Genomic DNA, 41,199 nt, shown 5'->3' on the forward strand with positions numbered 1-41,199 from the left:
CTTGCTCTGCTCGCGTGCCAGATCGATATCGAACGTGAGCTGCGAATCCGGCTTGCGGGCGATCAGGAACCAGCGGGTCGCGTCGCAGCCGGCCTCCTCGATCAGGTCACGCAACGTGAAGTAGCTGCCGGCGCGCTTGGAAAGCTTCACTTCCTCGCCGCCGCGCATCACCGTGACCATCTGGTGCAGCACGTATTCCGGCCAGCCTTGCGGGATGCCTTCGCCCAGCGCCTGCAGGCCCGCATGCACGCGGGCGAGGCTACCGTGGTGATCGGCGCCCAGTTCAGTAATCGCGCGCTCATAACCGCGCTGCCATTTGGACATGTGGTAGGCGACATCGGGCACGAAATAGGTATACGTGCCGTCCGACTTTCGCATGACGCGGTCTTTGTCGTCGCCAAAGTCGGTGCTGCGCAACCACAACGCGCCGCCTTCCTCGTAGGTGTGACCGGAGGCGATCAGCTTGCGCACCGTTTCTTCGACCTTGTCGTCGGCGTACAGCGAGCTTTCCAGGAAGTAGGTGTCGAAGGACACACGGAACGCGGCCAGATCCAGGTTTTGCTCGCGGCGCAGATAGGCCACGGCAAAGCGGCGGATGGCGTCGAGGTCAGCGGGATTTTTTTCGCCGGTGACGGAATGGCCCTCGAACTCGACCGTGTCGCCATTCAGATAAGCCTGAGCCACATCGGCGATGTACTCGCCGCGGTAACCGTCTTCCGGCCAGTCGGTGCTGTCGGGTGTCTTGCCCAGCGCGCGCGCCTGCACCGACTTGGCCAGATTATCGATCTGCACGCCGGCGTCGTTGTAGTAGAACTCGCGCTTGGTGTTCCAGCCGTTGGCGGCCAGCACCCGTGCGATGCAGTCTCCAATCGCGGCGGCGCGGCCATGGCCGACGTGCAAGGGGCCGGTGGGGTTGGCCGAGACGTATTCCACGCCAACCGTCTTGCCGACTCCCGAGGTATTGCGGCCGTATTTCTCACCTTCCGTCAAAGCGGTGGCGACCTCGCGCCGGTAGGCCCCGGGCGACAGGTGGAAGTTGATGAAGCCCGGACCGGCGATCTGCACCTGGGTGACGTCCTCGCTGGCCGGCAATGCCGCCACCAGCGCGGTGGCAATGGCGCGCGGATTGCTGCGCGCGGCTTTTGCCAGGAGCATCGCGGCATTGGTGGCGAAATCGCCGTGTTCGCGGGTCTTGGGACGTTCGACCACGAACTCTGGGGTAGGCGTATCAGCGGGAAGAGTGCCGGCGTTGCGCAGGGCATCAATGCCCTGAGTGATCAGGGCGCGGAGTAAGGATTTCACGAAGTTTCTACTGGAGCGCGGAAACGGCGATTTTAGCCGAGTGCGGGCGGGCGTGCCCCTTGGAAGCGGGGGGCGGGTGACGCATTTGCTTTGCTTCCCCCTTTATAAAAGCGGGATCGAGGGGTTTGCTTCCCCTCACACCAAGCCCCTGGCCGCCATCGACAGCGGCGGACCATCGCCAATCACAAAATGGTCCAGCAAGCGGATATCCACCAAAGCCAGGGCTTCCTTCAGCTTGACGGTGATGTTGCGATCGGCCGCGGAAGGCTCGGAACAGCCGGAGGGGTGGTTGTGCCCCTTATGTATCATGACGCATAGTTCTGTTACATTCATGCCTATGTTGCCCGGCGAGCCCCGTGTCAGAAGGCTGAGGAATAGGGATGGATCAAGTCGGCCGGTCCTTCTGGTAGGCGAGATGCCGTCCGTTCTCTCGGCACTGTGGGTCCAGGATCTAGCACTTCAGGTCCGGCCTAACACCTTGGATGCATATGCGCGAGACGTGCTCATCGTCTATCGCTGGGCATACCAACGAGATTTATGCCTAGAGACTAGGTTGGGAACACTGCGTGCGCTCAACGGACCTGAGTGCAGAGATATTGCTTCGACCCTGACGTCAGTCGCGAACGTGATGGCCAGTCAGTCGACGATCGAGCGGCGAATAGCTTCCATAAGCTCATTCATCAACTTCAGCTTCGACCTCTTCTCGGAGCTCGCATGTTTGAGCCCGGAACTCCAATTGCAATGCGACCGAAACAAGGCACTTAGTGTTAGGCGTCTTGCGAAACACATGAAGTTCGCCAAGAACAATGCTGCGCCGACGATCCCCTCGCAGGTCCTAAACGGGGTGCAGCAAGCAGCCCTCCAGGACATTATTAGTCCGGAGTCGGATCTCAACCCCTTCAAGAAGCGCCACGTCCGTGTAAGGAATCAGTGCCTAGTTCAGGTCATGCTTGAGACTGGTGTTCGAAGGGCTGAGCTTGTACTGCTGGAGCTCGCTGATGTTTACCTAGGCGCGTCACCAACCATTAGGATCAGATCATCCATCAACGCCGGCGCGAGATGTCGAAGAGATGGTGCCAGTCCCAAAACAAGATCCCGCACAGTTCCAATCACCTCGAAGCTAGCTCGCCGGCTTTCAGGTTATCTGGAACGCGAGCGACTTGAGTTCACGCAGAGAAATCGGCTCTCAGTCCATCTATTCCTTAGTGAGCTAGACGGCCAGAGGCTATCTGTCACTGCAGTGAACCACGTCCTGCGGAAGCTGGGATCAGCAGGAGTCTTTGCGAAAGGAGGCACAAGGCTGCACCCTCACGGGATACGAAGCACCTCCGCAACGGAGGCCCGACGCCTGATGGACGCGGCAGGGAAAGCATCTCACTCCGAACTAGAAGAGAGCCTCTCGTACTTCGGAGGATGGGCGCCTGGAAGCAGGATGGTGAGGCGTTATACCCGCGAAGCGGTCTCTGAAAAGGTCGGAAGGCTGCTTCGAGAGGAGCGTCGCAATAATGATGAATAGCCTGAATGCCATAACTGCCAGGGCCTCTGAGTGGGTGGATCTGGAGCTAGATCCTCTTCCCGCATCTATCGTCACGCCATTTGGACAACGAATTGAACTGTCAGAGAGGTCTGGAAAAATACCCAGGTCAATTGTCTTCGAAATCGTAGGGATAAGGTCAGTTCAAGCCCCATGGAGAAGGGCCTTCCATAGCAATCCCTATGTTGATTGGATTGTGCGTTCCTATCTACTTGATGACCTCCAGTCGAGAGTTTCGCCGACACAACTGCCCTCAATGCGGCGCTGGCTAGGAAGGCTGAAATGCAGGGACAGAGATCCTGAAAAGGTAGCCAGAAGCATCTTCAAGTGGGCCAAGGAGTTCAAGCCTGCGGAGCCAGCTACTGACCAATACTGCGCGTTTCTTGTTTGTAGAAGAATTTACGATTGGGGTCTGTCTGAAGGGCTGCCTGGATTTGACGAACACTACGCGGATGTTCTTTCTGACCTGACCCCTCTTGCGGCATCGAGTGACCATCTAGTCTCCATGCGAGATGTCATAGATGGTCCCTTCACAAGAGCTGAGCTGCATCTGATTGAGCTGGGTCTCAGGAGGCATCCGGACGCAACAAAGCGCCAAATCGGAGCCTTCCTTCTTGCCCGAGACTGGGGGCTCCGGCCTGTGCAGATGTCGCTGATGACGGTTGACGACATCGACAAGGATGAGTTGGGGCCCTTCGTTAGAGTTTGTAGCGTCAAAGGCCAGAAGAGATCCAAGCTTCGGCGATGGCACGCCAACAAAGTCAAGCGCTACATCGCTGATGACACATACGCTGCATTGGTGGAGCTTGCGCTAGAAGCTGAGCTTGCCGTTAGCAAAGTCCGCGAGAATGTCCGTGAACTAGCTGGCTCCGTTGCCGATGAGTTAAAAACCCCATTATTTCCTGTTCGCTCGCGTTCGGCTATCAGCCTACGGCGCATGACTTCTCAGGGAAGCCTCTTGCCATACGCGATGCATGCTTTCTCTCAAAGCGTTGGGAGTGAGATTAGAGCACTTACCCACCTGTTGAAGATTGATAACCCTAGAGCATCTCTTCTTGGCGATCCGGACAGAACGTTACGAATCAACTGCCAGCGCTTGCGACGAACAAAAGGGACGAGCATGGTCCTAAGTGGCAGCAGCATTGAAGACGTCGCGGAGGCCCTCGATCATGAAAATACGGCCAGCGTAAAGCACTATTTCAGATACAACCGCGATCTCCATGCACTAATCAATCAGACGTGCACTAAAAGCCCGGAGATCGCTGCAGCAGTTCGAATGTGGGAAGGTCGGATTGAACACAGAGCTACTTCGGACACGCGGTCGTTTGTTGCTAGTCTGGGTGGATGCACGTTAGAGGGAGTGTGTCCCCATCACCCTACGGTAAGTTGCTATGCATGTCATGCATTTAGGCCGTGGCGGGACGGTAACCACGAAGAGAGCTTGCGCAGCATAGATTCGCTGGCAGGCAAGATCTCGCAGGGCTCATCGGGACCGCTAGTGCTCCAGCTTGAAGCTGCGGCCTATGGAGCGCGCTCCCTGATCCTCGCTCTAACAGAGGATTGTTCAAAATGATCGGGCATAGCTCGCAGGACGTAGTCGAGATCTTACTGGCTGAAGCAAGAGAGGACTTCCAAAGACTCGTAAATGGCAGGACGATTCAGGGGGAGTTTTATGGCTCCTGGAAGTATCGCGGCCAGCTGCTTCACTTCAAAAAGTACACAGAAGGCGATAGAGCAAAGTACGAGAATAGGCACTCAGAAAGTCTGAGCAGTACAGGCGAAAGAATCGCGCGACTGTATGTGCTTGCGGAAATCTGCAAAGGCCTGTCTTTCCAAGCAATCAATCAACGTCTCTTAATGGTTCGACGCTTGGACGCCATAGTCTTGAAGTCCGGTGTGGCGTGGAACAACCTCACGGCTGGACTGCTCAACAGAACCGTATCCGAGCTGCCAGATAAATATACGGGCAAGACAAAGTACAACCGCGCGCGTTCTCTAGTGCATTTCGCAGGATTCATGAATGGGTTGATCATCGAGAGGGATGGGCAACTTCAGAGATTCAATAGGCTATTCATATCTTGGAAGCCAGGGCTAAAAATTGACAATGAGACTCCAGGCGAAATTGCTTCCGAGAGCCACAGGCGGTCTTCAAACGTTTACGAACCGGAACTCCACCAAGCAATCGCGCGTGCACGCCGGGCAGTTCTTGACGACCCGTCTCTTGAGCCGAAAGAGGGATACGATCGGTTGAGAATCGAGCCCTTGGCGTTCAGCTTGGCTCTAGGAATCCGCGTCGGTGCACTTCTCAAGCTCCCGATAAACGCCGTCGAAAGGGAGAATATGGGTGGCGATTCCTTTGTAAGGGTGCCTGCTCTCAAGGGCGAAGACCCCCAAGTGATGGCTGTTCCCGCGATATGGGATGGCGCCATCTGGAGCGCATACTGCTATCTGCTTGAAGCTTGCGCTGAACCCCGCGCGCGCGCGGCGGAGATCGAATCCAACGGCTTCCAATTCTTATTAGAGAAACTCTCATCGCATCGGCGTGCCGCGCCGCTCAGCCACAACGCCAAGTTGCAGCTCCAGGCTGCAAGTCTAGATCCCAAAGACCACTACTTTGTCCAAGAGATAGATGACTGCCTTGGATTGTCGCGGAGAGAGTTCCTAGGAGTGTACAGGTCCAGTGCAGTAAGGATCGCAGAAGTCACCCCCTCGGCTCTTGTGGTATGGATTGACCGGCGTATCGAGCAATGGGATTGGCAACTGTTTCGATGGCCAGCGATAACAGGAGGCCCTTCCGTCTGTAGCGTGTGTAAGTTCTCTGGAGCCTCCAAGGTGACAGTGAATAAGTCACCGTATGCGCAGGAACTTCGCTGCTTTCTGAGAGCCCTCAATCTTGAGGGGACGGCAAGAGATGCAGTACCGTCCGCGGCCGAGCGTGCCAAGTGGTCTGAGTGGTGGGTTAAGGTCAGAAAAAAAATCCTGTCTCATTGGCAGAGGTCACCGGTCCTCGCCGTCGACGTGCGCCTCCTAGTGGAAGCTCTGAAGGGGCAGTACGAGGATGCACTTGAGCGACATTTCGAGGATTCTCTTGAGGAGAGCGACGGAAAGATCAGATCCGTCCGCCAGATGAGAAGTGTGAAGCCCGGAGCGAGAGGAAGGCTAAGTGAGCACTTGATTGTCGTCTGGGACAAGCAATTCAGTGCACGCGCAAAGGTGGGCATACTCCCTATGCCCCTCTTTCGAAGCCAGATCTATTCTTACCTATCTGCGAGTTCCGACAAGACCACCGTGTTCGAGCGTCTTGACATACGGGATGACCAGGGCCTGCACTACTCCTTCGCGCCCCATGCCATTCGCCGCTGGGTTACCACAGCAATGCTCAGGTGGGGAACGTCACAAGACTCAGTAGACCTTTGGATGGGAAGGCAAGTAGGGAAAGCGAGGCAATACGACTACAGGACGCCAGCAGAGAGAGCGGAGAAGCTACGAGAGCTCTACATTTCGCCAGTTAGCCCACCTGACGATTTTCTAGGAAAGAAAGTGGTTGAATGGAGGAGCCGAGGCCTCAAAGATGTCGAGATCCATGCCATGGTCGACAGCAAACTTAGAGCAGTTCACTTTACGCCGTGGGGAAGCTGTTCGCGTGATCTATATGTCTCGCCTTGCGAGAAGGGTCTGATGTGCCTTCGTGGAAACACAGCTGGAGGGCTATGCAAGTCATTTCATATCAATACCCATGATATGGACGCGAAAGCTGAGATCGAGCGGCTAAGGTCCGAACATGTACGGTTACTTGAGACAATTGAACCGAAGGCGGCGCTTCTGCGGAAGAGAATGATTGCGGATCTAAACTACGCTGAGCCGCTAGATCAACATCTTAAGTACATTATCGATGTCATAAACGGTTGTGAGGAGGCTTTGGCTGCATATGACAGAGCTGCTCTAGTCCCTGAGTTCCAGCATGCTTCTGCGTAGAGGCCCTGATCAATGAAAAATCCAAACTGGAAGCTCACAGTATCGGTCGTCCTGGACGATCTTGAGAGGCATCGTGGTGAGGGAGTTCCAACGCTTGACGAGCTTGCCTCGAACGTAGGCGTGTCACGTCAAACCATATGGAGGCACAAAGACATTGTGGAGAGGCTCACGGCCATCCGAAAATCTCGTCTTGGCACTGGACTAGGAACTAGGCGGCGAACGGTCAATGAGCGAATTCGAGCACTAGAAGCTGAAAACGCTGAGCTGAGGGAGGAGAACAACAATCTCCTTTTGAACTTCATGCGAGTAGCGCAGAGGCTGAAAGACATGGGAGTCGATCCATTCAAGATTTTGGGTCCGGGATCGCGTGATCCGACCAGATTGTCTGCTGAGCAACTCGAATAGCGGATCATCAAGATCTGTCCGCATAGCTTGCTATCGCATGGCGTGGATAGGCCGGATTTTGCTTGAGAACAGTTAGATGTCGGCCCTTTGGAGCTGACCCTGCTCTGGATAGAGGGGCCGGTGCCTAAGCTAAGCCACGCCGTAAAGCGGCGTCGGCTTGGATGAGCTGGGGTGCGTTCGGCACTAGGGTGCGATAAACCAGGTCAGCGGTCATTTTTTGACTCCTTTCGAGCTACTCAGAAGGACGGGACGAAAGCATCTTCTAAGTAGTTGAACGCCGTTCCAGCGGGACAACGGACATAGCTGTCCAGGGGTGAAATCCGATCGCGCAGAGGCAGGTCAGCAGCCGAGAAACCCGCTCCTTCTTGGCGCCACGGATCTCACTAATAGTCGTCAGCCCAGAGCGAGAGCTCCGCTCAGACCGGCCTCGACGAAGCGACACCACCTAAACCGCTCTCGCAGTTCGCCCCACGTCATACTATCGGCGAATGTCCACTTCTGAATCCGATACCGCCGCATAATTCACACCGTGAATTAGGCTTTGGAACTTCATTTAGATAGTTGCCTGATCTCGCCCACCTCCGGTGGTTACGTGGGGAATAGACCAAGCCGTTACTAAAAGCGTGCTAATTGCTGGGTCAGTAACGCCATGCTCGGGCCATTGAACTCGAGCGCGCCTATCTAGTCCTTCTTTTTTGCTTGTTTTAGCCACAGGTGAAGTAGCGCGATAGCACCTGGAGCGGAATCGCTAACTGAGCTTGGATAAAGGAAGCTCCGAGAGTGATAGGACGACGAAACAACGGATCGAAAGTTCTTGGCCCTTTCTGGCAACTGATTCGTCTGCCAGGGATCTGGTTTACGCTTAGCGCTGGCCACCAAGAATGGATATAGATGTTCTTCGACTGTCGATCCATCGCGGATATAACCCATCATGATGGCTTCTCGACTTGCCCATGCGTACTGGCCATTCACAAAACGAGATATTCCCTTGCTGCAGTAAAGATCCATGCCCTTACCGGATGCATGATCGATGATCTTGCATTCTACGATTACTGGAAACGAAGGGTGCTTTCCAGTGAGGTAGATTGATAGGTCGGGCCTCTTCTCCAAGTGCGCGCCATCAAAGCTCAACGACTCCTTACCCCGCGCGACAGAAGTCACGAGTTGCGACCAGAGTGGATCGACTTTCCAAAGATTATTTAGCCGTGATTCAATGAGTGCATTGATCTCGGCTTCATTACCTTCGACAACGATCTGACATCCTTCGTCGAGCAGTTCTGACCAAACGCGAGCCACAGTCTCCATGATGACATCGAGATGCGCATCGGCTATCGGCTCAAGTGGAATAGACTGACCCCGAGTAAGCTCAGAAACATGATCTACGCGTGCGCGTATGGCCAAGCTCATTTGGCTTCCTTGCCAGAGAGAAAGTCGATGTGATCCCATATGATGCGCCGTGCGGCGAGTCGCGCCTGACTCGGGCTCCAGTAGCGTGCTTGGTTGAGACGGCCGAGGATGAGGCTATCGGTTTCCTTATCAAAATAAGTTAGCTCTGTTGCAGAAAGTTCGTCGGCAAGACGGATTGCTTGCGCCCAGTCGGCGGGTATGGCGTTCGCACTTGTCGAATGACCAGTGCGACTGAGCAGAATGAAGCGCCACGGTGACAACGGGGGCATCTGAAGCGGGTGAACAGCCAACGGCCTATCAAATCGTTGGCACCAAGGTTGGAGCTCTGCTTGGATCTTTCTATTAAAAGCGCTGTGCTGTGCCGCAGTCACAGGAGCTTGGCTTGCCTTTACATTGGCGGCGAAGGGGAGGCGATACCGCAACGTGTCGGAAATCGTTTCGACATCATCGGAAGTCAAGCCGAACAGTGAGCCGACCCAGCGATCGACTTTCCGCCAGCCGATTTCATCGTCGTGGTGGACGAGCGAATCGAAAAGAGAAACCGCAGTATTCCGATCCTTTGGTGAAAGATCCTCAAATACTGGGACCGGTATCTCGTCGATAATGAACTTCTCAACGACTTCGCGCTCAAAGCCAAACCGTCCACTGGTGATGAGTGCATGCCAAAGCGCAATCTTACTGCCGATGACCAACGCCAGATACCGCGCTAGTGCGTCGCTGTGCTCGTGTTCATGAGTGCTATACCCATGATAGCTCTGATTGAAAACAACGCTATCGAGCGAAACCGACGTTCTTATTCGACCATGATCTACAGGAGGAGACTCTCGAACTAGCAGAAGGGGCCCTTTGAACAATAGCGCGGGGCGGGGATCATGAATGCGAGGGGCCTTGAACTTCTTAAGAGCCGACACATCGATCAGCAAACCTGTTTCAAGTTTGCTGGGGAGCTCAGGTAGACGATGAAGATAGGATGCCGACGCCCCCGGCAGCTCTGCTCCTTTCCGGACGCGACTACTAGCGCGAATGCTTTGGTACCCGTTTCCGGTATGTTTCGCCCTCCCGCGATGCTCGCCGAAAAGTGCACGCCAGTACTGATCAAGAGTGGAGAATCCTTTTTCAGCGATCCTGTCATATAGCTCTAGATCTAGTCGCGTTCCTCGGAACAAAATCTTCAAAAGCTCCGGGCGTCGTCGCACGTCCTCAGTAGTTACGATTTCTGCATTGGCCGCGTCTATTCGCCAAGCGCCATTTTGGTTAAGCGGGCCTTCGGGATGCGGGCTTGTGAAGCGGAAGCCCGCACCCGCTGAGGGCACTGTATTGCGTGCGAATAGTAGACAGAAAGGCGCGGTTATCTCAGGCCATACACGTGTCTTGCGTAACTCCGTGCCATTCACCACCCCTGTTACATCGAGTGCCCCGAACAGCGCATTTCGCGCTGCCGGCATGGTCTCCCCGCGCTGAAACAGCAGCCGCGCATGCAAGGCAAAGGCGATCTGCCCATTGGGACGCGCCCACTCCATTGCACGCCAAACGAATGGGAGGTCCAAAACCTCGTTTGGTATCGGCGCCCGAATCTGCTCATCAACGAGTCTTTCGCGAGCGATGCGCGTAATATCTTCTTCCAGCAATGGCCAGTCCGATAGCTGGGTGGAAGTGGCCCAAGGCGGATTGCCGATCACCAGATCGTAGGCGGCAAGGTGTTCGGGTCCGACTTTACCAAGACTTCCTAGATCCCCTGATCGAACGCCTTTGGTTAGCTCTCCAAACTTACGAAGCACCGCCGGGCGTAGATCTTGAAACCGTAGTTTTTGAAGGGGCTCGGGGTTGGGATCCAGTTCGATCGATATTAGATACAGTCCGAGTGCTGCAAAGCGCAGCGCGGATTCGTTAATGTCAAAGCCCGTTATTTGGGTGTACAGAATCTCTCGGAGGATTTCGGTTCCGGGTCGCTGTCCGTCATGACGCCAGCGTTCGCCTACGAGTTGACGAAAGGCTGTCAGCAGGAAGACGCCTGCCCCTGCCGCAGGATCTAGTACCCGTACCTTATGCGTAGCACCCTCACGACCGAGTGCCGAGAACGAGGCTCGCACCATCAGGTCCGCGATGTGCCGAGGCGTGTAGTAGCCCCCCTCCTTACGTTGCTTCTCTGGTTCGTGATGACTCAGATACCGCTCATATGCTTGGCTGAGAACGCCAACTGGAATATGCGCGAAGTCCAGCATTCCCCATTTTTCCTGCCAGCCAAGTTGGAGCTGGCCACCGGGAGCGCGGCGCAAAATCTGGCCCAGAATGCCTAGTGCTTTCTCCGGAAGCGACTTTATCGTTGCCGCCGTTAGCGGAAGGAAATCGCCGTTGAAGGTTTGATCAAGCCAAGCCGACGTGGCCATGGCGGCTGGAATCGTGTCAAAAAGCGCCTCGGCTCCATCAGGTGAGAATGTGCATACGGACTGAGGCAATATGTTTCGATCCGCCAGGAAGCGAACGAACAAGGCTCGTCCTACCAGAGAAATTGCGTCGTTGTCTGCGACATCCAGCTCCGCCAGTTCATCCAAGGCATTGGTTAGTAATCTGAGGATAATGTCGCTGATCCAGCGACGATTGGCTGAAAGTTCTGGTCGAAGATTGCCGAGATAGGGTATTACTATTCGTCGATCCTCCTCCGCGTTGCCTATCGGTACTTTGGCCTGTGAAACATCCCCATCCAATCCCACTCGATAAATGGTCATGGAACCGGGCGATACCACCGCCAGATAGGGGGCATCTCCTCGCATCGCGACTAGGCGACGGATCCTGCCGAGCCGCTGACTATCTCCGGCGAGTAGCGATCCATCGACTATAAATAAGAGTGGCCTGTCCTGCCATTCATACACGCCACCCAAAGCAGCGAGGTCAGGATCCCCAGCTGCCCGCGCTGCAGTGATCGTCGCGTAAGGGAGCAGTTCCGGCATGTCGGTATCGAACAGCAAGAATGATGCGGGATCGCCGCCGTACTGCTGAAGGGTGTGGTTGACGCTAATCACGAGCAGTTTCCATGTTGTGTGCCGCCGGTACCCCCAACGAAAAGTGATCTTTCCTTCCAATGCACAGAGAGCGGAAGGTAGTGAGGTCTTGTTTGGCCTGTCGAAGCTCAGGCCATGGCGCTTGTGCGCTCCACTGTTGCAGGTAGGCTTGATGGATCAAAACTCCACCTCCACGGGTTCGTTGATCAAGAGCAACCAATCGGGCGCTTTCTTGAAATGCTCCATAAGTGATGGAAGCAAGGGTTTGATGGAGGGGTCTAACATTACTGTGGTCTTAGCCTTTTTCACGAATGGGCGTAGCGCCTCGGCCTGAAGTACGTGTTTCGCTAGATCGAGCATATAGCCGAGGCGCCGCACGGATGAGTTTTCGTAGTGAGTAGCTATCTCGGCCAAACGATCAGGGTTGGCCTTCTTTCCGAGATCTTTGACTATCTGGGCGAATCCGTTGATGCCGCCAGCCTTGTGGAAATAGCGCGCACAATCGAGCAGGGTTGTCTCAATGCCTGCGACCTTGGCATAACCAGTCTCGCTTAATAGCTCGTCGAGCCATGGCCCTTCGTTTATCCGTTCAAACGTCCTTGGACTTTGAAAAATGAAGTCCAAGCGATGTTGTCCAATCTCGAAGTTGCGTACCTGACGAGGTACGATTACCTGGAACACCATAGCCGCTTGATTTGAGGCGCCATGAAAGGCCGCTGCGCGCAGCAGCGATACTCGGTAATCCAGGTCCAGATGTCTTACCAAAGGGTCGATCCAGCGTATTGGATCAGGCGCTCCAGCAACTTGGTCTTCGGGGCGTAGTATCAAATAGAAGCCGTGGCGCGGATTTGCCAAGCGTCGCTTCTTGATTAGTCTCGTGATCGCCGCGGTCAAAGCTGTTGAGCTACAGGCAAGTGCCGCCAGTGCTTCCTCACGTGCGAAGTACGAGCGGCCGAGGCCCATGCAATCGTCAATGTACTGTTCGAGGGCGACCATTCCCAGATCATATGCAAAAACCAATGACATATGTAGGTTTTCGCATATGGTTTGGGGAAGAATCGTCTCGTTCCGCTGTTGACTTTCTCAGCAACACAACAATATAGTTGTGTCATTGTCGAAACAGGGCAACCCGATGATTCCCACATTCCAGTCTTCGGGCCTCCTGCCACCGGGTATTCATCCGGCCACTTGGCATGAAATCGAACAACGCTTTGGATACAACCTGCACCGCAAATGGTTGCTGCAGGCATTAATGCGCGCACTCCGAGAACTCCGTGCTGCTGGCTGCTCGATCGCTTACTTAGACGGCAGTTTCGTTACGGCCAAAGAGCTGCCTGAAGATTACGACGCGTGCTGGAGCATAACGAATGTCGACCCAAGCCATCTTGACCAGGTGCTCTTGAAATTTGACGACGGCCGCCGCGCCATGAAGGCGAAATATTTCGGTGATCTGTTTCCGGCAGAGATAACAGAGGACGGTTCTGGGAAGCCATTCTTAGATTTTTTTCAGATCGACAAATCGTCCGGTGATTCAAAAGGAATCATATCGATCGACTTGCGGGGACTGCCATGATCAAGAACGAACGCCAGTACCGAATCACGAAGGCGCAGACACTCAACTTCGCGAATGCCCTTAATGACTTCGAATTGAAACCCGCCGATCATTTACATCCGATCTTACGAAAGGCACAGATCGATGCTGTACGAAGCCAATACAATGATCTTCAAACCGAAGTCAGGGAATACGAATCCCTTCTTAGAGAGAGGCCTGCCGTAATAGAGGCCCAGTCGCTGGAAGAACTTCCTGCCGCGCTTATCAAAGCGAGAATCGCTCTTGGGCTAAGCCAAAAAGACCTGGCCGAAAAGATGGGCCTCAAGGAGCAGCAGGTTCAACGTTACGAAGCTACCGAGTACTCCTCTGCCAGTTTGACCAGAGTCAAGGAGGTCGCTGACGCGCTGGGCGTTAGCGTTTCTGAGAGAGTTTCTTTGCCAGTTGAAGAGCCAACGCGAGACGCTTTCATCGCACGTTTGGATACCGTCGGGATCGATTCGGAGTTTTTGCAAAACCGCCTTCTGCCTACCACAATCTTGAGCGGCCTATACAGTGACGATCAAGAAACGCAGGGACATTCTGCGGCGCGTGCTTCAGATGTACTAGCCCGAGTCTTCAGGTGGTCTCCGAATGCGCTTTTCAGCGCGCAACCGCTTGCTTTTCCCCAGGTTGCAGCTGCTGCGGCGCGTTTCAAGCTGCCAGGCGGTGCCCATGGGCGCAGGTTAAACGCGTATATCGTCTGGGCGCACTACCTTGGGCTCGTTGTTGCTAATGCCAGTGGGCGTCTTCCCATGATGCATTTAACTCTCGATCCGGTAGAAATGCGTGCGAACCTGCTTGCCCGCGATTCCTCCATATCTTTAAGTTCAGTTCTCCACCATTTCTGGGACTGTGGGGTGCCAGTCATACCATTGGGCGATAGCGGCGCCTTTCATGGAGCCTGCTGGCGGGTAGGTGGGCGTAATGTCATTGTCGTCAAGCAAAAATCGAGATATCTGTCGCGATGGATATTTGACCTTCTGCATGAATGGCATCATGCAGGACAAAGTCCCGAAGAGGCCACTCATGCCTGGATTGAAGAGGGAGAGTTAACGTCTTCGCGACGGACGTCACCCGAGGAACTGGCAGCCAATAATTTCGCCGGGAACGTCGTCCTGAATGGCCTAGCCGAGGATCTCGTCCAGGAGTGCGTTAAAAACGCGCGTGGGAAGATTCCACTTCTAAAGTCGATAGTTCCAGATGTCGCGGGTCGCGCAGGTGTCGCTGTGGATTATCTCGCAAACTACTTGGCTTGGAGACTATCTTTACAAGGTTTGAATTGGTGGGGAGCTGCAAGCAATCTGCAAACTCAAACCGGTGATCCTTTCATGATCGCGCGGAAGGTCTTTTATGAGCGTTTCGATTTCGGGAGTGTCGATCCAGTGGATGCGCAACTACTGAATCGCGCTCTAGCCTACGAAGGGAGCGAGATAGATGATTGAGCCATTACAGCTTGAGCCGCTCAAAGTCACTTGCACAATGAGTGATTGTGAAGCTGATCTTCATTGCTTCAAGTTCTACGGACGCACGATGACGCCTGCCGAGCAGGGAAACTGTAGAAAATGCGGCATGTCGCTTGTGGACTGGGACCGCGTACATTCACGTGATTTCGAGGATGTGAACCACACGTTCTCTGAGCTCAGGCGCGAGTACATCCGTCACCATTTCTGGCACAAGGTCATCGATGAGAAGGCCGACAAGCATGCACGGCGCAAGGGACGTCTTCTTCTGCGTACCGCTGCGCACAATCGAGTCGTGAAATCGATAGGTGCCGAACAGCCTGTGCGCGACGGTCAGCAGACCCCGATGGAGGGAAACGTCATCTACTATGCCCAGCATGCTACTGCATGCTGTTGCCGTACGTGCGTGGAGTATTGGCACGCAATTCCAAAGGGGCGGGAGTTGACAGAACAGGAGATCGAATACTTTGCTGATCTCATCATGAGATACATCAGCGATCGTATGCCGCACTTGCGGGACGAACCAGAGAAAATACCAAGGGGGCGTCGCATCAATGGACCTGATCAAGACCGATAGGATCGAGAAGCGGATTGACACCCACAAGGCTGCAACCCATCTCCGTACGCTGGTTATCGACGTTGAGAAAGAGCGCGTCCTGATTGCGCGTCTGGCGGAATCCGAGCAGGCGCAGGATCTGAGCGTGCCTGCGAACTGTGGTGGGTTCGGTCGTATAAGGCATTTCAGGCGAGAAACGGCGGCGGGTTGGCCGGAGAATCCGCTTCCAATAGATCCGGCCGCTCAGGCCCTGCGCTCTAATCCGCCTGACGTGATCGAGGCGCAGGTTTTCCAGAATGCTGCGTGTGCATGGCGTTGCTGGTATTGCTTTGTTCCGTATGCATTGCTTGCCGGGAATCCCAAGGTCGGGGCTTGGCTATCGGCAGATGATCTCCTCGACTTATATCAAGCCGAAGAAACACATCCCCTCGTAATCGACCTGACTGGTGGATCTCCGGATTTGTCGCCGGAGTGGGTACTTTGGATGATGCGTGCGCTCCGCCGCCGGAATCTCGACAGCCAAGTATATCTTTGGTCAGACGACAATCTGAGCACGGACTACTTCTGGCGCTACCTCACTCTAGCGCAGAGGCGTGAGATCGTTGAATACCGGATGTATGGGCGTGTCGCATGTTTCAAGGGTTTCGACGTGGCTTCCTTTGGGTTTAACACGCGAGCCGAGCCGGAGGCGTTTGATCGGCAGTTTGAAATCATGGCTCGTCTCGTTGCTGAGGGTCTGGATTGCTACGCGTATGCGACATTTACCGCTTCAGAGTCTTCTGGCGTGGATTCATCTATGCGTGTGTTCGTAGATCGCCTACAGCAGATAGACCATAACTTGCCTTTGCGGACCGTGCCCCTCCGCATAGCAGCATTCTCTCCCGTAGTGCAGCGAATGAATGCCGAAAGAACACGAGCCCTAGACATCCAAGACGCTGCCATTTCAGCCTGGAATAACGAACTTCAAAATCGATTCTCACCGCTAGAGCTTATGCAGCCCATCGCAACGGTGCCGCTTGGACGCAGGGCGTCGTAAAGCGTTTGATCATTGGGTGGCGCAGACTGTGAAGTCTGCGCTCGCTTCGCCACGTACAGATTTCGCAGGCTTGACGTCCAGCTTGCCAGGTATCTATCCCGAGCACGTACTTCATGCGCTCAAGACCCTGCAAGGCGCGGAAGGAAACTCTGACATCGAGGCTCGCCGCTTGGTTGCATCGGCATCGTACGATATCAGCGTTCCTCAAGCCCCCAGCGGTCTATTAGGGCTCCTTCCGCCTCACCCGCTTGATTTCGAATGGCGTTTTGCGCCCGGCGCTATTCGCGAGTTGGCATTAATGATGCGTGAAGTGACGCCGCCACGGGGCAAAGTCGCATTGGTAGCAACCCCCACCTTTGCTGCGGCATTCAGATCGAGTAAGAACGGGCTGATGGTGGACTACTACGGCGCGGACGTAAGTGGGGACATGTGGTCTCCGGCGCTTGGTGGACGCTGCTTTGCAGTCGATTTGATGCGGAAACCGCGCCTCGGAGAAAGATATGCGACCGTTTTAATGGACCCTCCCTGGTATGAGGAGCACATCCCCAGGTTCTTGCATTTCGCGGCGGCTGCCTTGGGGGCAAATGGTCACCTTCTGATGGCCATGCCAGCTGTCGGAACGCGCCCGAGCATCGCTGAGGAAAATCAGAGGGTCTTGAGCGTAGCTGAAGAACTTGGCCTTGAATTGCTCTCAGTGTCGGAAGGATTAATTCCATATGAGACTCCCCCTTTCGAGCGAAGTGCTTTGCGCGCTGCCGGGATCAGGAATGTTGCTGCTGAGTGGCGGCGCGGTGATCTTTGGCTAATGCGTAAAGTCCGAGAGGAAAAAGCGGTGTGGCCGGGCGACGTAGCGTCTGAGAATTGGCAAGAGCTGCGATTCGGGCCGGTGCGAGTTCGGGTGGCGCCGATTTTCGGCCCAGAGGGTGCTGATCCTTCGCTCCACTCCATCCTTGAAGGAGATGTGCTGCCCACCGTGAGCCGTCGGGATTCACGGCGGGCTTTGGCCCGCGTGTGGACCACATGTAATCGGATATTCTCCTGCGAGGCTCCTGATCTGCTCCCGGCGTTGTTCCTGTCGGCATCAGGACCTAGTACCATACAGAGCCAAGGGATAGCGGCCGAGCAGCATGTCCGAAATCAGCTTTCAGACATCATCGAAAAAGAGCGACTCGAGCTCGGCTGGCCTTGCCCGCGAACCGCTGATGGCGAGGTTGGCTCGCGACCTTGAGCACGACCCGTTCTGGTCATCTATATTGGACGCTGGCGCTGGTAGCCAACCTAGGGACTGGTCGCTTCACGTTGCTGTATTTCAGGAGCCTTTCCTGACCTGGCTTCTCGATGGCCGTAAGACGGTCGAGTCACGTTTCTCGCAGAATCAGGTCGCTCCGTTTGGGGAAGTACAAGCTGGCGATGTGATCGCAATCAAGAAAGTTGGTGGTCCGATCGTCGGCATCTGCATGGTTGGGGCGACATGGAGCTATCGTCTGGATCCAAAAACGTGGCTGCAGATAAGGGACCGTTTTGCTCGCGTTATTTGTGCCGAGAACGACGAGTTTTGGGAAGCGCGCAGAGAGGCTCGCTTCGCCACACTTATTTCAGTAGATCATGTGCGTCCGACTTCGGATATCGCTTATCCAAAAAATGATAGGCGCGGTTGGGTGGTGGAACAGAACAGAATTGCTCAAGGGCATCTAAATCTATGGCCATAGTAGTCTGTTTTTCAGGCCGCATTGGTAGTGGAAAAACGTCCGTTTCGCGCGCGGTTGCGAATAAGATCAATGGTGTTTGGACGGGCTTTGGAGATTTAATGCGTTCCGAAGCAATTGCGCGGTTGTTGGACCCCGACTCCAGGGAAGTGCTTCAGGACCTGGGAGCTCAGTTAATCCAAGAGCACGGCAATACCTGGTTGTGCGAGCAGGTGATTGCCCGAGCGAAATGGGATGGAGCCAAGCCGCTCATAATTGATGGTGTTCGTCACGTGAGCATCCTTGATGAACTGCGTGGGTTGCTCGGTTCTCATCAGGTCCTATTGGTGCATCTGGATCTGCGAGATGGAGTGGAGCGTTCACGGGACCTAGATCAGATTTCGCGAAGTAGCGCTGAACAACATTCTACCGAGCAGGATGTCATTAAATCGCTTCCTCAACGCGCAAGCTTAATCGTTTCAGCAGACTTACCGTTAGAGCAAGTAGTTGACCAAATTGTTGAGTATCTGGACTCTCCGCTGACCTGAAGAGATGGCAAAATGTTAGCCCGAACAATGTGCCAACGAGACTAGAGTACAAAGCTGCTTCTGGTCGACAGGAAGAGTTATGTTGTTGCAGGGGCGCACGCTATGGCGGACACCTGCCGCCAGCTGGGCTGGACACCGCCGCCGGACGAACTGGACAGCGGCGGCAGGCTGGACGGACGACATAGCGGCTCTGAGCTAGGCGAGCTGACGCAAGTAAATGCATTTACCAGCCGAGCGCATTGATTGCGGCTCCGTTGGTGGCGATACTGCGCGAGCGGCCCTGGGGTGTGATGTGGGTCGCAGTCTGCAATCCCGGTGGGGGCCGGTGGTAGGCGCCATGCGTCTGCAGGACGCTTCTTATGGGTTGTTGTTGCCACCGTGATTTTCGCGCGGGTGACTGCCGGCGTGGAAAGGAGTTCCGCATGTCCGACCCATCGAACCCACGTGTTTCGCTAGGTGCCTCTGCCCTCCTGTTGTTAGTCGCGAGCGTCATCCTCGGTCCGTTAGGCGCATTTGTGTTCGACGTGATGGCACAGGTTACAGGTGGCAATCTTCCGGCCCGCCTTTTGGTCGCACCCGATCCGCTATCGGACTCGGTATCCGCTACGGCCGCCGCGTTTCGCGTGGACGAATCCGGTGCAGCCACCTACAGCATTCCGCTCTACGCCGTTCCCGGCACCGCAGGGGTGGCACCGCGATTGTCTTTAACTTATTCCAGCCAGGGCGGGCACGGTGCTTTAGGCAAGGGCTGGTCCATTGCAGGATTGTCGTCAGTCAGCCGATGCCGCGCTACGCGCGAAGCCGGCGATTTTCTGGGAGCGGCCACGCCTGACGGGAACCCGCGTCCTATCAATTACGGCCAGAGCGATCACTACTGCCTGGATGGCCAACGCCTGATACCGTCCACCGCGACCTGCCCTTCGGCGGGCGGCATGAATGGGGTGGCGCTGGCTACCGAGCTGGAGAGTTTCAGCCGGATCTGTGCCTATGGCGCGAACGGCAGCACAACGGGTCCTGCCTTTTTTACAGTTGAGCGTAAAGATGGCTCGATCAGCTGGTACGGCGATCGAAGCAGCAACACGGGCGGCACCACGCGGCCGGATGGTTACGTGGAATCCACTTCACCGTACCATTCCGGCCCAGCGCTCAGCTGGGCGCAGACACGCTTCCAGGATTCCACCGGAAACTACATCGATTACCTCTATAACGAGAACCCGGGCGCGGCAGGTACCGGTGAGATCCACATCCGTGAGGTGCGTTATACCGGACGGGTTGCACTCGCCGGCCAAGCCACCGGTGCGGTTGCCCCCTACGCCAAACTGCAGTTCAACTACACCACGCTGCCGGCAGCACAGTGGAGTTCGGGCTACCTGGCTGGTGGCCTGAATGCCACGACGCAGCGCCTGGAAAGCATTACCAGCTGCGCGACCTTGGCCTGCAACGGCGCCAGCGAACAAGTGCGCCACTACTTGCTGACCTATGCTCCATCACCCTCCGGCAGCCAACAAGACAGCATGGTGGGTTTGCAAGAGTGCCGGGACACCACAGCTTCGATATGTTCGGCGCCGACTTCATTTGCGTGGAGCACCGCCAGCCACAGCTTCTCCACATTTGAGACGCCAGCCAATCTGTCGCTGGAAACGGACCATTACAAGAATTTCAAGCTGGGTGATTTGAACGGCGATGGTCGACAGGACCTCGCGGTGCTGTATTTGGCCGGGACCGGTTGCCAAGGTGGCAGTTGGATCATCAGCATGCTCGGTACGCTAGATGGTGCCGGCCGCCCCACTTACAGCAACAGCACCTTCAACTGCATACCTGCCAACATCACCGCTCGCGGAGATGGCGCCTGGCACCTGTTCGACTACAACGGGGACGGGCTGGACGATCTGTTCGTCTCTAGTGTCACCGGCCAAGGCTGGCGCGTGCATCCGTCCAACGGCACGCACTTCGACATGACCACCAATCTGATTGCGAGTCTTTCGCCGGCAATTCCTTCCGTTGAATCGGAGGGATCGCAAGTTCAATTGGCAGACGTCAATGGCGATGGACTCACCGACATCTTCTATTTCAGCGCAGGAAACCTTCGTGCCCGCTTGATGGAGCGCCAGGGTTCAGGCTTTGGATGGGGGAGCGAACGTCTCACCTCGATCGATCAAAGCTCTATTGGCACAATCATTCAAGGTTGTGACGATCCGTCGAATCCCTATATTCGGGAATGCCATGTGGCGGTAGCAGGCGCACCCTCGTCTAAAACCGGTTTCATGCAGATGTACGACTTCAATGGGGACGCTGCTTCCGACCTGCTGTTTCATATCACCGCGCAGGCTGAGGAATGGATTGACGGACCGGGATGCACGATGGATTCCGCGATGTTGCGCAGCAAGGGGACCCAAGAAACGTTGGTTAGCCGTTACCAGAGTCCGGACGAGCCTGACGCTATTTTGGCCGATCCTTGTTGGCAGCGGGTGCGCTCGGATGGGCTGTATGCCTTTGCCGTAGACACTCTAGGTGCCAACGCCATTGTGCTCAAATCACACGGCTATGTGGCTAATGCCAACTCATACGCCATTGTGTTCGCGGACATCAACGGCGATGGACTCTCGGACCGTCAGGTGCGTAGCAGTTCCTCCAGCGAATGGACATACGCGATCAACACCGGGCGATTCTTCGCTGCAGGGGCGACCTTGCCGTTGGCTGACTATCGCGATCAAGTGCGTTTTGTCGATGTCACCGGCGATGGCCGAGCCGACATGCTGTATCTGGTCAACTACGGTAGCTACAAAGCCTATGCAATGCGGCGTGCGCTACCGAACGGTGAATTCGCCGCCGCCGCTGCCTTGCCCGGTGGCAACGCACGTCTTTGCCAAGGCAGTGGTTGTAACGAACAGCAGCGAGTACCGATCTTCGGCGACGTGGACGGCGATGGAAACCTGGATTTCCAGTCGCTCGATTTTTCCGGCAGCACCATCGGCTTGGCGTTTTCGCGTGGTCAACCGTTCCAACCACGCGATGTCATTACCGCTATCACCAATGGAATGGGTGCCCAAACACAGCTGCAGTACGCAGCACTGACCAACAATGCGGTCTATCGACGTGCTGCAGGTGCACGCAACAACACGAACTGGGGACGTGGTGCGCCCGTCCAGGACTTGCTGGCTTCCAGCTATGTGGTCGCGCGCACCTCCAGCAGTGCGCCGCGCACCGGGAATGCCGCGGCGATGGCCAGTCTGTACTACCGCTATGCCAATGGACGCATCCAAGCGGGCGGGCGAGGCTTCCTGGGCTTCGGCACCATCGAGACCATCGATCCAAACCAGTCCGGTGGACACGTCGTCACCACAACGCAATACGCACAGAATTTTCCGTTCGTCGGCTTGCCGGTACAGACGGTGCGAAAAGCGATCGGCAGCGCCTATGCGGCACCTGCCTGCCTGAGTGCGCCGGCGAGCAACACCTGCTTCAGTGGCCCGGGCAGTACGCATCCTGACCTGGGCGGCCAATGGTTCTCTAGCAGTGTGCAGAGTTGGGAGATGTCGCCGGGCTCGTTGGCCAGCCAAGCCCCCATCCATGTGCGCACCCAAGGCACAGAGGAGACGCTGCGCGATCCTTTCACGGGCGCCGTGACCAGCAAGATCGCCACCGCTTTCAGCTACGGCGGCCTCGGCAACGTCACGCAGACCGTGGTGGATACTTACACCGGGGCCGGCACGCTGACCGCCACCCAGATCACCCAGAACACCTACAGCGATGACACCGCCAACTGGCGCCTGGGTCGCTTGACGGCCAGTACCGTCACGCATCGCCGCCCGGGCTATCCAGACGTGGTGCGCACTGCCGGTTTCAGCTACGCCATGGGCGGCGCCGCCACCGGATTGCTGACCGAGGAGCGTACGCAACCCGGTGGCGCAGCCGATCAGGCGTTGGCCACTTCCTACGTCCTGGACGATTTCGGCAACCGCATCCAGGCGGTCACCTGCGCCGCGCCGGCCACGGCGTGTTCGGTCTCGGGTTTCGTATTCCGACCCTCCGCCGTCGATGCCTTACGTCGATACTCACGGATCGTATTCGACGCGCAGGGCCGATTCCCCGTGGCCACCTACGAGCCGTTCTGGAACGGCGCCGCGGGCGAGGAGCGCCGCACCAGCTACGTGGCTGCTCGCAACGAGTTCGGCGATGCTACTGAGGTGCGCGACGCCAACGGTGTGCGAAGCCTGGCCATCAAGGGCGCCTTGGGGCGCGATTACTTCGCCTGGAGCCAAACCAGGCCCGATGGCTCGCCGGGCAGCGGCGGCGCGAGCGGGCTGACCACCTACCGCTGGTGCAACGGCGTTGGTGCGGTGGCCTGTCCGGCCGGTGCGGTCTTCCGGCAGCAAGTCGCAGCCACCGCATCGCCCCGGCAGTGGACCTACTTCGATGTTTTGGGCCGACCCATCATGAAAGCGGGCGAGACCTTCAATGCGGGGGTGAACGATCAGGACGTGTCGGCCGTGTGCACCGAGTATGACGGCGTGGGCCGGGTGGCTCGAACCTCAAACCCATTTTTCCTACCGGGCACCAGCAGCCCCACGGGGCCGACCGATGTATCCGGCGCCTGTACCAGTGCCGGCAGGGCCTGGAGCACAGCCCACTACGATCTCCTGGGGCGTCCCACGCTCATGCAGGCCCCGGACGGCAGTCAAGTGACGTCGCAGTACGCTGGCCTGGTCACGATCACGACCGATGCACGCAACAACCCAACGTCCCGGACGCGCAACGGCAAGGGGGAAGTCGTGTCCACGCTGGACGCCAGCGGCTTTATCACCCAGTTCGCCTACCGTGCCGACGGAAACTTGGCCAACGTCACTCGCAACGTGGGCAATGGCGCGATTACCAACAGCTTCACCTACGACATGCTGGGCCGGAAGATTCAGCAGGTCGATCCAGACACCGGCACGACGATCTTCGAGTACAACGCATTGGGTGAGTTGATCGCGCAGATCGACAATGGCGGCTACCGCACCGAACACGAGATCGATGCGCGCGGACGCACTTGGCGGGTCACGGCCAAACTGCCTGGCGGCACGATCGAGACTCAAGCCAGCACCGAATACGACACACTCGCCCACGGGTTGCCCACCCTAGAATCCATCACCGGGCAGTACGCTGCCTGGTCCGGGCAGGCGGGCACCCAGGTCAATTACCAGCGGCGCTTCTCATACGATGCTATGGGCAGACCGACCGGTACGGCGGTCATGCTCGACGAAGGCATGTTTGACAGCCATGTGCAGTACGACGCCTTGGGACGGCCGTGGAAGTCTCGTGACGCCAGCGGACAGTGGAGCAAGACTGAGTTCGGGTCCCGGGGAGCGACGGCCACTTGCGCCAGCGACGACCTGGACAGCGCTCCTGCCTGCAACAGCGTGGCGGATACCTACACGCGAACACTGGCTACCGATGCCTGGGGCAATGTGGCGCGGGAAGTTCGCGGCGGACAATCCAACATGGAAGTGCGCCGCCAATATCACGCTTTGACTGGACGCATTGCCCAGATCTGCGCAGGCGATGCGAACTGCAATTTGATGCAGGAAGGCTACGCTTGGGATGCCGCTGGCAACTTATCCTCGCACCAGAAAGAAGGCCGCTATTTGGAGTCCTTCACCTACGACAGCCTCAACCGGGTAATCGAAGGACGACTGACAATGGCCAATGGCGGGTACGCCAACCAGGTGCTGCTGGCCAATGCTTACGACCAGCTCGGCAACATCTGCAGCAAGGACGGGCTGGGTTACGCCTATGCCGGCGCCGATGGATGTGTGGGTGCTCTTTCAATGGCGCAGGCCAGCGCCCCGACGCTGGCGGGCCCGGCATTACCTGCATATCAACGCTCGGCTGCACGTCAGCGTGTGCAGCCCGCATGGAACCGCGGCCAGCTGCATGCGCCGGAGAGCCGCTATCGCCGCTTCAGCGACGATCGCCCGAGCTGGGATAACGAAGACGATTCCTGGACGCTGGACGGGGGTACTGCCAATCCACGGTTCTGGGTTAAGCGACCAGCGAAGGCGAACCGATCAACGCGGGCTGCGTCCGGTCCGTTGATGGTGTCCAGTACATCCGCGCTGGCGATCAGCCAGGCGGCGATCTCCTCGATCGCCAATAGCCCGCACGCGGTCCGCCAGATCGGTACTGGTGCGGCGACGACGTTCTACTACTACGACGACCGCGGCAATCAAATCCTGCGCGATGCTCCGGGCACGGCGCAGGACCGCACGATCCAGTACAGCGCTGACGGTCGCGCCTACGAGATCCAGATGGGTAACGGGCAGCGGACCCGGTTTTGGTATGGACCGGATGGACAACGCTACAAGCGAGAGGAAGCCGGCAAGGTCACGCTTTACCTGGGTGGCGTGGAAGTCCTGATTCAGAGCGGTGTTCAAACTGCGCGCCGGTATGCCGCCGGGGTGGCGCTGCAAACCGTCAGTGGTGGAGTGGTACAAAGCACCCGCTATATGTTCCTGGATCATCTCGGAAGTTTGGTGCGCATCGCCAATACCGATGGCAGCATCGCTGAGTCGTTGGACTACTCCGCCTTTGGCGCACGTCGCGCCTTCAGCAATCCGGCCGGCATCGGCAGCGCCTCCAGCAACACTCCACGTGGATTTACCGGGCACGAATATGTGGATGGCATGCAGGTCACCCATATGAACGGGCGAATCTACGATGACCAGCTAGGACGCTTCTTGCAAGCCGATCCAGTGATCCAGGCGCCCACGAATGGTCAGAGCTGGAATGCCTATTCTTACACCCTGAACAATCCGTTGACCTATACGGACCCAACCGGAATGTTCTCGGTTGGCCGGGCATTGTTCAACCCCGGAGCGGGACTGATACGTGGCGCGATGCGAATGGCTGGGCCCAAGGTCAGCGGCCTGGCGGTGGGCGTCGGCTGCAGCTTCGTCCCCGGGCCCTGGGCTATCGCCTGCGCTGGCGGCGGTAGCTACGACATGGCGCGCACCTTCGGTGCGTCGCCCAAAGAAGCGCGCCGCGCGGCCGTCGCGGGGGCATTTACGGCCGCTGTGGGCTACGGCCTGGACTCCTACTACGGCGGCGAGATGACCTATGGCCGCGTGGCCATCACGGCATTGGCCGGCGGAATTGCAGCTGAGATGCAAGGGGGCAAGTTCGGTGACGGCTTCACGTCCGCTGGCATTACGGTGTTAGTAATGCCGCAGCTCGGCTATATCCAGAATGATTTCGCCAGAACCGTGGTGGGGGCTATCGTCGGTGGCACGATCTCAGAGGCTACAGGAGGGAAGTTTGCCAACGGCGCGATTAGTGGGGCGATTCAGGCCGCAATGACGCGAGCCCCGCCAAGGTACGGGCCAGGAGTTAAAGTTGGAGGTGACGCTACGGGCGACGGTACCGAAGGGGCACCTGAGTACTACATTGAACGCATCAAGGACGTGAACCAAAGACAGGGGTTCTTGAACGATCTTGCGGGCTCGGAAGGTATGGCAATGATCGAAGGCAATATCGTCTACACAGACGACTTTTATGCAGCTGATCCTAATGTGGCTGCTTATACAGATGGTTCAAAGGTGTATGTGTATGCCCCAGCTTTTAACCACAACTATTGGGCGATCGTCAGCATTCTCCAGCATGAGAACTCCCACTGGTGGCTTTTGAAACGTGGAGCCTATTACGGTGTCCGAACGCCAACTCGCCGCCAGTATGGTGATGCTGAGTACTACTCATTAGAAATGCAGGTAATCGATGAACAGATGAGCAATCCTGTATTCAAGTTGACGCCCAGAGCATTTCAGCAGGGTGTTCAGAACTACCGTTCCGAGAGCCGTGGAATCTTCAATTACGTTTGTAGTGCTGGTCAATCTGATTGCAGGGGGCTATATGGCAACTAACGCTCGCATCTATCTTTTAACTGTCGCCGCATTCTTTCTGACGTCATGCGTTAGCAGCTCAGCCAGTGACGATGCATGCCAGTTGGGCAATGTCTGCACACTTGTATCTGCTCATAAGAGCTATCTGGACCTTAGAGTTGTGAACTTGACGAAGAATCCAATCACGCTTCCGCTTTTGCATGGAATCGGCAACGCTGAGTCGCCGGGCGTATTTGTAATGGACTATGTGGATGGTGAAGCTTCTACCCCGGCTGGGAAGAACCCGCCATCACTGGATGGACGCGAGAGTATCGTCTTGTTTCCGAGAGAGGGGATTTCGTTCGCCCTTTCGTGGGAGCAGTATCGATCGATCTTCGATCATGACACCGGCTGCAAGGATGTTTCAGCAAACTTCGTCATCAACGAATGGGCTAGGCAGGGTAAGTATTACGAAGCTGGTATTACGCCATTCCGAACCGAGGTTTGCATCCCAGCAGAATGAAGGCGCCTTACGACCCTTAGCGAAGAGATGTGTCCAGCCTGCCGCCCTGTCCAGCTCCTCCGGCTGCAGTGTCCAGTCCAGTTGGCGGCCGTGTCCAATCGCTTGGCGGTAAGTACCACAATCAAAGGCCGCGCTATCGCCAGTTCGCTGGATCGGTCATGAAATGTTCGGCTACCTCAATGCTTTTCCAACTAACCCCTAGGCGTAACGGTACGAGCACTTCCAGGTGCGTGTCCTTAGGGTCGGATTTGAGCTTCTGATTGAGCGCCATCGCCTCATGAAGCTGATTGATGCGGCTTGACCGTGGCTGAGGCGCAGCGAGTTCTTGCCGGAGCAACGACATCAGCCGTCCATTCCGCAGAGCCATGCGATGGCGATGGTAGTAGATCAGTTCAAACTCAATGGCCTGAGCCAAGGCGTCCGACTGCTTCATACGGATGGGCGGGAAGGTGGCAACAGCAGGGGTACGCATGCGATCTCAATCGCGCAGACGCAGCGAGTTGAGTTCGATAAACCTGTGCATTGCCCCTCGCATCGTGGCGGCATCGGTGGGAAGGGGAATGTCCAACTGGCGGCATAGAGAGCGTGCAAAGGCCATTTGGGCTTTGGTTGGCGGTTTGAGTTTCCAGTCGATGACGTCTGGCAACACTCGACCAATCTCCTCGGAGAGGCGCTTGCAGAAGTTCTCGTGCTCCCATCCGTCTTTGACCGCCGCCAAGTAACGGGATATCGCATCCAGGGAATCGGGCGGAATGGGGACCTCCAAGGTCAGGTCCAGGTCTGGTGCTATAAGGAACAGGCTCATGGAACCTCCTTGGAAAAGGGGCGACGAATCGGGTCAAAATGCTACCGTAAATACTGTAGACCGAAAATGCTACGGGACCGACGCTTTGCGCCATGGGAGGCGCCAGCGTCCAGCTCAAATTCGGAAAGGCCGTTCAATCGGCAAGGCTAGGCTTGGGCTACTCGCAGGAGGCCTTCGCTGCCGTGTTGGGGATGCACCGAACCCAACTTGGACATATCGAGCAAGGCCTCAAGGATTGCCGGCTCTCGACCATTGTCAGGATTTCTGCCGCCCTGGGGATGTCAGCTAGCCAGCTGCTCGACCAAGTTGACGCCAAGCGCGCTCGCTAGCTAGCTAGCGCGATGTCAATTAGTCTCAGGCAAAGGCACGGTCAAGTGATTAGTATTCTGATTGCGCACCGTATACGTCGAGCCTTTGGATAATGAAAGCTGTACTAGGCCCTGGCCGGAGAGTGCAACATTCATGGCGCAACGCGGGATATCAATTTGCACCCGGTAAGTTATTGAAAATTATAGTAAATCCGTGATGCAACATTCCCGTTTACAATGTAAAATACGACGATCACGGCCGCCGCGTTATGGATCAGAGCCCGACGCACGACCTCGCGTGGATGGATCTCCGCGCTGTCGATGGAGCCTTGGAACAGCTCCTCGAAGGCGACCGTGCGGTGTCGGGTGTCCATGAACAAGGCAGCGAAGACCTCATGCGGTCGTCCTCTCAGTCGTTGCGCGAAATACCGCCCCGCGGCGGATGGATCGGTAACCGCCAGGCCGCGCTCCAGTGAAGCCGCCAGATACCGGTGGCCCAGCTCCAGCGCCGCCGCCAACTGGCAGGTGCGCGCAGGTCCCAGTGCCGGCAGCTTGGACATTTCCGTGGGCGGCCGCTCCAGCAGCTTGCGCAGGGGACCATGACGGGCCAGCAGGTTGCGCGCCGTGGTCACCGCGTCGCTGCCGCGCAGGCCCGAGCCCAGGAATATCGCCAGCAATTCGGCATCGCTCAGTGCCGCGGCGCCGCGGCTGAGCAGCTTTTCACGGGGGCGTTCTTCGGCGGGCCAATCGCGGATGTGCATAGAACCAGAATGCATTTCGATCTGCGCACGCGCCGTCGGGCTTTACAGGCGCATCGGGTAAGCTAACCGCTGGTTCGGAGGTAGGAAATCGCTGACGTGACAGGATCGACCCAACCGCCCTCGCTGGAGCAACAGCGTATTTTGCTGTGTGTGGGCGGTGGGATTGCCGCCTATAAATCGCTGGAGCTGGCGCGGCGTTTGAAAGAGGCGGGTGCCGAAGTGCAGGTTGCCATGACCGCCGGCGCGCAGCAGTTCGTCACGCCGCTGAGTTTCCAGGCGCTGTCCGGACAGCCCACCCGCACCACATTGTGGGATGGAGCGGCGGAAGCAGCGATGGGACATATCGAACTGGCCCGCTGGGCCAGCCGCATCCTGATTGCGCCAGCCACCGCCGATCTGCTGGCCAAGCTGGCGCACGGCTTGGCCGATGACCTGGTGACCACCCTGTGTCTGGCGACGACGGCGCCGCTGACCGTGGCGCCGGCCATGAACCACCGCATGTGGCTGCATCCGGCCACCCAAGCCAATATCGCGACACTGCGCGGGCGGGGCGTTCAAGTGATCGGCCCGGAAGATGGTCCGTTGGCCGAGGGCGAATCCGGTCCAGGCCGGCTTAGCGAACCGGAAGCCATCGTGACGGCACTCGTGGCGAGACAGCCTGCGCAAGCGGCGGAACCCACCTTGGCCGGCATCCGGCTGGTGGTCAGTGCCGGCCCTACTTACGAGGATCTGGATCCGGTCCGATATTTGGGCAATCGCAGCAGCGGCAAGATGGGTTTCGCGGTGGCGGCCAGCGCGGCCAGGCGCGGTGCCGAGGTAGTGCTGATCGCCGGCCCGGTGACTCTGCCCACACCGCCCGGTGTGACCCGGGTCAATGTGCGATCGGCGGCGCAAATGCGCGAAGCGGTGTTCGCCGCATTCCCCGCCGATATCTACATTGGCGCGGCAGCAGTTGCCGACTACACACCGCGGCTGCCGGCGGCCAACAAGATCAAGAAGTCCAGCGAGTCGCTGGCACTGGATCTGGTGCGCACCCCGGACATCTTGTCCGAAGTGGCGGCCCAGACCCAGGGATTGAAGCTGGTGGTGGGATTTGCGGCGGAAACTGAGAAAGTCGCCGAGTACGCCCGTAAGAAGTTGGTCGCCAAGCGCCTGGACATGATCGTTGCCAACCGTGTTGGCATCGCCGATGGCGGCTTCGAGAGCGACAGCAATGCGATGACCGCCTTTTGGAAGGATGGCGAGCGGGCATTCGCCTCCGCGCCCAAGACGCAACTGGCTGATGAACTCCTGGACCTGATCGTGGAGCGCCTGAACGCATGACCCTGCTATCCGCACCCCGCGCCGTGGAAGTGAAGCTGCTGGATCCCCGTTTCGGCGATACCTGGCCGTTGCCGGCTTATGCCACGGACGCCAGCGCTGGGATGGACCTGCGCGCGGCGATCGAAACGCCCTTGGTTCTGGAACCTGGCGACACCGCCTTGGTACCTAGTGGCATCTCGTTGCATCTGGGCGATCCGCAACTATGCGCGGTGGTGCTGCCGCGCTCCGGCCTGGGTCACCGCCATGGCATCGTGCTGGGCAACGGCACCGGTTTGATCGATGCCGACTACCAAGGACCTTTGCTGATCAGCGTCTGGAACCGGGGCCATGCGGCCTTCACGATCGAACCGGGTGATCGTATCGCTCAGTTGGTCGTCCTGCCGGTGGTGCGCGTCAGCCTGCAGGTGGTGGATACTTTCGCCGACAGCGCGCGCGGTGCGGGTGGCTTTGGCCATACCGGCGTCCGCTGACAGGGGAAAACGAAAATGATCAAGACGAGCGAGAGCCAGTCGCCGCCGCGGGCACCGCAGCACGGGCGAGTGCTGGCGTTGCTGGCGGTTCTGTTGGTGGTGCTGGCGGTATGGCTGGGGTGGATGGGCGTACGCCAATGGCGCGATGCTCAGCTGGCGGAAGATCTGCAACGGGCTCGGGACAATGCGGTGACGACGCTGACGTCGACCCACGCTGCGCAAGCGCGCAAGCTGGCCGAGCGCCTGGCTTCGCCGCCGGTAAAAAGTGCTTTGGCGGCGAACGACACGGTCGCCGCCATCGCCGCCATCCAGAAGGACTGGCCGCAAGTCGAACACGTGGAAATACTCCCCGGCAGTCTGGATGCCGGTTACGCCGAGCCGGTGACATTCGGCTTCAGCAAGCTGGCATTGCTGGAAGACGGTATGCGCGGCGATCACGTCGCTGCCCGGGTGGTTCGCGACGACAAGCAGCCCAAGTTCGGTCTGGCGGCCGCGGTACCGCAAGGCGTGGTGTACGTGCGCTTGCCGCTTACCGAATTGACCGCCGGTTTTGATGCGGTCAGCGTGGCCGACACGGCTTATCTGGCATTGCGACAAGGCAGCTACGACGTTCGTGAGAAAGGCAACGCCGCACTCAAGGAGGGGGCCGAGGTGCTGGCGCACTCTGTCGGCAAGACGGGATTGCGGGTGGCCGCGGCCGTGCCCGACAGCGAGGCCGGTGCTTTTGGCATGGGCGCATTGCCCAGCCTGATTCTGGCGGGATTACTCGCCGTGCTGGCGGTGGCGGCGCTGCTGGTAGCGCGCGGCGGAATCCGCCTGCCCCGCCTGAAGTCCCGCGGCGACGCGGAGGAAGAAGGCGACGAAACCACATTGGGGCAGGCGCTGCAGCGTGAACCGTTGCCGACGCCCGCCCGTGCCGCGCCTCCCCCCCCGAAGGACGAGTACATGAGACAGATCGCAGTCGATCCCGGAATTTTCCGGGCCTATGACATTCGCGGCATCGTCGGCCAGACCTTGAACGTGGAAGTCGCCGAACTGATCGGCCAAGCCATTGGCACCGTGATGCAGGAAGAGGATCTGAGCGACATCGTGGTGGGACGGGATGGACGCCTGTCCGGTCCGGACCTGGTGGATGGGCTGGTTGCCGGTTTGCGCCGGGCCGGGCGCAATGTCGTCGATATCGGCATGGCTTCCACCCCCGTCGCCTATTTCGCCGCTTATCACCTGCGAACCGGCAGTTGCGTGGCCGTCACCGGTAGCCATAACCCACCGGACTACAACGGTTTCAAGATCGTGGTGGGCGGACGGACGCTTTCTGGCGATGCCATTACCGACCTCTACAACCGGATCAACGAAAACCGCCTGCATACGGGCAAAACGCATGGCGATCTGCAGCAGCGCGACGTCGCCGCCGATTACATTCAGCGTATCGCCGATGACGTGCAGTTGGATCGCCCGCTCAAGGTGGTCGTCGATGCCGGCAACGGTGTGGCGGGCGATATCGCGCCGCAACTATTGGAAGCGATCGGTGCCGAAGTCATTCCGCTTTATTGCGATGTGGACGGGACTTTCCCTAATCACCATCCCGACCCCAGCGAGCCGCACAACCTGGAAGACCTGATTCAGACGGTGAAGCGCTTCGACGCCGATCTCGGCGTGGCGTTCGACGGCGATGGCGACCGCCTTGGCGTGGTGACCAAGGAAGGCGAGATCGTGTTCCCCGACCGGCTGCTGATGCTGTTCGCTGCCGACGTGCTGGAACGCAACCCCGGCGCGCTGATCATCTACGACGTCAAATGCACGGGCAAGCTGCAAGCCTGGGTGCTGCGTTACGGCGGTACGCCGATGATGTGGAAGACGGGGCATTCGCTGATCAAAGCCAAGATGCGCGAAACCGGCGCCGAATTGGCCGGCGAAATGAGCGGCCACTTCTTCTTCCAGGAACGCTGGTACGGCTTTGACGATGGCCTGTATTCGGCAGCGCGCCTGCTGGAAATCCTGGCGGGCCGTCCTGAAACGCCTTCGGAAGTGTTGGCGACGCTACCCGACGGTATCTCCACTCCGGAACTGAAGGTACCGGTGGAGACCGGCACTCCGCATGAGGTAGTGGAGCGGTTCGTCGACACCGCCAACTTCGAAGGCGCTCGCATTTCCACCACGGATGGTTTGCGCGCCGACTGGGACGATGGCTGGGGACTGCTTCGAGCCTCCAATACCACGCCCATCTTGGTACTGCGCTTTGAGGCTGACAATCAGGAGGCGCTGGCGCGTATCAAGGACGCGTTCCGTGCCCACCTGTTGACGATCGCGCCGGAGCTGAAGCCGACGTTCTAGTCAGATTGTCTCGCTATACAGGGATGCCGGGCACACCGGCATCCTACTGCTCCGCCGCTCTGTTTACTGCGTGGACGTGGGCTTGGCTGCAGGCGGATTGGCCGCTGTCGAACTCTCCGGTGAAGCTGCCGGCAGCAGACCCTTCTTGACGCGGTAACGGTGGAGGATCTCAGCGATTTCCGCGTCCAGTTCGACGCGTTGTTTTTCGAAGTTCTGCTGCAAGCGGTGCTGGCGCAATAGCGCGTTGTGCCGTTGGCGGATGTTGCTTGTCATTTCCGCCGGGATCGGCTTGCCTGCCAGTTCCCGATCACCCGTGGTCTGCAGCAGGCTGACCAGTCCGTCGCGCAGGCTGGCGACGTTGAAGCGGGCGGTGCGGATGTTGTTGTCGACGATGGCGGTACGCTCGCCGAATACCCGGCGCAGCTCCTCCTCAGTGCGGTAGGACAGCAGCATGGCTTCATCGGTGCGGCGACGGGTTTCTTCCGCCGCCAGGTCGAGCTGCCGCTGGGCGGCATCCACCGCGGCTTGCGCGCGTTCTTCTTCGGTCAGTGCGCGCTGCACTTCGCCGACTTTCAGTCCGCTTTGGACGCTGATCTCCTCGCGCGCGGCGTTCACCGCCTCGGCGGGCAAGGCATCGCTGCAGATGCGTTGGCCGTTTTGGTTCCAGCAGTAAAGTTTTTTGGACGCCGTACCGCTTTGCGCCGCCACCGCGGACGGCAACAGCGCCAGCAGCGTCGCCGCCAGCCATAGTGGTGTGTTCCGCATCATCGCAGCCCCCTGCTGCAATCAATCCGAATGTACGCTGCCGTAGCTCGCCCGATAGGCGAGTAGACGGTCGCGATGATGCACAAGTTCGGCGCTTTCGCCGGCAAAAGCAAGCAGGTCGTGCAAGCTGGCCACGGCGATCACCGGCACGCCGGTTTCTTCTGAGACATCCTGTGCGGCGGAGCGGCGGGTGCCGGATTCGCCTGCCGACGCATCGCCCATCACTTCCTGCCGGTCCAGCGCCACCACGATGCCGGCCGGTGTACCACCGCCGGCACGGATCAGGCCCAGCGCTTCACGGATGGCCGTACCAGCGGTGATCACATCATCGACGACCAGTACTCGGCGATCGGCCAGCGGAGCACCGATCAGCAATCCGCCTTCGCCGTGGTCCTTGATCTCCTTGCGGTTGAACGCCACCGGAAGATCGCGGCCGCGGCGGGCGAATTCGCATGCCAATGCAGTCGCCAGCGGAATGCCTTTGTACGCCGGGCCAAACAGCAGATCGAACTCAACCCCCGAAGCATCCACCGCGTCGGCATAACAGGCCGCCAGCTCGTCCAGCTTGGCGCCACTGTCGAAGCGGCCGGCGTTGAAGAAATAAGGGCTGAGCCGTCCGGATTTCAGGGTGAATTCGCCAAAACGCAGCGCCTGCGCACGTAGCGCCAACTGCAGGAAACGGGAGCGATGATCTTGCACGGTCGTCGCCGGGTGGGGAGGGGTGAAAGGAAGCGTAACTGAATCCAATTAAGAAGGCGTAGTGGTTCCAGGCGGCGGGTTATGCTTGCTCCTTCTCGCCAGCCACTATTCCGCATCATGAGAGTCGTCAGTTTCAATGCCAACGGGCTGCGTTCGGCAGCCAACAAGGGATTCTTCGAATGGTTCTCCAAGCAGCAGGCCGACGTCCTGTGCGTGCAGGAAACCAAGGCGCAGGAACATCAGCTGGCCGGGCCCGCATTCCTGCCGGACGGCTACAAGGCGTGGTTCCGCGATGCCACCACCAAGAAGGGCTACAGCGGCGTGGCGGTCTACAGCCGGCGCGAACCTGATGAGGTGCGCACGGCATTGGGCTGGGAAGCGTTTGACGAAGAGGGCCGCTACCTGGAAGCGCGATTCGGCAACCTCAGCGTAGTGTCGTTCTACATTCCTTCCGGTTCGTCCGGCGAGATGCGCCAGGATTTCAAATTCAAGGTCATGGACTGGCTGGCGCCGATCTTCCAGGAGTGGCTGAAGAGTGGCCGCGATTACGTGCTGTGCGGCGACTGGAACATCGTGCGTTCGCGCATGGACATCAAGAACTGGACGTCCAACCAGAAAAACTCGGGGTGTTTGCCCGCCGAACGCGACTGGCTAAATGGCCTGTGCGTGGAAGAAGGCGGCTGGGTGGACGCATATCGGGCGCTGAACCCGGAAGGCCAGGATTACACCTGGTGGAGTAACCGGGGCGCAGCACGCGCCAATAACGTCGGTTGGCGCATCGACTACCAGGTCGTTACCCCGTCCCTGCGTAACAAACTGAAAGCCTGCTCGATCTACACCGGCGAACGGTTCTCGGACCATGCGCCATTTACGGTGGATTACGCGGAATGAGCCAAGCCAGCGCTGGCGCCAAGCCGACTTCGTACAAAGGGTGGGCTGGCATCAAGCGTGCCTTTGGAACGCCTTCGGCGCTGACCATGTTGTTCCTGGGCTTTGGCAGCGGATTGCCGTTCCTGCTGATCGCGTCGATGACGCTGTCCACCCGCTTGCGCGATGTCGGGCTGGATCTGGGCAGTATTGGACTGATCAGCTTGGCGAGCTTCTTCTATCTGTTGAAGTTCCTATGGGCACCGTTGATCGATCGCTATGTGTTTCCCTTGACGGCATTCCTGGGGCGGCGACGTTCGTGGCTGCTGGCCGCGCAGCTGGGTGTGGCTATCGGTTTGGTGGCTTTGGCGTTCACCCGGCCGGAGCTGGGCGTTACGTCGTTGGTGACCTGGGTCTTGTTCGCGTCCTTCGCTGGTGCCACGCAGGATTCAGCGGTGGATGCGTACCGCATCGAAATCGCGCCTGCAGCCGCGCAAGCTGCACTGGCGGCCACCTACACGCTCGGCTACCGCGTCGGCTTGATCGTCGCGGGCGCGGGCGCGTTGTATATCGCCGAGTTCAGCGGCTGGCGGTCGGCCTATCTCTGGATGTCGGGCCTGATGGTATTGCCCATAGCCGCCACTCTGCTAAGCAGGGAGCCGGTTGCCCCTGAGACCACCGTAATACGCAAGATCGATTTCGTTGGGGCGTTCTGGCAGCCGTTTTCAAGCTTTTTTTCAACCAACGGCTTGTTGCTGGGTCTGTCGCTGTTGTTGTTCGTGGGATTGTTCAAATTCCCGGATCAGGTCATCGGCGTAATGGCAGGGCCGTTCTATCTGGATTCGGGCTATACCAAGGCCGACATTGCCACGGTGTCCAAGCTTTATGGCGTTTGGACGGGCATCGCCGGAGCATTCCTGGGCGGATTCTGCGTCGCGGCTTTCGGCTTCCGCCGCATGTTGGCGGTCGCGGCACTGGCCGTGGCGCTGTCCAACCTCGCCTTCATGCTGATGGCGGAGCACCCATCGGAGATCTGGGCGTTCTACGCCGCCATCACCGCCGACAATCTATCCCAGGGTTTCGCGGGGACGGTGCTGGTGGCGTTCATGTCCTCGCTCACCAATCGCAATTTCACCGCGACCCAATATGCGTTGCTGGTATCGCTGGCGAACCTGCCGGGCAAGTTCATCGGCGGCGTGTCTGGATATATCGTGGAAGCTTCGTCCTACAGCACGTTCTTCCTGCTGAGTGCGATGACGGTGGTGCCGACGCTGCTATTGCTTGCCTGGCTGTGGAGGCGTATCAAGGATCCGGTGGTGAGCGGCGAATCGGCTTGAGTGCGTTCGCCGTGGCTGTGTTGCGAATCAAGGGGACAACATGACCGACATCGTGCTGAAAGACATCGATCCGGTGCTGGCCGACCGCATCCGCCGTGTCGCCGCGGCACGCGGTTGGAACATCCACGAAACCATCTTCAACCTGCTGGAGCAGGGCTTGTTCGCCTGTGAAGCGGAAGTGCGGAGTGGCTTCGACAATAACGAGGTCGATGTCCTCTCGGCAGCTATCAATGCCTTGAAGGAAGTGCCGGCGGGCAAAGGATTCTGAAGGATCAGGCCGGATAGACGGCCCCCAGCACGCGCAGTCCCTTCGCTCCGGTGACCGATGGCAGATTGCTTGGCCGCCCCGCCAGGGTTTCGCGAGCCAGCCAGGCAAAGCCCATGGCTTCCACATAGTCCGGATCCAGGCCATGCGCTGCCGTCGACTCGACCTTGGTTGCCGGAAGACGTGCTGTGATCCGCGCCATCAGCGCCCGGTTGTGCACCCCGCCGCCGCAGACTAGCACCCGGTGGGTGTCGGGCTGGGTCGCGCGCAGCGCGTCGGCTACCGTGATCGCGGTAAGTTCCAGCAGCGTGGCTTGCACATCGGCAGGTGTTCGATCGGAATCATCCAATTGCATTTCCAGCCAACGCAGGTGGAACTGCTCGCGGCCGGTGCTTTTGGGTGGCGGCAGCGAAAACCAGGAATCGGCGAGCAAGCGTGAGAGCAGGGCATCGTCCACCCGGCCGCTGGCGGCGAAAGCACCCGCGGCATCGAAAGGCTTGCCGGTATGCCGTTCGCACCATGCATCCATCAGTGCATTGGCCGGGCCGGTGTCGAATCCGCGAACATCGCCGTGCTTGGGAAGCAAGGTGAAGTTGCCTATGCCGCCGAGATTTAAAACGGCACGGTTCTCATCGGGCGTGTGCAGCAGCGCGGCATGGAAGGCGGGCATCAACGGCGCACCATGGCCGCCCGCCGCCACGTCGCGGCGGCGGAAATCGGCGACAGTATTTATCCCAGTGCGTTCGGCAATGACATTGCCGTCGCCCAGCTGCCAGGTGAAAGGCGGATTGGCGTGCGGACGATGGCGGATGGTTTGCCCGTGCGAACCAATGGCAGCCACGCTGCTGCGCGACAAGCCCGCAGCGCTGACCAGATTCAATGCAGCGTCGGCGAAGGCCAGGGCAGTTTGTGCATCCAGTGAGCCTAGTGCATCCAGTGATACCGTTTCGGCACCTTGCCCCAGCACAATCAATTCTTCTCGCAGCGCCGGATCCCACGGGTATGTGCGGCCCATGACCAGCTCGCAACGGAGTGGCGATGAATGCTCCGAAAAGCGCACCAAAGCGGCATCGATACCATCGGCGCTGGTACCGGAAATCAGGCCCAGGTACAGGTTGGAAGCCGCAGGCGGGATATCAGGCATGAAACCAGGATTCCAAAAAGTAGAAAGGCGGACTGTGAAGCCCGCCTATTCAACCACAGCGATTTGCCTGATCCGCTGCTGTCAGCCTTTCTTCTGCTTCCTGGCTGCTGCAGGTTTGGACGCCGCGACCGCCGTTCGCGACGGCGACGTGCCGGCACCGACATCGGCATAGATGATGTTTTCGACAGTGCGGATACGCGCCAGCGCGTTAGCTGTCTGGGTGCGGAACGAAGCCAGCTGCGCACCGGACAGCGGCTCCGGCGGCGGCATGGTGACCGACAGCGGATTGCGGTGCACGCCGTTGACGCGGAATTCGTAATGCAGGTGCGGACCAGTGGATAGACCAGTGGTGCCGACGTAGCCGATCACGGTGCCCTGCGCGACTCGCTGGCCCTGTTTGATGTTGCCCAGCCGCGACATGTGGCCGTACAGGGTGGTGTGGCCGCGGCCATGGTCCAGGACGACAGTGCGGCCGTAGCCACCCTGCCAGCCTGCGAATTGAACCCGTGCGTCGCCGGCTGCCATGATCGGGGTGCCTGTCGGTGCCGCGTAGTCCACGCCCTTGTGCATGCGCATCGTGCCCAGCACCGGATGGCGGCGTGCTCCGAACTTGGAACTCAGCCGCGCATATTGAATCGGCATGCGAATGAAGCTCTTCTTCAGCGGCCGGCCTTCGGCGGTGAAGTACTCCGGCTTGGCGCCGGTGCGCGCATAGCGGAAACCGGAGTGCAACTTGCCCTTGACGGTAAAGGTGGCGGCCAGCACCGGGCTGGTTTCCACCAGTTCGCCTTCGCGCCAGGTCTGCTCCACCACCACGCTGAAGCGATCATTGGCGCTCAGGTCGGAGTTGAAGTCGATGTCGTACTTGAAGATGTCATCTGTCAGCGAACGTATGTTGGAGGCGGTGAGTCCAGCGTTACGGGCGGAACGGTTCAACGACCGGCCTACCTTGCCGCTGAGTACCACCGTGCGGGTGGCGGTCTCGCGGGCAATGACCTTTTCCTTGACCGTATCGCCGACTAATGAGAGTTCGACCCGATGTGCGGGGTCACGGTCATAACGCAATGTCCGTAGCGTGCCGGTGACCGGCAGATCGAAGCCGATCTCGGCACCCGGTTTAAGCCGGGTCAACGCGGCTTTGGCGTCCGCATTCTTCAAAATCAGATGCATGGTGGTGGCAGAAATGCCAAGCTCTTGGAAGATCGCGCCCAGCGTCTGGCCCGGCTTGACCTTCACCATCTGCCAGCTATCGCCCTCAATGCCAGCCAACTCGCCGGAAGGCAGCTCAGGCAGTTGCAGAGTCAACGTCGCCCGAGGTTCCGACATCGGTACCTGGATGGCATTGGAGAAACCCGGCACGATGGTGGCCACCAGAATGCCGATGGTGGTGAACAAGCTGGCGTGGATCCAATGGCGGCGCGTCCAGCGGCCAGCCGGCAGATGTCGCTTCATTTGCTGGTGCAGCGTTGTATCGCGCAGGACTTCCAGGCGTTCCTGGAAACGTTGCTTACGGCGGTCGCCGTCCCCGTGAGAATGCATTGTCTAAACCCGGGTCCAAGAAGGAGACCCAATCGGCGTACCATAGACACACGAAATGTCCGCGTCAAATCATTGAGTTCATTAGCTTTTTGACCGGCGTCACGGATCGCATTACTTTAACTTTCGCTTCACTTCTATAACTAGCCCTTCACGGCGCCACACCTCACCGGAACCGACGTTTTGTCCACTGAACAAGCCCTTGCATTGATCGGCCGCGGCGCCGACGAGATCCTGAAGCTGGAAGAACTGGAGGCCCGCTTGAAGCTGGGCCGCCCCCTGCGTATCAAGGCAGGGTTCGATCCCACGGCTCCGGATCTGCATATCGGCCATACCGTTTTGCTGAACAAGATGCGCCAGTTCCAGGAGCTGGGCCATCAAGTCATCTTCCTGATCGGCGATTTCACCGGAATGATCGGCGACCCCACGGGCAAGAACGTCACCCGTAAGCCGTTGACACGCGAAGACGTCTTGGCCAACGCGCAGACCTATGCCGACCAAGTGTTCAAGGTGCTGGACAAAGCGCGTACCGAGGTCCGATTCAACTCCGAGTGGTTCGGCCAAATGTCTGCTGCCGATATGATCAAGTTGGCGGCCCAGCACACCGTGGCTCGCATGCTGGAACGGGACGACTTCGCCAAGCGGTATGCGGCGCAGCAATCGATCGCCATTCATGAATTCCTCTATCCGCTGGTGCAGGGCTACGATTCGGTGGCCCTGAAAGCCGATGTGGAGCTTGGCGGCACCGATCAGAAGTTCAACCTGCTGATGGGGCGTGGCCTGCAAGAGCACTACGGTCAACCGCCGCAGATCGTGCTGACCATGCCGCTTTTGGAAGGATTGGACGGCATACAGAAGATGTCCAAGTCCTTGGGCAACTACATCGGCATCAGTGAACCGACGATCGATATCGTCACTAAGACCCTGAAGATCGGCGACGAGCTGATGTGGCGGTGGATCGAGCTGCTCAGTTTCGATATCGGCCCGGCAGAAGCGAAGCAACTGCGTAACGAAGTGGCTGCAGGACAGCTGAATCCTCGCGATGTAAAGCTCCGGCTCGCGCGGGAACTTGCCACCCGCTTCCATGATGCAGCGGCCGCAGAGCAGGCCATCGCCGGCTGGCATGCCGTGGTTCGCGGTGAAGGCGATACCTCCCTGCTGCCCTTGCACGAGGTCGCCATTCCCGCCGAAGGCTTACGTATCGGCGCCCTGCTGACCGCCGCTGGCATCACCCCGAGCAATTCCGAAGCCAGCCGCAAGCTGAAAGAGCGCGCGGTGCGGGTGGACGGCGCAGTGGTGGAAGATCCCAATCAGGCGTTCTTTCCTGGATTCGAGGGTGTGCTGCAGGTAGGAAAGCGCAATTTCGCGCGGGTCCGATTGACCGGGCAGTAGGGAACCAGGCTGACATCAGTTCTAGAAGCTGGCTCTACGTTCGGCGCAAGGAAGATTCAGGAAAAAATTGCGTCGCGGCTCTTCCCAAAAGCCAAGTTCGGGGTCATACTTTTCCTCCCCTTCGCGAAAGGGGTTGCCGCAAGCCAACGGGCAACCAGGGTAGCGAAACGGATTGCTAAGATTTCTTAAAAAAGGGTCTTGACGAAGTACCAAGAGCCCCACATAATGTGCGGCTCACCTCGACGGAAACGTTGGGGCAAACGAAGGAAGGCGCTGAGGCCGACTTCGACGCTCTTTGACAGTGTGCGCAGGTGAC

30 protein-coding genes and 2 pseudogenes (1 of these 32 cut by a window edge) are annotated in these 41,199 nt (G+C 58.4%); 20 read left to right on the forward strand and 12 right to left on the reverse strand.

Annotation, left to right across the window (positions count from 1 at the left end; all coding sequences use genetic code 11):
- Both argS and AB6O04_RS07145 read right to left on the reverse strand, forming a co-directional pair.
- Window positions 1–1,302, reverse strand: the 5' portion of a protein-coding gene (gene argS / locus AB6O04_RS07140; protein ID WP_368563136.1) for an arginine--tRNA ligase. 387 nt of this gene lie to the left of the window's left edge; only the first 1,302 of its 1,689 coding nucleotides appear in the window; its start codon is at window positions 1,300–1,302; its stop codon lies off the left edge, out of view.
- A gap of 135 nt (window positions 1,303–1,437) precedes the next feature.
- Window positions 1,438–1,599, reverse strand: a pseudogene (locus tag AB6O04_RS07145) (JAB domain-containing protein); the annotation flags it as partial.
- A 490-nt stretch (window positions 1,600–2,089) separates the two neighbouring features.
- On the opposite strand from AB6O04_RS07145, the gene AB6O04_RS07150 reads away from it, so the two are divergent.
- Genes AB6O04_RS07150 through AB6O04_RS07165 form a run of 4 tightly spaced genes read left to right on the forward strand, consistent with a single transcriptional unit; the run spans window position 2,090 to window position 7,216 of the window.
- On the forward strand, window positions 2,090–2,818 hold the full coding sequence (locus AB6O04_RS07150) for a tyrosine-type recombinase/integrase (RefSeq protein ID WP_368563137.1): 729 nt from the start codon (window positions 2,090–2,092) through the stop codon (window positions 2,816–2,818).
- Window positions 2,811–4,409 carry a hypothetical protein gene (locus tag AB6O04_RS07155; RefSeq protein ID WP_368563138.1) on the forward strand — a complete coding sequence of 533 codons (1,599 nt, stop codon included), beginning with the start codon at window positions 2,811–2,813 and terminating at the stop codon, window positions 4,407–4,409. The genes AB6O04_RS07150 and AB6O04_RS07155 overlap by 8 nt, the downstream gene beginning before the upstream one ends.
- Window positions 4,406–6,811, forward strand: a complete 2,406-nt coding sequence (locus AB6O04_RS07160) for a hypothetical protein (protein ID WP_368563139.1) — start codon at window positions 4,406–4,408, stop codon at window positions 6,809–6,811. The genes AB6O04_RS07155 and AB6O04_RS07160 overlap by 4 nt, the downstream gene beginning before the upstream one ends.
- Before the next feature lie 12 nt (window positions 6,812–6,823).
- Window positions 6,824–7,216 (forward strand): hypothetical protein, encoded by a 393-nt coding sequence (locus AB6O04_RS07165; RefSeq protein WP_368563140.1) that lies wholly within the window; start codon window positions 6,824–6,826, stop codon window positions 7,214–7,216.
- 681 nt (window positions 7,217–7,897) lie between these two features.
- On the opposite strand, the gene AB6O04_RS07170 is transcribed toward AB6O04_RS07165, so the two are convergent.
- From AB6O04_RS07170 to AB6O04_RS07180, 3 genes are all read right to left on the reverse strand, one after another.
- Entirely contained in the window at window positions 7,898–8,623 is a 726-nt protein-coding gene (locus AB6O04_RS07170) for a hypothetical protein (protein WP_368563141.1), read from the reverse strand.
- On the reverse strand, window positions 8,620–11,643 hold the full coding sequence (locus AB6O04_RS07175) for a class I SAM-dependent DNA methyltransferase (protein WP_368563142.1): 3,024 nt from the start codon (window positions 11,641–11,643) through the stop codon (window positions 8,620–8,622). The genes AB6O04_RS07170 and AB6O04_RS07175 overlap by 4 nt, the downstream gene beginning before the upstream one ends.
- A gap of 156 nt (window positions 11,644–11,799) precedes the next feature.
- Complete coding sequence (locus AB6O04_RS07180) at window positions 11,800–12,618, reverse strand: type IV toxin-antitoxin system AbiEi family antitoxin (protein ID WP_368563143.1); 819 nt, start codon at window positions 12,616–12,618, stop codon at window positions 11,800–11,802.
- A 136-nt stretch (window positions 12,619–12,754) separates the two neighbouring features.
- On the opposite strand from AB6O04_RS07180, the gene AB6O04_RS07185 reads away from it, so the two are divergent.
- The 8 genes from AB6O04_RS07185 (at window position 12,755) to AB6O04_RS07220 (ending at window position 26,877) form a co-directional block, all read left to right on the forward strand.
- Window positions 12,755–13,195: a hypothetical protein gene (locus AB6O04_RS07185; RefSeq protein ID WP_368563144.1), complete on the forward strand. Its 441-nt coding sequence runs from the start codon at window positions 12,755–12,757 to the stop codon at window positions 13,193–13,195.
- Window positions 13,192–14,655 carry a helix-turn-helix domain-containing protein gene (locus AB6O04_RS07190; protein ID WP_368563145.1) on the forward strand — a complete coding sequence of 488 codons (1,464 nt, stop codon included), beginning with the start codon at window positions 13,192–13,194 and terminating at the stop codon, window positions 14,653–14,655. Before AB6O04_RS07185 ends, AB6O04_RS07190 begins: the two co-directional genes overlap by 4 nt.
- The gene (locus AB6O04_RS07195; protein ID WP_368563146.1) at window positions 14,648–15,250 is read left to right on the forward strand and encodes a DUF4186 family protein; all 603 of its coding nucleotides are present in this window, start codon (window positions 14,648–14,650) and stop codon (window positions 15,248–15,250) included. Before AB6O04_RS07190 ends, AB6O04_RS07195 begins: the two co-directional genes overlap by 8 nt.
- Window positions 15,228–16,265, forward strand: a complete 1,038-nt coding sequence (locus tag AB6O04_RS07200) for a hypothetical protein (RefSeq protein ID WP_368563147.1) — start codon at window positions 15,228–15,230, stop codon at window positions 16,263–16,265. Before AB6O04_RS07195 ends, AB6O04_RS07200 begins: the two co-directional genes overlap by 23 nt.
- Before the next feature lie 1,127 nt (window positions 16,266–17,392).
- Entirely contained in the window at window positions 17,393–17,974 is a 582-nt protein-coding gene (locus tag AB6O04_RS07205) for a hypothetical protein (RefSeq protein WP_368563148.1), read from the forward strand.
- The gene (locus tag AB6O04_RS07210) at window positions 17,965–18,498 is read left to right on the forward strand and encodes a hypothetical protein (protein WP_368563149.1); all 534 of its coding nucleotides are present in this window, start codon (window positions 17,965–17,967) and stop codon (window positions 18,496–18,498) included. Before AB6O04_RS07205 ends, AB6O04_RS07210 begins: the two co-directional genes overlap by 10 nt.
- A gap of 422 nt (window positions 18,499–18,920) precedes the next feature.
- Window positions 18,921–26,396: a toxin TcdB middle/N-terminal domain-containing protein gene (locus AB6O04_RS07215; RefSeq protein WP_368563150.1), complete on the forward strand. Its 7,476-nt coding sequence runs from the start codon at window positions 18,921–18,923 to the stop codon at window positions 26,394–26,396.
- A gap of 145 nt (window positions 26,397–26,541) precedes the next feature.
- Window positions 26,542–26,877 carry a hypothetical protein gene (locus tag AB6O04_RS07220; RefSeq protein WP_368563151.1) on the forward strand — a complete coding sequence of 112 codons (336 nt, stop codon included), beginning with the start codon at window positions 26,542–26,544 and terminating at the stop codon, window positions 26,875–26,877.
- A 133-nt stretch (window positions 26,878–27,010) separates the two neighbouring features.
- On the opposite strand, the gene AB6O04_RS07225 is transcribed toward AB6O04_RS07220, so the two are convergent.
- Together AB6O04_RS07225 and AB6O04_RS07230 are read right to left on the reverse strand one after the other, a co-directional pair.
- Window positions 27,011–27,349 (reverse strand): hypothetical protein, encoded by a 339-nt coding sequence (locus tag AB6O04_RS07225; protein WP_368563152.1) that lies wholly within the window; start codon window positions 27,347–27,349, stop codon window positions 27,011–27,013.
- Between the two features lie 6 nt (window positions 27,350–27,355).
- A complete protein-coding gene (locus tag AB6O04_RS07230; protein WP_368563153.1) occupies window positions 27,356–27,682 on the reverse strand; it encodes a hypothetical protein in 327 nt (108 codons plus the stop codon).
- A gap of 92 nt (window positions 27,683–27,774) precedes the next feature.
- Here AB6O04_RS07230 and AB6O04_RS07235 point away from each other — a divergent pair, with 92 nt between their 5' ends.
- The gene (locus AB6O04_RS07235) at window positions 27,775–28,011 is read left to right on the forward strand and encodes a helix-turn-helix domain-containing protein (protein ID WP_368563154.1); all 237 of its coding nucleotides are present in this window, start codon (window positions 27,775–27,777) and stop codon (window positions 28,009–28,011) included.
- A 227-nt stretch (window positions 28,012–28,238) separates the two neighbouring features.
- Here AB6O04_RS07235 and radC read toward each other — a convergent pair.
- A pseudogene (radC, locus tag AB6O04_RS07240) lies at window positions 28,239–28,751 on the reverse strand (DNA repair protein RadC); the annotation flags it as partial.
- Window positions 28,752–28,847: 96 nt separating this feature from the next.
- Here radC and coaBC point away from each other — a divergent pair.
- Genes coaBC through AB6O04_RS07255 form a run of 3 tightly spaced genes read left to right on the forward strand, consistent with a single transcriptional unit; the run spans window position 28,848 to window position 32,878 of the window.
- Window positions 28,848–30,074: a bifunctional phosphopantothenoylcysteine decarboxylase/phosphopantothenate--cysteine ligase CoaBC gene (gene coaBC, locus AB6O04_RS07245; RefSeq protein ID WP_368563155.1), complete on the forward strand. Its 1,227-nt coding sequence runs from the start codon at window positions 28,848–28,850 to the stop codon at window positions 30,072–30,074.
- Window positions 30,071–30,544, forward strand: coding sequence for a dUTP diphosphatase (gene dut, locus AB6O04_RS07250; protein WP_368563156.1), 474 nt, complete (start codon window positions 30,071–30,073; stop codon window positions 30,542–30,544). Before coaBC ends, dut begins: the two co-directional genes overlap by 4 nt.
- 15 nt (window positions 30,545–30,559) lie before the next feature.
- Complete coding sequence (locus tag AB6O04_RS07255; protein WP_368563157.1) at window positions 30,560–32,878, forward strand: phosphomannomutase/phosphoglucomutase; 2,319 nt, start codon at window positions 30,560–30,562, stop codon at window positions 32,876–32,878.
- Between the two features lie 63 nt (window positions 32,879–32,941).
- Here AB6O04_RS07255 and AB6O04_RS07260 read toward each other — a convergent pair whose 3' ends face one another.
- Together AB6O04_RS07260 and pyrE are read right to left on the reverse strand one after the other, a co-directional pair.
- Window positions 32,942–33,646 carry a hypothetical protein gene (locus AB6O04_RS07260; RefSeq protein WP_368563158.1) on the reverse strand — a complete coding sequence of 235 codons (705 nt, stop codon included), beginning with the start codon at window positions 33,644–33,646 and terminating at the stop codon, window positions 32,942–32,944.
- An 18-nt stretch (window positions 33,647–33,664) separates the two neighbouring features.
- Window positions 33,665–34,342, reverse strand: a complete 678-nt coding sequence (pyrE, locus tag AB6O04_RS07265) for an orotate phosphoribosyltransferase (protein WP_368563159.1) — start codon at window positions 34,340–34,342, stop codon at window positions 33,665–33,667.
- A gap of 117 nt (window positions 34,343–34,459) precedes the next feature.
- On the opposite strand from pyrE, the gene AB6O04_RS07270 reads away from it, so the two are divergent.
- The 3 genes from AB6O04_RS07270 to AB6O04_RS07280 are packed head-to-tail and all read left to right on the forward strand — an operon-like array spanning window position 34,460 to window position 36,814.
- Window positions 34,460–35,233 carry an exodeoxyribonuclease III gene (locus AB6O04_RS07270; RefSeq protein ID WP_368563176.1) on the forward strand — a complete coding sequence of 258 codons (774 nt, stop codon included), beginning with the start codon at window positions 34,460–34,462 and terminating at the stop codon, window positions 35,231–35,233.
- The gene (locus tag AB6O04_RS07275; RefSeq protein ID WP_368563160.1) at window positions 35,230–36,546 is read left to right on the forward strand and encodes an MFS transporter; all 1,317 of its coding nucleotides are present in this window, start codon (window positions 35,230–35,232) and stop codon (window positions 36,544–36,546) included. The genes AB6O04_RS07270 and AB6O04_RS07275 overlap by 4 nt, the downstream gene beginning before the upstream one ends.
- A 40-nt stretch (window positions 36,547–36,586) precedes the next feature.
- Complete coding sequence (locus AB6O04_RS07280; protein WP_337343926.1) at window positions 36,587–36,814, forward strand: hypothetical protein; 228 nt, start codon at window positions 36,587–36,589, stop codon at window positions 36,812–36,814.
- A 4-nt stretch (window positions 36,815–36,818) separates the two neighbouring features.
- Here AB6O04_RS07280 and AB6O04_RS07285 read toward each other — a convergent pair whose 3' ends face one another.
- Both AB6O04_RS07285 and AB6O04_RS07290 read right to left on the reverse strand, forming a co-directional pair.
- On the reverse strand, window positions 36,819–37,955 hold the full coding sequence (locus tag AB6O04_RS07285) for an anhydro-N-acetylmuramic acid kinase (RefSeq protein WP_368563161.1): 1,137 nt from the start codon (window positions 37,953–37,955) through the stop codon (window positions 36,819–36,821).
- 81 nt (window positions 37,956–38,036) lie between these two features.
- The gene (locus AB6O04_RS07290; RefSeq protein ID WP_368563162.1) at window positions 38,037–39,494 is read right to left on the reverse strand and encodes a peptidoglycan DD-metalloendopeptidase family protein; all 1,458 of its coding nucleotides are present in this window, start codon (window positions 39,492–39,494) and stop codon (window positions 38,037–38,039) included.
- A gap of 180 nt (window positions 39,495–39,674) precedes the next feature.
- Between AB6O04_RS07290 and tyrS the strand changes: the two genes are divergently transcribed.
- Window positions 39,675–40,883: a tyrosine--tRNA ligase gene (gene tyrS, locus AB6O04_RS07295; RefSeq protein ID WP_368563163.1), complete on the forward strand. Its 1,209-nt coding sequence runs from the start codon at window positions 39,675–39,677 to the stop codon at window positions 40,881–40,883.
- The last annotated feature ends 316 nt before the right edge of the window (window positions 40,884–41,199 follow it).

It is taken from the genome of Pseudoxanthomonas sp. UTMC 1351 (genome assembly GCF_040948865.1).
Taxonomy (GTDB): Bacteria; Pseudomonadota; Gammaproteobacteria; order Xanthomonadales; family Xanthomonadaceae; genus Pseudoxanthomonas_A.

What these genes read in the sequence shown, in the direction of transcription:
- AB6O04_RS07150 (WP_368563137.1), top strand. Translation starts at nt 2,090, where the DNA reads ATGAAGTTCGCCAAGAACAATGCTGCGCCGACGATCCCCTCGCAGGTC.
- AB6O04_RS07155 (WP_368563138.1), top strand. Translation starts at nt 2,811, where the DNA reads ATGAATAGCCTGAATGCCATAACTGCCAGGGCCTCTGAGTGGGTGGAT.
- AB6O04_RS07160 (WP_368563139.1), top strand. Translation starts at nt 4,406, where the DNA reads ATGATCGGGCATAGCTCGCAGGACGTAGTCGAGATCTTACTGGCTGAA.
- AB6O04_RS07165 (WP_368563140.1), top strand. Translation starts at nt 6,824, where the DNA reads ATGAAAAATCCAAACTGGAAGCTCACAGTATCGGTCGTCCTGGACGAT.
- AB6O04_RS07170 (WP_368563141.1), bottom strand. Translation starts at nt 8,623, where the DNA reads ATGAGCTTGGCCATACGCGCACGCGTAGATCATGTTTCTGAGCTTACT.
- AB6O04_RS07180 (WP_368563143.1), bottom strand. Translation starts at nt 12,618, where the DNA reads ATGGTCGCCCTCGAACAGTACATTGACGATTGCATGGGCCTCGGCCGC.
- AB6O04_RS07185 (WP_368563144.1), top strand. Translation starts at nt 12,755, where the DNA reads ATGATTCCCACATTCCAGTCTTCGGGCCTCCTGCCACCGGGTATTCAT.
- AB6O04_RS07190 (WP_368563145.1), top strand. Translation starts at nt 13,192, where the DNA reads ATGATCAAGAACGAACGCCAGTACCGAATCACGAAGGCGCAGACACTC.
- AB6O04_RS07195 (WP_368563146.1), top strand. Translation starts at nt 14,648, where the DNA reads ATGATTGAGCCATTACAGCTTGAGCCGCTCAAAGTCACTTGCACAATG.
- AB6O04_RS07200 (WP_368563147.1), top strand. Translation starts at nt 15,228, where the DNA reads ATGGACCTGATCAAGACCGATAGGATCGAGAAGCGGATTGACACCCAC.
- AB6O04_RS07205 (WP_368563148.1), top strand. Translation starts at nt 17,393, where the DNA reads ATGTCCGAAATCAGCTTTCAGACATCATCGAAAAAGAGCGACTCGAGC.
- AB6O04_RS07210 (WP_368563149.1), top strand. Translation starts at nt 17,965, where the DNA reads ATGGCCATAGTAGTCTGTTTTTCAGGCCGCATTGGTAGTGGAAAAACG.
- AB6O04_RS07215 (WP_368563150.1), top strand. Translation starts at nt 18,921, where the DNA reads ATGTCCGACCCATCGAACCCACGTGTTTCGCTAGGTGCCTCTGCCCTC.
- AB6O04_RS07225 (WP_368563152.1), bottom strand. Translation starts at nt 27,349, where the DNA reads ATGCGTACCCCTGCTGTTGCCACCTTCCCGCCCATCCGTATGAAGCAG.
- AB6O04_RS07230 (WP_368563153.1), bottom strand. Translation starts at nt 27,682, where the DNA reads ATGAGCCTGTTCCTTATAGCACCAGACCTGGACCTGACCTTGGAGGTC.
- AB6O04_RS07235 (WP_368563154.1), top strand. Translation starts at nt 27,775, where the DNA reads ATGGGAGGCGCCAGCGTCCAGCTCAAATTCGGAAAGGCCGTTCAATCG.
- dut (WP_368563156.1), top strand. Translation starts at nt 30,071, where the DNA reads ATGACCCTGCTATCCGCACCCCGCGCCGTGGAAGTGAAGCTGCTGGAT.
- AB6O04_RS07255 (WP_368563157.1), top strand. Translation starts at nt 30,560, where the DNA reads ATGATCAAGACGAGCGAGAGCCAGTCGCCGCCGCGGGCACCGCAGCAC.
- AB6O04_RS07260 (WP_368563158.1), bottom strand. Translation starts at nt 33,646, where the DNA reads ATGATGCGGAACACACCACTATGGCTGGCGGCGACGCTGCTGGCGCTG.
- AB6O04_RS07270 (WP_368563176.1), top strand. Translation starts at nt 34,460, where the DNA reads ATGAGAGTCGTCAGTTTCAATGCCAACGGGCTGCGTTCGGCAGCCAAC.
- AB6O04_RS07275 (WP_368563160.1), top strand. Translation starts at nt 35,230, where the DNA reads ATGAGCCAAGCCAGCGCTGGCGCCAAGCCGACTTCGTACAAAGGGTGG.
- AB6O04_RS07280 (WP_337343926.1), top strand. Translation starts at nt 36,587, where the DNA reads ATGACCGACATCGTGCTGAAAGACATCGATCCGGTGCTGGCCGACCGC.
- AB6O04_RS07285 (WP_368563161.1), bottom strand. Translation starts at nt 37,955, where the DNA reads ATGCCTGATATCCCGCCTGCGGCTTCCAACCTGTACCTGGGCCTGATT.
- AB6O04_RS07290 (WP_368563162.1), bottom strand. Translation starts at nt 39,494, where the DNA reads ATGCATTCTCACGGGGACGGCGACCGCCGTAAGCAACGTTTCCAGGAA.